This window comes from Paenibacillus alvei DSM 29 (assembly GCF_000293805.1).
Taxonomy (GTDB): Bacteria; Bacillota; Bacilli; order Paenibacillales; family Paenibacillaceae; genus Paenibacillus_B; species Paenibacillus_B alvei.
The window spans coordinates 1-53,203 of the sequence record NZ_AMBZ01000015.1 but is presented as its reverse complement, the minus strand read 5'-3'; the positions used below and the strand labels follow the sequence as shown (position 1 = coordinate 53,203).

The 53,203-nt window shown below is 44.1% G+C and carries 86 protein-coding genes and 2 pseudogenes (1 of these 88 cut by a window edge); 82 read left to right on the top strand and 6 right to left on the bottom strand.

The features are described 5' to 3' along the window. Nucleotides 1–362 carry the 3' portion of an ArpU family phage packaging/lysis transcriptional regulator gene (locus tag PAV_RS29800; protein WP_005552166.1) on the top strand. Its footprint begins 145 nt before the window's first position, so the window shows 362 of its 507 coding nt (coding positions 146–507); the start codon falls outside the window, past its left edge; it ends in the stop codon at nucleotides 360–362. 286 nt (nucleotides 363–648) lie between these two features. Here the strand turns inward: PAV_RS29800 and PAV_RS32905 are convergent, their stop codons facing one another. Both PAV_RS32905 and PAV_RS29790 read right to left on the bottom strand, forming a co-directional pair. Next, a complete protein-coding gene (locus PAV_RS32905; RefSeq protein ID WP_005552165.1) occupies nucleotides 649–1,059 on the bottom strand; it encodes a hypothetical protein in 411 nt (136 codons plus the stop codon). A gap of 1 nt (nucleotide 1,060) precedes the next feature. Further along, entirely contained in the window at nucleotides 1,061–1,432 is a 372-nt protein-coding gene (locus PAV_RS29790; protein WP_005552164.1) for a DUF6864 domain-containing function, read from the bottom strand. Nucleotides 1,433–1,925: 493 nt separating this feature from the next. Between PAV_RS29790 and PAV_RS29780 the strand changes: the two genes are divergently transcribed. The 27 genes from PAV_RS29780 (at nucleotide 1,926) to PAV_RS29660 (ending at nucleotide 19,949) form a co-directional block, all read left to right on the top strand. After that, nucleotides 1,926–2,183, top strand: coding sequence for a hypothetical protein (locus tag PAV_RS29780; protein ID WP_005552162.1), 258 nt, complete (start codon nucleotides 1,926–1,928; stop codon nucleotides 2,181–2,183). Between the two features lie 123 nt (nucleotides 2,184–2,306). Continuing rightward, a complete protein-coding gene (locus PAV_RS36665) occupies nucleotides 2,307–2,576 on the top strand; it encodes a terminase small subunit (protein ID WP_338010922.1) in 270 nt (89 codons plus the stop codon). Further along, nucleotides 2,573–3,838 (top strand): PBSX family phage terminase large subunit, encoded by a 1,266-nt coding sequence (locus tag PAV_RS29770; protein ID WP_005552158.1) that lies wholly within the window; start codon nucleotides 2,573–2,575, stop codon nucleotides 3,836–3,838. The genes PAV_RS36665 and PAV_RS29770 overlap by 4 nt, the downstream gene beginning before the upstream one ends. Nucleotides 3,839–3,842: 4 nt before the next feature. Further along, entirely contained in the window at nucleotides 3,843–5,231 is a 1,389-nt protein-coding gene (locus PAV_RS29765; RefSeq protein WP_005552157.1) for a phage portal protein, read from the top strand. Further along, nucleotides 5,215–6,252, top strand: coding sequence for a minor capsid protein (locus PAV_RS29760; protein ID WP_005552155.1), 1,038 nt, complete (start codon nucleotides 5,215–5,217; stop codon nucleotides 6,250–6,252). Before PAV_RS29765 ends, PAV_RS29760 begins: the two co-directional genes overlap by 17 nt. A gap of 90 nt (nucleotides 6,253–6,342) precedes the next feature. Next, the gene (locus PAV_RS29755; RefSeq protein WP_005552153.1) at nucleotides 6,343–6,954 is read left to right on the top strand and encodes a DUF4355 domain-containing protein; all 612 of its coding nucleotides are present in this window, start codon (nucleotides 6,343–6,345) and stop codon (nucleotides 6,952–6,954) included. 14 nt (nucleotides 6,955–6,968) lie between these two features. Beyond that, nucleotides 6,969–7,886 (top strand): hypothetical protein, encoded by a 918-nt coding sequence (locus tag PAV_RS29750; protein ID WP_005552152.1) that lies wholly within the window; start codon nucleotides 6,969–6,971, stop codon nucleotides 7,884–7,886. Continuing rightward, on the top strand, nucleotides 7,886–8,026 hold the full coding sequence (locus PAV_RS35465) for a hypothetical protein (RefSeq protein WP_005552150.1): 141 nt from the start codon (nucleotides 7,886–7,888) through the stop codon (nucleotides 8,024–8,026). The genes PAV_RS29750 and PAV_RS35465 overlap by 1 nt, the downstream gene beginning before the upstream one ends. Before the next feature lie 26 nt (nucleotides 8,027–8,052). Next, nucleotides 8,053–8,367 (top strand): phage head-tail connector protein, encoded by a 315-nt coding sequence (locus PAV_RS29745; protein WP_005552149.1) that lies wholly within the window; start codon nucleotides 8,053–8,055, stop codon nucleotides 8,365–8,367. A gap of 40 nt (nucleotides 8,368–8,407) precedes the next feature. Then, nucleotides 8,408–8,719 (top strand): hypothetical protein, encoded by a 312-nt coding sequence (locus PAV_RS29740; RefSeq protein WP_051135246.1) that lies wholly within the window; start codon nucleotides 8,408–8,410, stop codon nucleotides 8,717–8,719. Further along, nucleotides 8,716–9,141, top strand: coding sequence for an HK97-gp10 family putative phage morphogenesis protein (locus PAV_RS29735; RefSeq protein ID WP_005552146.1), 426 nt, complete (start codon nucleotides 8,716–8,718; stop codon nucleotides 9,139–9,141). The genes PAV_RS29740 and PAV_RS29735 overlap by 4 nt, the downstream gene beginning before the upstream one ends. 16 nt (nucleotides 9,142–9,157) lie before the next feature. Continuing rightward, complete coding sequence (locus PAV_RS29730; protein WP_005552145.1) at nucleotides 9,158–9,511, top strand: hypothetical protein; 354 nt, start codon at nucleotides 9,158–9,160, stop codon at nucleotides 9,509–9,511. A 15-nt stretch (nucleotides 9,512–9,526) separates the two neighbouring features. Then, the gene (locus PAV_RS29725; protein ID WP_005552144.1) at nucleotides 9,527–9,955 is read left to right on the top strand and encodes a phage tail tube protein; all 429 of its coding nucleotides are present in this window, start codon (nucleotides 9,527–9,529) and stop codon (nucleotides 9,953–9,955) included. 55 nt (nucleotides 9,956–10,010) lie between these two features. Continuing rightward, a complete protein-coding gene (locus PAV_RS29720) occupies nucleotides 10,011–10,619 on the top strand; it encodes a hypothetical protein (protein ID WP_005552143.1) in 609 nt (202 codons plus the stop codon). A 67-nt stretch (nucleotides 10,620–10,686) separates the two neighbouring features. After that, complete coding sequence (locus tag PAV_RS29715; protein WP_005552142.1) at nucleotides 10,687–11,025, top strand: DUF6096 family protein; 339 nt, start codon at nucleotides 10,687–10,689, stop codon at nucleotides 11,023–11,025. 89 nt (nucleotides 11,026–11,114) lie between these two features. After that, a complete protein-coding gene (locus PAV_RS35460; protein WP_005552140.1) occupies nucleotides 11,115–11,390 on the top strand; it encodes a hypothetical protein in 276 nt (91 codons plus the stop codon). Next, nucleotides 11,371–13,962 (top strand): phage tail protein, encoded by a 2,592-nt coding sequence (locus PAV_RS34005; protein ID WP_081505867.1) that lies wholly within the window; start codon nucleotides 11,371–11,373, stop codon nucleotides 13,960–13,962. Before PAV_RS35460 ends, PAV_RS34005 begins: the two co-directional genes overlap by 20 nt. Nucleotides 13,963–14,110: 148 nt before the next feature. Continuing rightward, a complete protein-coding gene (locus PAV_RS35060; RefSeq protein WP_157267395.1) occupies nucleotides 14,111–14,269 on the top strand; it encodes a hypothetical protein in 159 nt (52 codons plus the stop codon). Between the two features lie 15 nt (nucleotides 14,270–14,284). Continuing rightward, nucleotides 14,285–14,629: a DUF6711 family protein gene (locus PAV_RS29695; RefSeq protein ID WP_005552137.1), complete on the top strand. Its 345-nt coding sequence runs from the start codon at nucleotides 14,285–14,287 to the stop codon at nucleotides 14,627–14,629. Nucleotides 14,630–14,639: 10 nt separating this feature from the next. Next, complete coding sequence (locus PAV_RS29690; RefSeq protein WP_005552136.1) at nucleotides 14,640–16,271, top strand: hypothetical protein; 1,632 nt, start codon at nucleotides 14,640–14,642, stop codon at nucleotides 16,269–16,271. A 2-nt stretch (nucleotides 16,272–16,273) separates the two neighbouring features. Continuing rightward, nucleotides 16,274–16,669 (top strand): hypothetical protein, encoded by a 396-nt coding sequence (locus PAV_RS29685; protein WP_005552135.1) that lies wholly within the window; start codon nucleotides 16,274–16,276, stop codon nucleotides 16,667–16,669. Continuing rightward, a complete protein-coding gene (locus PAV_RS29680) occupies nucleotides 16,670–17,509 on the top strand; it encodes a tail fiber protein (protein ID WP_005552134.1) in 840 nt (279 codons plus the stop codon). An 11-nt stretch (nucleotides 17,510–17,520) separates the two neighbouring features. Next, entirely contained in the window at nucleotides 17,521–17,889 is a 369-nt protein-coding gene (locus tag PAV_RS29675; RefSeq protein ID WP_005542662.1) for a hypothetical protein, read from the top strand. 15 nt (nucleotides 17,890–17,904) lie between these two features. Further along, a complete protein-coding gene (locus PAV_RS35455) occupies nucleotides 17,905–18,045 on the top strand; it encodes a hypothetical protein (RefSeq protein ID WP_005542660.1) in 141 nt (46 codons plus the stop codon). Between the two features lie 83 nt (nucleotides 18,046–18,128). Beyond that, the gene (locus tag PAV_RS29670) at nucleotides 18,129–18,605 is read left to right on the top strand and encodes a phage holin family protein (RefSeq protein ID WP_005542658.1); all 477 of its coding nucleotides are present in this window, start codon (nucleotides 18,129–18,131) and stop codon (nucleotides 18,603–18,605) included. Next, entirely contained in the window at nucleotides 18,589–19,281 is a 693-nt protein-coding gene (locus tag PAV_RS29665; protein ID WP_005552133.1) for an N-acetylmuramoyl-L-alanine amidase, read from the top strand. The genes PAV_RS29670 and PAV_RS29665 overlap by 17 nt, the downstream gene beginning before the upstream one ends. After that, nucleotides 19,278–19,949, top strand: a complete 672-nt coding sequence (locus PAV_RS29660) for a phosphodiester glycosidase family protein (RefSeq protein ID WP_005552131.1) — start codon at nucleotides 19,278–19,280, stop codon at nucleotides 19,947–19,949. The genes PAV_RS29665 and PAV_RS29660 overlap by 4 nt, the downstream gene beginning before the upstream one ends. Nucleotides 19,950–20,026: 77 nt before the next feature. Here PAV_RS29660 and PAV_RS29655 read toward each other — a convergent pair whose 3' ends face one another. Further along, nucleotides 20,027–20,320 (bottom strand): hypothetical protein, encoded by a 294-nt coding sequence (locus tag PAV_RS29655; protein WP_005552130.1) that lies wholly within the window; start codon nucleotides 20,318–20,320, stop codon nucleotides 20,027–20,029. Nucleotides 20,321–20,951: 631 nt separating this feature from the next. Between PAV_RS29655 and PAV_RS29650 the strand changes: the two genes are divergently transcribed. The 3 genes and pseudogenes from PAV_RS29650 to PAV_RS33995 form a co-directional block, all read left to right on the top strand. Beyond that, nucleotides 20,952–21,161, top strand: coding sequence for a helix-turn-helix domain-containing protein (locus PAV_RS29650; RefSeq protein WP_005552129.1), 210 nt, complete (start codon nucleotides 20,952–20,954; stop codon nucleotides 21,159–21,161). Between the two features lie 511 nt (nucleotides 21,162–21,672). Beyond that, a complete protein-coding gene (locus tag PAV_RS29645) occupies nucleotides 21,673–21,936 on the top strand; it encodes a hypothetical protein (protein WP_005552128.1) in 264 nt (87 codons plus the stop codon). A 79-nt stretch (nucleotides 21,937–22,015) separates the two neighbouring features. Then, nucleotides 22,016–22,222 (top strand): annotated as a pseudogene (locus tag PAV_RS33995) (manganese catalase family protein); the annotation flags it as partial. On the opposite strand, the gene PAV_RS29640 reads toward PAV_RS33995, so the two are convergent. Both PAV_RS29640 and PAV_RS29635 read right to left on the bottom strand, forming a co-directional pair. Continuing rightward, the gene (locus tag PAV_RS29640; RefSeq protein ID WP_268598495.1) at nucleotides 22,220–23,674 is read right to left on the bottom strand and encodes a recombinase family protein; all 1,455 of its coding nucleotides are present in this window, start codon (nucleotides 23,672–23,674) and stop codon (nucleotides 22,220–22,222) included. The pseudogene PAV_RS33995 and the gene PAV_RS29640 sit on opposite strands and share 3 nt — an antisense overlap. A gap of 3 nt (nucleotides 23,675–23,677) precedes the next feature. Beyond that, nucleotides 23,678–24,244 (bottom strand): LexA family protein, encoded by a 567-nt coding sequence (locus PAV_RS29635; RefSeq protein ID WP_005552125.1) that lies wholly within the window; start codon nucleotides 24,242–24,244, stop codon nucleotides 23,678–23,680. Between the two features lie 182 nt (nucleotides 24,245–24,426). Here PAV_RS29635 and PAV_RS29630 point away from each other — a divergent pair, with 182 nt between their 5' ends. From PAV_RS29630 to PAV_RS29620, 4 genes are all read left to right on the top strand, one after another. Then, on the top strand, nucleotides 24,427–24,612 hold the full coding sequence (locus PAV_RS29630) for a helix-turn-helix transcriptional regulator (RefSeq protein WP_005552123.1): 186 nt from the start codon (nucleotides 24,427–24,429) through the stop codon (nucleotides 24,610–24,612). A gap of 187 nt (nucleotides 24,613–24,799) precedes the next feature. Further along, a complete protein-coding gene (locus PAV_RS35450) occupies nucleotides 24,800–24,961 on the top strand; it encodes a hypothetical protein (RefSeq protein ID WP_005552122.1) in 162 nt (53 codons plus the stop codon). Between the two features lie 45 nt (nucleotides 24,962–25,006). Further along, nucleotides 25,007–25,249 (top strand): hypothetical protein, encoded by a 243-nt coding sequence (locus tag PAV_RS29625; protein WP_005552121.1) that lies wholly within the window; start codon nucleotides 25,007–25,009, stop codon nucleotides 25,247–25,249. Next, nucleotides 25,246–25,425 carry a hypothetical protein gene (locus PAV_RS29620; RefSeq protein WP_005552120.1) on the top strand — a complete coding sequence of 60 codons (180 nt, stop codon included), beginning with the start codon at nucleotides 25,246–25,248 and terminating at the stop codon, nucleotides 25,423–25,425. Before PAV_RS29625 ends, PAV_RS29620 begins: the two co-directional genes overlap by 4 nt. Before the next feature lie 229 nt (nucleotides 25,426–25,654). On the opposite strand, the gene PAV_RS29615 is transcribed toward PAV_RS29620, so the two are convergent. Then, nucleotides 25,655–26,311, bottom strand: coding sequence for a hypothetical protein (locus tag PAV_RS29615; protein ID WP_005552118.1), 657 nt, complete (start codon nucleotides 26,309–26,311; stop codon nucleotides 25,655–25,657). Between the two features lie 218 nt (nucleotides 26,312–26,529). Here PAV_RS29615 and PAV_RS29610 point away from each other — a divergent pair, with 218 nt between their 5' ends. From PAV_RS29610 to PAV_RS29395, 47 genes and pseudogenes are all read left to right on the top strand, one after another. Beyond that, the gene (locus PAV_RS29610) at nucleotides 26,530–26,730 is read left to right on the top strand and encodes a hypothetical protein (RefSeq protein ID WP_005552116.1); all 201 of its coding nucleotides are present in this window, start codon (nucleotides 26,530–26,532) and stop codon (nucleotides 26,728–26,730) included. A gap of 254 nt (nucleotides 26,731–26,984) precedes the next feature. Next, nucleotides 26,985–27,776, top strand: a complete 792-nt coding sequence (locus tag PAV_RS29605; RefSeq protein WP_005552114.1) for a rolling circle replication-associated protein — start codon at nucleotides 26,985–26,987, stop codon at nucleotides 27,774–27,776. 46 nt (nucleotides 27,777–27,822) lie between these two features. Continuing rightward, nucleotides 27,823–28,188, top strand: a complete 366-nt coding sequence (locus PAV_RS29600; protein WP_005552112.1) for a RusA family crossover junction endodeoxyribonuclease — start codon at nucleotides 27,823–27,825, stop codon at nucleotides 28,186–28,188. After that, nucleotides 28,185–28,970: a ParA family protein gene (locus PAV_RS29595; RefSeq protein WP_005543850.1), complete on the top strand. Its 786-nt coding sequence runs from the start codon at nucleotides 28,185–28,187 to the stop codon at nucleotides 28,968–28,970. The genes PAV_RS29600 and PAV_RS29595 overlap by 4 nt, the downstream gene beginning before the upstream one ends. A 5-nt stretch (nucleotides 28,971–28,975) precedes the next feature. Continuing rightward, entirely contained in the window at nucleotides 28,976–29,860 is an 885-nt protein-coding gene (locus PAV_RS29590) for a ParB N-terminal domain-containing protein (protein ID WP_005552111.1), read from the top strand. A 12-nt stretch (nucleotides 29,861–29,872) separates the two neighbouring features. Next, nucleotides 29,873–30,475 carry a hypothetical protein gene (locus tag PAV_RS29585; RefSeq protein WP_005543847.1) on the top strand — a complete coding sequence of 201 codons (603 nt, stop codon included), beginning with the start codon at nucleotides 29,873–29,875 and terminating at the stop codon, nucleotides 30,473–30,475. A gap of 9 nt (nucleotides 30,476–30,484) precedes the next feature. Then, on the top strand, nucleotides 30,485–31,438 hold the full coding sequence (locus PAV_RS29580) for a phosphoadenosine phosphosulfate reductase domain-containing protein (protein WP_005543846.1): 954 nt from the start codon (nucleotides 30,485–30,487) through the stop codon (nucleotides 31,436–31,438). 20 nt (nucleotides 31,439–31,458) lie between these two features. Further along, nucleotides 31,459–32,262 (top strand): DNA adenine methylase, encoded by an 804-nt coding sequence (locus tag PAV_RS29575; RefSeq protein ID WP_005552110.1) that lies wholly within the window; start codon nucleotides 31,459–31,461, stop codon nucleotides 32,260–32,262. Between the two features lie 23 nt (nucleotides 32,263–32,285). Beyond that, on the top strand, nucleotides 32,286–32,489 hold the full coding sequence (locus tag PAV_RS29570) for a hypothetical protein (RefSeq protein WP_005552109.1): 204 nt from the start codon (nucleotides 32,286–32,288) through the stop codon (nucleotides 32,487–32,489). Continuing rightward, the gene (locus PAV_RS29565; protein WP_005552108.1) at nucleotides 32,486–32,866 is read left to right on the top strand and encodes a hypothetical protein; all 381 of its coding nucleotides are present in this window, start codon (nucleotides 32,486–32,488) and stop codon (nucleotides 32,864–32,866) included. The genes PAV_RS29570 and PAV_RS29565 overlap by 4 nt, the downstream gene beginning before the upstream one ends. 35 nt (nucleotides 32,867–32,901) lie before the next feature. Continuing rightward, nucleotides 32,902–33,303, top strand: a complete 402-nt coding sequence (locus PAV_RS29560; protein ID WP_005552107.1) for a hypothetical protein — start codon at nucleotides 32,902–32,904, stop codon at nucleotides 33,301–33,303. 5 nt (nucleotides 33,304–33,308) lie between these two features. Continuing rightward, nucleotides 33,309–33,458, top strand: coding sequence for a hypothetical protein (locus PAV_RS35055; protein ID WP_157267393.1), 150 nt, complete (start codon nucleotides 33,309–33,311; stop codon nucleotides 33,456–33,458). A gap of 5 nt (nucleotides 33,459–33,463) precedes the next feature. After that, nucleotides 33,464–33,868 carry a hypothetical protein gene (locus PAV_RS29555; protein WP_005552103.1) on the top strand — a complete coding sequence of 135 codons (405 nt, stop codon included), beginning with the start codon at nucleotides 33,464–33,466 and terminating at the stop codon, nucleotides 33,866–33,868. A 2-nt stretch (nucleotides 33,869–33,870) separates the two neighbouring features. Continuing rightward, the gene (locus PAV_RS29550) at nucleotides 33,871–34,194 is read left to right on the top strand and encodes a hypothetical protein (RefSeq protein WP_005552102.1); all 324 of its coding nucleotides are present in this window, start codon (nucleotides 33,871–33,873) and stop codon (nucleotides 34,192–34,194) included. Then, entirely contained in the window at nucleotides 34,181–34,474 is a 294-nt protein-coding gene (locus tag PAV_RS29545) for a hypothetical protein (protein WP_005552100.1), read from the top strand. The genes PAV_RS29550 and PAV_RS29545 overlap by 14 nt, the downstream gene beginning before the upstream one ends. After that, a complete protein-coding gene (locus PAV_RS29540) occupies nucleotides 34,471–34,704 on the top strand; it encodes a hypothetical protein (protein WP_005552099.1) in 234 nt (77 codons plus the stop codon). The genes PAV_RS29545 and PAV_RS29540 overlap by 4 nt, the downstream gene beginning before the upstream one ends. Then, nucleotides 34,697–35,005, top strand: a complete 309-nt coding sequence (locus tag PAV_RS29535; RefSeq protein ID WP_005552098.1) for a hypothetical protein — start codon at nucleotides 34,697–34,699, stop codon at nucleotides 35,003–35,005. The genes PAV_RS29540 and PAV_RS29535 overlap by 8 nt, the downstream gene beginning before the upstream one ends. Continuing rightward, entirely contained in the window at nucleotides 34,998–35,180 is a 183-nt protein-coding gene (locus PAV_RS29530) for a hypothetical protein (RefSeq protein WP_005552097.1), read from the top strand. The genes PAV_RS29535 and PAV_RS29530 overlap by 8 nt, the downstream gene beginning before the upstream one ends. Further along, a complete protein-coding gene (locus tag PAV_RS29525) occupies nucleotides 35,177–35,440 on the top strand; it encodes a hypothetical protein (RefSeq protein WP_005552096.1) in 264 nt (87 codons plus the stop codon). The genes PAV_RS29530 and PAV_RS29525 overlap by 4 nt, the downstream gene beginning before the upstream one ends. Before the next feature lie 3 nt (nucleotides 35,441–35,443). Then, a complete protein-coding gene (locus PAV_RS32900) occupies nucleotides 35,444–35,860 on the top strand; it encodes a YopX family protein (RefSeq protein ID WP_005552095.1) in 417 nt (138 codons plus the stop codon). Next, a complete protein-coding gene (locus PAV_RS37090) occupies nucleotides 35,853–35,987 on the top strand; it encodes a hypothetical protein (protein ID WP_005552093.1) in 135 nt (44 codons plus the stop codon). Before PAV_RS32900 ends, PAV_RS37090 begins: the two co-directional genes overlap by 8 nt. Then, entirely contained in the window at nucleotides 35,980–36,381 is a 402-nt protein-coding gene (locus PAV_RS29510) for a hypothetical protein (protein WP_005552091.1), read from the top strand. The genes PAV_RS37090 and PAV_RS29510 overlap by 8 nt, the downstream gene beginning before the upstream one ends. Next, on the top strand, nucleotides 36,378–36,608 hold the full coding sequence (locus PAV_RS29505) for a hypothetical protein (RefSeq protein WP_005552089.1): 231 nt from the start codon (nucleotides 36,378–36,380) through the stop codon (nucleotides 36,606–36,608). The genes PAV_RS29510 and PAV_RS29505 overlap by 4 nt, the downstream gene beginning before the upstream one ends. A gap of 2 nt (nucleotides 36,609–36,610) precedes the next feature. Beyond that, complete coding sequence (locus tag PAV_RS29500; protein ID WP_005552088.1) at nucleotides 36,611–37,072, top strand: ArpU family phage packaging/lysis transcriptional regulator; 462 nt, start codon at nucleotides 36,611–36,613, stop codon at nucleotides 37,070–37,072. Between the two features lie 345 nt (nucleotides 37,073–37,417). After that, a complete protein-coding gene (locus PAV_RS29495) occupies nucleotides 37,418–37,729 on the top strand; it encodes a hypothetical protein (RefSeq protein WP_040737285.1) in 312 nt (103 codons plus the stop codon). Beyond that, entirely contained in the window at nucleotides 37,726–38,154 is a 429-nt protein-coding gene (locus tag PAV_RS29490) for a hypothetical protein (RefSeq protein ID WP_005552086.1), read from the top strand. The genes PAV_RS29495 and PAV_RS29490 overlap by 4 nt, the downstream gene beginning before the upstream one ends. 70 nt (nucleotides 38,155–38,224) lie before the next feature. After that, nucleotides 38,225–38,494, top strand: a complete 270-nt coding sequence (locus PAV_RS29485; protein WP_005552085.1) for a hypothetical protein — start codon at nucleotides 38,225–38,227, stop codon at nucleotides 38,492–38,494. A gap of 7 nt (nucleotides 38,495–38,501) precedes the next feature. Then, nucleotides 38,502–38,837 (top strand): HNH endonuclease, encoded by a 336-nt coding sequence (locus PAV_RS29480; RefSeq protein WP_040737297.1) that lies wholly within the window; start codon nucleotides 38,502–38,504, stop codon nucleotides 38,835–38,837. A gap of 282 nt (nucleotides 38,838–39,119) precedes the next feature. Next, nucleotides 39,120–39,449: a P27 family phage terminase small subunit gene (locus PAV_RS35445; protein WP_005552080.1), complete on the top strand. Its 330-nt coding sequence runs from the start codon at nucleotides 39,120–39,122 to the stop codon at nucleotides 39,447–39,449. Continuing rightward, nucleotides 39,446–41,121 (top strand): annotated as a pseudogene (locus PAV_RS29470) (terminase TerL endonuclease subunit). The gene PAV_RS35445 and the pseudogene PAV_RS29470 overlap by 4 nt, the downstream one beginning before the upstream one ends. A gap of 18 nt (nucleotides 41,122–41,139) precedes the next feature. After that, the gene (locus tag PAV_RS29465) at nucleotides 41,140–42,288 is read left to right on the top strand and encodes a phage portal protein (protein ID WP_005552077.1); all 1,149 of its coding nucleotides are present in this window, start codon (nucleotides 41,140–41,142) and stop codon (nucleotides 42,286–42,288) included. Further along, entirely contained in the window at nucleotides 42,281–43,033 is a 753-nt protein-coding gene (locus tag PAV_RS29460; protein WP_005552075.1) for a head maturation protease, ClpP-related, read from the top strand. Before PAV_RS29465 ends, PAV_RS29460 begins: the two co-directional genes overlap by 8 nt. A gap of 24 nt (nucleotides 43,034–43,057) precedes the next feature. Continuing rightward, nucleotides 43,058–44,218 (top strand): phage major capsid family protein, encoded by a 1,161-nt coding sequence (locus PAV_RS29455; RefSeq protein WP_005552074.1) that lies wholly within the window; start codon nucleotides 43,058–43,060, stop codon nucleotides 44,216–44,218. A 34-nt stretch (nucleotides 44,219–44,252) separates the two neighbouring features. Further along, entirely contained in the window at nucleotides 44,253–44,564 is a 312-nt protein-coding gene (locus tag PAV_RS29450) for a hypothetical protein (RefSeq protein WP_005552072.1), read from the top strand. A 45-nt stretch (nucleotides 44,565–44,609) separates the two neighbouring features. Further along, nucleotides 44,610–44,855 carry a hypothetical protein gene (locus PAV_RS29445; RefSeq protein ID WP_051135247.1) on the top strand — a complete coding sequence of 82 codons (246 nt, stop codon included), beginning with the start codon at nucleotides 44,610–44,612 and terminating at the stop codon, nucleotides 44,853–44,855. Next, on the top strand, nucleotides 44,848–45,216 hold the full coding sequence (locus PAV_RS29440; protein WP_157267391.1) for a phage head closure protein: 369 nt from the start codon (nucleotides 44,848–44,850) through the stop codon (nucleotides 45,214–45,216). The genes PAV_RS29445 and PAV_RS29440 overlap by 8 nt, the downstream gene beginning before the upstream one ends. Further along, entirely contained in the window at nucleotides 45,209–45,604 is a 396-nt protein-coding gene (locus PAV_RS29435) for an HK97-gp10 family putative phage morphogenesis protein (RefSeq protein ID WP_005552067.1), read from the top strand. Before PAV_RS29440 ends, PAV_RS29435 begins: the two co-directional genes overlap by 8 nt. Continuing rightward, a complete protein-coding gene (gene gp17, locus PAV_RS29430) occupies nucleotides 45,601–45,978 on the top strand; it encodes a tail completion protein gp17 (RefSeq protein WP_005552066.1) in 378 nt (125 codons plus the stop codon). The genes PAV_RS29435 and gp17 overlap by 4 nt, the downstream gene beginning before the upstream one ends. Then, on the top strand, nucleotides 45,978–46,163 hold the full coding sequence (locus PAV_RS33990) for a major tail protein (protein ID WP_005552064.1): 186 nt from the start codon (nucleotides 45,978–45,980) through the stop codon (nucleotides 46,161–46,163). Before gp17 ends, PAV_RS33990 begins: the two co-directional genes overlap by 1 nt. A 41-nt stretch (nucleotides 46,164–46,204) precedes the next feature. Beyond that, nucleotides 46,205–46,576 carry a major tail protein gene (locus PAV_RS29425; protein WP_005552063.1) on the top strand — a complete coding sequence of 124 codons (372 nt, stop codon included), beginning with the start codon at nucleotides 46,205–46,207 and terminating at the stop codon, nucleotides 46,574–46,576. 57 nt (nucleotides 46,577–46,633) lie between these two features. After that, the gene (locus PAV_RS29420; protein ID WP_005552062.1) at nucleotides 46,634–46,939 is read left to right on the top strand and encodes a hypothetical protein; all 306 of its coding nucleotides are present in this window, start codon (nucleotides 46,634–46,636) and stop codon (nucleotides 46,937–46,939) included. Nucleotides 46,940–47,001: 62 nt separating this feature from the next. Continuing rightward, complete coding sequence (locus tag PAV_RS35440) at nucleotides 47,002–47,163, top strand: hypothetical protein (RefSeq protein ID WP_167549053.1); 162 nt, start codon at nucleotides 47,002–47,004, stop codon at nucleotides 47,161–47,163. A gap of 18 nt (nucleotides 47,164–47,181) precedes the next feature. Continuing rightward, nucleotides 47,182–49,854 (top strand): phage tail tape measure protein, encoded by a 2,673-nt coding sequence (locus PAV_RS32895; protein WP_005552061.1) that lies wholly within the window; start codon nucleotides 47,182–47,184, stop codon nucleotides 49,852–49,854. Further along, nucleotides 49,805–50,281: a hypothetical protein gene (locus PAV_RS29410; RefSeq protein WP_005552060.1), complete on the top strand. Its 477-nt coding sequence runs from the start codon at nucleotides 49,805–49,807 to the stop codon at nucleotides 50,279–50,281. Before PAV_RS32895 ends, PAV_RS29410 begins: the two co-directional genes overlap by 50 nt. Continuing rightward, nucleotides 50,233–51,585 (top strand): hypothetical protein, encoded by a 1,353-nt coding sequence (locus PAV_RS29405; RefSeq protein ID WP_005552059.1) that lies wholly within the window; start codon nucleotides 50,233–50,235, stop codon nucleotides 51,583–51,585. The genes PAV_RS29410 and PAV_RS29405 overlap by 49 nt, the downstream gene beginning before the upstream one ends. Nucleotides 51,586–51,596: 11 nt before the next feature. Then, nucleotides 51,597–52,448, top strand: coding sequence for a distal tail protein Dit (locus PAV_RS29400; protein ID WP_005545855.1), 852 nt, complete (start codon nucleotides 51,597–51,599; stop codon nucleotides 52,446–52,448). Nucleotides 52,449–52,458: 10 nt separating this feature from the next. Beyond that, complete coding sequence (locus PAV_RS29395; protein WP_005545857.1) at nucleotides 52,459–53,121, top strand: hypothetical protein; 663 nt, start codon at nucleotides 52,459–52,461, stop codon at nucleotides 53,119–53,121. Nucleotides 53,122–53,203 lie beyond the last annotated feature (82 nt).

Below are 53,203 nucleotides of genomic sequence, written 5' to 3'. Positions count from 1 at the left end.
ACGAGCCGCGATATCACGGCAATACAAATAGCACTAGTGATCCTACAGCAAAGACTGCATTGCACAATTCACATTTGATCGAAATGTACAAATACTGCCGGAGAATTGAACAAGCCGTTGAGAGGCTGCAACCAGAGGAAAAATTAATCATGCAGGAACGGTACATGAAAGATTATGTCAAGGATTATCAGGTGTACAACTTCATTTTTAAGCCACCGATAAGCCATAACACCTATAGAGAAATACGAAATAATGCTCTCATCAAGTTGGCTCATTCGCTTGGCTTAGTAAAGTTCAGACAAAAAAGTGCAAAAAAAAGGATGAAAAAAGTACGCTGTGAACGATTCAGGCTGATAAGATGATAACATAGACGCAATGAACGAGAGGCGCGGCGAACAAACCCGGCGACAGCAAGAAGGATACCGGTGGAAACCGCGCAGCGTCTACATAGTGCGTTATTCATAACCTTAATATATAGCCGTCCCTTAGGGGGCGGTACTTTTAATTGGAACGTAACTTGTATCACTTTGATATTGTGACCTGTTTTTGACCATAAGATAGATATTGTAAGTGCTATGATATAGTTACAAAAAAAGAAGGCCGTGTATCAACGGCCATAATAAATATCTGTGTTATGTAGTAGTTAGTTTATTTTATCTGATTTAAGGGTTTCGATAAAATCTTCATCTCTACCCTTATTTCTGTATCTGAATAGATGGTAAAACAGTATAAAAGCCAAAAACCAGAGGCAACTCCAACGATGATGAACAGTGATCTCCAAGTATCTGCCGGTATAGAAAAAGCAGACTTGAAATCAGCTGCGGCTAGAGAAGCAATTACAGATAGCAGGATAGAGAAGGGGGCAACCCAGTCGCTTTTAGCTTTATTGTACTTTTGGTGGTTAATTAAAGCTAAATTAATCTTATCTTTGGTTGTGACGATAACCTCTTGGGCTATGTTAGTATGGACAGTTGAACCTTGGGCTAACTCTTCATTGATTTGAATGCCTGATGTTTTTCTGCGTTGTCTTTTGGGCTCTTGAGTGGCTGTAACTCCCAAACTATTCACCCTCCTTAAGGTTTCTGTAAAGGGTGTAATGAAAAGTTTTATCAGAGTTGCTAGTTAAGGAGTACACACGATAATTAAGAAACAGCTTTTTACCACGGTGTTGTCCAATTTCAATTGGTGTGGAGTTACCCATCCCTAAGCTATTGTTGAAATTAATAAAATCGATAATTAGGCAATTGTCGTTGCTTCTAAACCTGAGGTTGCCGTCTTCATTGTCGTTTTCACTTTGTACAAAATTGAATTCCAACTTGAGGTGCCAATTATTAAGATCTATTGACATCTTAATCGGCTCATTATCATAAGTTATTAAGGTACCGGATGAAATAACTTCAGTCGATTCAGTGGTTACAGTTATTTTCTCCATATGACATTCTCCTTAGGATGTGATAAAAATATGGTTCAAGCATTAGTTGGTATTTTGTTATTAATAGTTCTAACACTACATATTGTAATAGTAATTCGACGAAATTGTAAGTATAAGGAACTAGAAAAAAGGTATAAACAGAGAAATCAATGTCGTTGATAATTCAGCGGCTTTTTTCATAGGAGGAAATACCTTCCTTGTGTCGAAGTATGACGTTATAGGGAGGGAATGCTAATGATACACTGCTGTAAATACTGTGACACTCTTATGATGGGACAGGATAACGACAGAATGTGGAATAATCAATACTGTAGAATTTATGTATGTACAAACGATAAGTGTAAGGCTGTATATGAAGAATGGACAAATGGTAGAGGAGTCTCTATACCAGGTAAAGATAGATGGTTTAATCCTCGTACAAAAGAATTTGAAAATTAACGCACAGCGCCCTTAACGGGTGCTTTTTATTTTGAAACGAAAGAAGGTGGGTGACATGAATGTTAGCAAAAACCTAAAACTTATGCTGATGAAGTTAGGGAGACAAGGACATGACGTTTCACTGATTCAAGAACAAAGGTATTCCCGTGACTACGATAGTGTATATACAAGATACAAACTAACATTCTGGATAGAAGGGGAACGTAAAAACAAAAAGACAGGGGAAGTTAAACGATGTATCATGCCGGATACCTGTGAATTTAATAGCGCAATAGAGTTGTTGCAATATATGGTGGTGATTGCAAATGAATGAACTGAATGAAAGGCATAAGGCATTTGCTGACTATTATATAGAGAATCAAAATGGCACTGAAAGCTACAAAAAGCTTACCCGAACTGCAAAAAGGATTCGACAGCAAGAGTTAATGCTAGCAAGCTGCTAACAAACCCTAACATTCAAAAGTATATAAAAGAAAGATTGGCAGAGAAGGAAGCTGAAAGGGTTGCAAGTCAGGACGAAGTGCTTGAGTTCCTCACTCAAGTGATGCGTGGTGAAGTTAAGGATCAATTGGGGCTGGAGACACCGGTAAAAGAGCGAAGTAAGGCCGCCGAGTTGCTAGGCAAGAGATATGCCTTATGGACAGATAAACAACAAATAGACGTTAATGGTGCTGTTCAGATCATTGACGATGTACCAGACGGATGAAGATCACATTAACTGATCTAATAGCTCCTAGTTTTTATGGCGTACACCGCGCACTTAAGGAAGATCGATATACACATTATTGGTTAAAAGGTGGGCGTGGTTCTACAAAGTCGTCTGTTATCTCAGTAGAAATTATTTTAGGGATGATGAAAGACATAAATGCTAACGCTGTAGCAATGCGTAAAGTTAAAGAGACGCTTAGGGAATCAGTTTTTGAACAGTTGGCATGGGCAATAGAAAAGCTTGGTGTAGCACATTTATGGGACATACCGAAATCTAAGTTAGAATTAACATATTTACCAACAGGACAGAAAATCCTATTCCGAGGTGCGGATAATCCAAAGAAGATTAAATCCACTAAGGTTTCTAAGGGCTATTTTAAATATGTGTGGTATGAAGAGATTGACGAATTCGGCGGTATGGAAGAAATTCGTACAATTAACCAGTCATTGTTGCGTGGAGGATCCAGTTTTGTAGTGTTTTATAGTTATAACCCGCCAAAATCTCAGCGAAATTGGGTTAATGCAGAAGTGACTGAACAAAGAGATGATCGTTTAGTGCACCATAGCACTTATTTAACTGTTCCTCGGCAATGGCTGGGTGAACAGTTTTTTGTTGAAGCCGAGCACTTGAAATTAACAAAACCAGACAATTACAAACATGAGTATCTTGGTGAGGTTACTGGTACAGGAGGCGAAGTATTCCGCAATCTGACCTTTAGACGCATTACAGATGAGGAAATTGCTATATTTGATCGCATAAAACGAGGCTTAGACTTCGGCTATGCGAAAGATCCGCTGCATTACGCAGTCATGCATTTTGATAAGACGCGGAGACGGCTATTTATTTTCCATGAGATTCATAAAGTTCGTATGAACAATCGAACTGCAGTGACGGAGATCAAAAAGGAGAATACAGGAAATCGTCCAGTGACTGCAGATAGCGCGGAATCGAGAACGGTAAACGAGTTCCGGGAACTTGGTCTGAATATCGTGCCGGCTAAGAAGGGGCCAGATAGCGTGGAGCACGGCATTAAGTTCCTGGAGGACTTGGAAGAAATCATTATAGATCCAGAACGTTGTCCGAATACGAAACGCGAATTCTACGGGTATGAGTTGGAGCGAGATTCAAACGGAAACTTCAAGGCTGGCTACCCAGATAAGGATAACCATAGTATCGATGCAGTGCGCTATGCACTAGAAGATGAAATGCGGAGTGCACGGCTTAAAGTCGGCAAGAAATCAGCATTGGGGGTGAGATAAGAACATGGCTATTATTAGAGATCGTGACTTGATAACCGATCCAAACGACATACCGGTACCGCTTATAGTGAGTTGCATAAAAGAGCATCGAAAAGGCGTTTCTAGGCTTAATATGCTGGATGAGTATTACATGGGTAAGCATGCAATATTGGAACGGCAGCTTGGAAGCGATACGGGCTTACCGAACAACCGTATAGTAGCTAACCACGCTAAATACATTACCGATATAGCGGTCGGCTATGTCACGGGGAACCCTGTTAAATACGAGGGCAAACAGATTGAAGATATCACGGAAACATATAAGCATGTCGATATCGTTTCCCATGATGCAGAATTGGCAAAAGATCTATCTATTTTTGGCGTTGGGCGTGAATTGTACTTTATGACATCAGATGATAATCCGATCCCTAAAGCAACAGTCATTGATCCACGACAATTGTTCTTGGTAGTGGACGATACGGTGGAGTACAAAAGCATATTTGGCGTTCATTACTATCAGAAACGTGACATAAACAATGAACCGATTGGCTGGAAAATCAACGTCTATACACCTGATTTGATCGTAGAATACCAAGGTAAGGACTTGGAGCGTTTCGACATGGTGGATATCAAGAGACATTACTTTGGAGCCGTGCCCGTCGTCGAGTTTTGGAACAATGAAGAACAACAAGGCGACTTTGAACAGCAAATAAGCCTGATTGATGCATACAACCTCTTGATGAGTGACCGCGTCAACGACAAGGAACAGCTTGTGGATGCGATACTAGCAATCGAAGGTGTTTCGCTTGGAGACAGCGAGGAAGAAGCTAGCCAGACGATTAAATTACTCAAAAAATATAAGGTTCTTGAGATGCCAATAGGAGCAAAGGCGGAGTGGCTCGTAAAGCAACTCAATGAACAACAGGTTGAAGTGCTGCGAGGTGCGATTAAGTCAGACATTCACGAATTCAGTATGGTACCAAACCTGACAGACGAGAATTTCGCTTCAAATGCCAGTGGTGTGGCTATGAAATACAAACTTCTTGGATTGGAGCAGCTTGCCAAGAACAAGGAACGTTATTTTGTACAAGGACTGCGAGAACGTCTTAAGCTATTTGCGAACATCCTCAAGGTGAAAGGGAAAGCGGTTGACGTTACTGACGTAACAATTACGATGACTCGGAACCTGCCTGCTAACGACCTTGAAACCGCTCAAATGATCTCGCAATTAGTAAACATGGTTAGCAATGAAACGCTAATCACCCAACTATCTTTTGTAGAAGATGCTGCAGAAGAGACGAAAAATGTTGATGAGCAGAAAGAGAAAGACGTCAAACGCAATCAAGAAGCATTTGGCATGCCTATGGGTGATGATGAGGACGAGGACGTGAAGGACGATGAAGCAGCGGCCTAATACCTATTGGGATCGGCGGGCGTTACAACGGATGAAGGAATATCATAGAGGCGCCGATTCGACGGTGTATATCATCACGGCGGCATATGACCGGGCTGTTCACGACATCAATATGGAGATAGAAAAGATATTCCGTACATTCGGCGCCGATGGTCAATTGGATCCGAAAAAGGCCCGCAAGATACTGAATCAGTATATCCCTAATCCGCTACTGAAACTGGCCAAGATAATTTATCCTAAGCTGAAAAATGACCGCATTAAGCGTTGGCTGCTGAACAAAATGAATGCTCCGGCTTACAGAGCTAGAATAACTCGACTCCAGGCGCTTAAGGAGAATGTATATCTACAATCAAGGCTAATTGCTGACGTTGAGATCGAAGCCAGTACAAAGGGATATGTACGAACCATGAAAGAGGCGTACTATCGTACCATGTTTGATATACAGCATGGTTTGGGTGTAGGGTTCGAGTTTGCATCAATGCCGACAAATGTTATAGAAACGATACTTAAAAGGCCGTGGTCAGGTCAGCATTTTAGTAAACGGATATGGAACAATACCGATGTTCTGGCAGAACGAATGACGAATGTTATCACGGCAGGATTTATGAGCGGTGCCAGCATAGATAAAATGGTTCGAGAGTTAGAAGGGCTATCAGAGCTGGGGAAACACGCAGCCAGTCGGCTTGTACGAACTGAAACAACCTATATGGCTAATGCTGCCGAAATGGAGTCATACGAAGAAGCAGGCATTGAAAAGTATTTGTTCATGGCGACGCTGGATAAGCGTACATCAACGCAATGCCAACAACATGACAAGAAGGTTTATAAGACGAAGGAAGCTGTTCCTGGTGTAAACATGCCGCCATTGCATCCATATTGTCGATCCACGACTAGAGCATATTTTGGAGAAGACACACTAAAGGGGATTCAACGGCGTGCCCGTGACCCGGAGACAGGAAAAACATATTTGGTTCCTGCCAGCATGAACTATGCTGAGTGGAAAAAACAATACGCAGCCTAAAGGGGCTGTTTTTATTATGTCCAAACGTGCTGAAGACGCTATAAAAGCTGCATGCTACGAAGCCGACGGGCGTTAAACGGGAGGGGTACAATGCCAAAACAATATACTTCAAAGGCATATAGATTTTCGCTCAATCTCCAAATGTTCGCAGATGGAGAAGGTGGAGGTGAAGGAGCTGCACCAGGAGCTGGAGAAGGTGGCGCTGGACAAGGTGCAGACGACAAGGGTGATAAGGTAACATTCACCTCTGAACAGCAAGCGGAAGTGGATCGCATTTTAGGTGAACGTTTAGGGAAAGCCCAGTCCAAATGGGAAAAAGACTTCGAATCGAAGCTTGCTGCTGCAAAAACAGAAGCTGAGAAACTGGCAAAGATGAATGCAGATCAAAAGGCTGAGTATGAACAGCAAAAAAAGCTAGACGAGCTAACAAAGCGCGAAGGGGACATAACTCGACGTGAGCTCCGGGCAACAGCGCTGGAATCATTGGCAGAGAAGGGGTTGCCGAAGCAACTAGCCGATATTTTAGTATACACGGATGCTGACAGCACTAGTAAGTCCATTGAATCGGTAGAAAAGGTATTTCGTGAAGCGGTTGAAGCCGCTGTAAATGATCGATTGAAAGGTGATACACCTAAAGGCGGAGGCGCTGGTAAGGGGAATGCTGCAGTTGATGAAATCAAGAAAATTTTCGAAACACGATAAGGAGATGGATACAAATGGCTATCAATACACTTGAATATGCAAAACTATTTCAAACGGAGTTGGACAAGCAAGTAGCGCAACAAGCCACATCGGGATGGATGGAGTCCAATGCAGGGCAAGTAAAATACAACGGCGGTGACGAAATCAAGATCCCTGAGATCATTGTGCAAGGTTTGGCGGACTATGACCGCGACAATGGCTTTAATCAAGGGGCAGTAACATATAAGTACCAAACGCACAAACTGACACAAGATCGTGGTCGTACATTCCAATTGGATGCTATGGACGTTGATGAAACAAACTTTGGAGCATCTGCAGCAAATGTTATGGCAGAATTTCAGCGGCTGCATGTAATCCCTGAGATTGATGCTTATCGTTACAGTTTTATTGCAGCAAAGGCGACAGCAGTAGGGAATAGCGAGACGTACAAACTTGATGAAGCAACTATCGTTAAGAAAATGTACTCACATATCTTCAAACTGGCTGATTTAGGTGTAGATATGTCGCAGCTTGTTACAACGATCAGTTGGCCAGCATATGAAGTGCTAACAAACAATACGACAATTCAAAAGAAGATCGATGTAATATCCTTCACTCAAGGCGGTATCAATCTACAAGTTAAAGCCCTTGACGGTATCCCGTTGATCCCGGTGTCCAGCAACCGCATGAAAACAGCGTATGAGTTCTTGGACGGTACAACCACAGGTCAAGAAGCAGGTGGATTTAAACCGGCTGCAGGTTCCTTGCCTGTACACTGGGAGATTACAGCGCGCAATGCTCCAATTGGTATCAGTAAAACAGATGTTGTTCGTATTTTTGATCCTCAGACGAACCAAAAGGCTAACGCATGGAAATTGGATTACCGTAAGTACCATGACATGATCATTGCAGATAATAAAGCTAAAACAATCTTCGTGGCGGTGGGCGAATAATGATTACACTACAAAGGCTGAATGTAGTTAAGGTCGTGGCGTCAGAGTACGAGGCGGAAAAGCTTATTCGCAAGGGTTTTGTATTGATTGAAGAGATTGAAAATAAAAGGTCAAGTAAGAAAACAGGGGACGGCGAATAACCGTCCTCTTTTCATGGAGGTGCGTTATGTCGCAACTCGAAAAATTAAAGATTCAACTGGGCATTCAAGGTGAAAGTCAAGATAAGTCTTTGACGTTGCTGCTTGAGGATGTGGCCTCCGATCTACTAGTCTGGACAAATCGTTCTACGCTGCCAGCAGTTTTGGAAACTACCCAGCGACAAATAGCGGTAATTCGTTATAACATGCAGGGTGTGGAAGGACAGACATCGCATTCGGAGGGTGGCGTTAGCCGTTCATTTGATGAACTACCGCCTTCTATAAAGGAATCAATAAACCAACGGCGGTTGTTGAAAGTGGTGAGCTACAATGCGGCTCCGTGAGCGCGATAAGCGGCCAGTGATATTTCGGGAGCGTGCCACCATGAAAGATCCGGATGGAACCTCATACGAGGGGTGGAGCATAACGGGAGTTACTATCCGGGGGAGTGTGCAACCAGCAGGTGGCCGTTCGATGGCTGAGATGTACGGGGAACGCCTTGGATACATGTTGACGGTGTATGTTGAGCATACGCCAGAATCTCTTCGTTTTTTGAATGAATTTAACGTTAATAAAAATGGTTATGGCGCTTGGGTTTACATCCCTGATGACAGTATAGAGCCAGACTATAAGGTTGTTGCTATAAGGCCATGGGGCGCTCATATCGTCATAGATTTGGAGGCGATCAGAGCGTGACAGAGATAAAAGGACTTAGTAGCCTGCTGCGAAAGCTTGATGCATTAGGAGGAAACAGCAGGAGAGCTCTTAAAACTGGCGTGCTTCAAGCAGCCAAGAAAGTGCAAGGGGATGCAAAGGATCTTTGTCCTGTAGATCAAGGGCATTTGCGAAATAGTATTCAGGCACAAGTGAAGGAGAAAAACGGGAAATTAGAAGGCGTTATCTCAACAAATGTTGAGTATGCGGCCTATGTAGAATTCGGCACTGGGCAACGCGGTGATTCGTCTCCATCCCCGCCTAAATATGATGGGCAGATCAATTATCGGCAGGACTGGGCAGGTATGCCAGCCCAGCCTTTCTTATACCCTGCTGCACACATGAATAAAGATGCAGTGCCTAAGATTGTGGAAACACATCTGAGAGAAGAAATAAAAAAATAGCTGCGAGGTGATGCCTTTGTATGACGTTAAACCAGGGGTAAACACGCTGTTGTCAGCGATTAACGGCGTCACGGTTTCAGACGCATACCCGAAGGACTTTACAAAGCTGCCTCACATTTCATTTTACGAGCTTGCGAATAGCGATCCGATCCGAATTGTAAATGGCCCTCTAACAGATATAGCGATTCAAATTGATATTTGGCACAACCGATCAACTGGGGCGCTGGCACAACAGGTTGATGAGAAGCTGAACAGCATCGGATTTCGACGCCAATTTGCTCAAGACGTGCCGGATCCATCAGGGATCAAACATAAGACAATGAGGTACAGGGGTGTCGTGGATGCGCGTACAAACCATGTCCATCAATAAAGGAGAGTGTTAATTATGGCAGGTATTCTGTCTAAAGATACGACGTTATCGTATAAGGCAAGTGGGGGATCAACATTTACAGAAATTCCATTCTTGATGGAAGTTCCAGAAATGGGCGGCGATCCAGAAAAGGTGGAAGTTACAACATTGAAGGACGGGGTTAAAAAGTATATTCCAGGTATTCGCGACCTGGGCGACCTCGCTTTTAAATTTCTGTATGACAACGCTACGGCCGCAAGTAATTACCGTATTCTTCGCGGTCTACAAGATAGTAATACAGTAGCCACATTTAAGGTTGAGTATCCAGACGGTACAGGACATCAATTCGATGCTTACGTGAACGTTAAGATGGATGCAGCATCGGTTAACGCTGCTATGACGTTCACCTGTAGCATGAGTTTGCAAAGTGACATTTCCGTAACGCATCCAACTGCAACTCCATAAGCATGAAATCTATGGTAGTATAGAACGTATATTACCATAGATTGGAGGCACTACGATGAAGAAGACGGTTATAATGGCACTCGTATTAATTCTTTGCTTTTCAACAAGCGCGTTTGCAGCAGGTAAACAAGTCGCTCCAATGAAGTTGACCAAAGATGGTATAACGGTTGAGGTGACTAGCGCTACACTTGAAGAGATCAAAGGAGACCGTACAAAAGATAATTACCGCGACGACAACGGCGAGTATTTTGCAAACGGAAGTAACATTGTGAAGGCTGCAGACTATCGTAACTTAGTGTTGAAGGTAAAGTACACAAATGGAAGAAAAACCGATATCAACTTCCCTAAACTGCCGATTGCATGGACAATCACACTTCCTGGTGGTGAAAAGGAAAAAGATACGAGATTGTATACAATCGGAAAGAATCTTACCGGAAAGGTGAAAAAGAATAGCACCGTCGAGGATACTATTACACTATTAGTTAAAAAGCCAGCTAAAAAAGATGGTTTTGTGCTCACATATAGCCTTCTCGATTACAACGATGAGTTCAATAACGCTATCAACGGTGTAATGTCTGGTAAGATCAGTAAAAAGGAATGGGATAAGAAATACAAAAAGAAATTCACCCCAGTTGATATGATTATTAAATTACAAGTTAAATAATTTTTCTAGGCACTCTCATTCGGGAGTGCTTTTTTATTTGAACATACCCATTAAAGGAGACGATCACATGTTATATAGCACGCTTCGAGTTGGAGAAAAAGAATACAAATTGCGCGTTACTGCAAAAATTGCTGTGGATATCGAACGAAAAATTGGCAAGCCACTACTTTCGATTTTTGGTGAGGGGAATCTGAATGAACTTCCAGGGATAGAGACACTTCTTATAGTTCTACACGGCGCACTCCAAACTTATGAGCACGGAATTTCACTTGAAGATGTCTACTGTATTTATGATAAATATGTTGAAGGCGACGGGTCGTATGCTGGACTCCTTCAAGAACTGGTAGAGGTATTGAAGATCAGTGGTTTTTTCAAGGGGGCGCCGAAAGAGAGCAAGACGGAGTAGGAGAAGCCCCAAAAAACTTAACAGAACTGTTTGAGAAACTGTATCTACCTGCCATTGAAAACGGGGTGGATGCAGTTTCTTTTTGGGATATGACATACAAAGAAATACTTGCTGCCATTCAAGGAAATCATCGTCGCGTTAAGTCAGAGCTTCAAATACAAGCATCGCTGATATATAAACTAGGGAATTTACTCGGGGTTGCTGTTAATAATCCGGCCAAGTACCCAACATTAAATGAGGCTTTTCCGGGGATGTTTGAGGAACAGAAGCGACAGCAGAACTGGGAACTTATGAAATCCCGAATTGAAGCATATGCAGCGGAACGCCGAAAGCGGGGTGAACCAAATGTCTGCAACGACGATTGAGGAATTACAAATTCTTATAACAACAGAAACCAGTGGATTGAAAAAAGAACTGGCGGATCTAAAGAGGGAATTAACAAACTCAGCTAAAGATGTGAAGCACGCCACTGATAGCATAAAAAGCGCATTCCGTGTTATGGCAGCCACGATTGCAACGCTGGGTATTGGGACTATGTTTAAGGCTGCAGCCAAGGATGCTATGACCTTTGAAGCGTCGTTGCAGCAGATAAACCGTATGATGGGTGCAAGCGCCAGAGAGTTCCAACGATGGGCTAACGAAAACGCTGACGCCTTCGGAATGTCAAGGCTTGAGGCGGTTAAATATGGCGCTATTTATTCCAACTTACTTAGTACCTTTTCTAAAGGAACGGCGGAAACAGCACAACGTACTCAGGATCTATTAAAGGCATCGGCAGTAATAGCTACAAGTACAGGTAGGACAATGGAAGACACAATGGAGCGGATTCGATCCGGTTTGCTGGGGAACACGGAAGCGATCGAGGATTTAGGCGTTAATGTAAATATTGCCATGATTGAATCCACTAACGCTTTCAAAAAATTTGCCAACGGTAAGTCTTGGAATCAACTTGATTTCCATACACAACAAACTATCCGCTACTTTGCAATTATGGAGCAAGCTGCACAAAAATACGGACTTGAGATTGCAGATAACACCGCTTCACGTCAAGCAGCCTTTGTTGCTCAGTTAAAAAATGCACAACTAGCTTTGGGCCAAGCGTTCTTGCCAATTTATAATGCTGTACTCCCTGCCTTGACCGCATTTGCAACTGCCTTGGCACAGGTAATGAACATATTTGCACAATTCATGCAGGCACTTTTCGGAGTGAGTCAGAAGCAAGCCAAGAACACAGCAGGGCAAACAACTGCCGTGAATAATCTGGGAGCTGCTTATGATGGCGCTGGGAAATCAGCGGAGAAAGCAGGAAAGAAAGCCGAAAAAGCCTCTAGATCGGTTGCTGGATTCGACGAGGTCAATCAGTTGGTTGAAAATAAAGGTGGAGCAGGGGAAAAAGATAATGGGGATAAGGCTGGCGGAGCAAATGCAGCAATTCCGGAATTAGGCGTTCCAGATGTAGACACTGACACGATACCAAATCAGATAAAAATGATGGCGGAAAAGGTCAAGAAAATTCTTTCTACAATATTTGAACCTTTCAAAAAAGCATGGGACAAACATGGTCAAGGTGTTACACAGGAGTTTGCGAGGGCTGTAGAAGGAACTAAGTCTGTGCTGAAAAGTTTCGGAGTGTTGCTTGTTAGTGTGTGGGACAATGGCGGATCAGTATTCCTTGAAAACATTGTTAGTTTGGGATTGGAAATTTCTCGGTTAGGGTTGCGAATTTATAATGACTTTATTTTGCCTGTTGTCGGATGGTTCGTTGACTTTCTAAATCCAGAAACAAACGCAGCAACACGCGGTATTTTGGACGGGATCAACTGGCTCTTAGAAAAAATGATAGAGTTTGTCAGTTATCTTGCCGGTGATGGATTTGGATATGTACAAATAGCGCTCGGCGGACTGGCAGGAGCTTTGCTTGGACTGGCAGTATACAAGACTATCATTGGTATCATTGAGTTTATAAAGGGATTTGCTGCAGCGGTCAGAGGTCTCATGGCCGCCATGGTTGCGAATCCAATAACACTCGTTGTCGTTGCAATTGGAGCTCTTATTGGAGCATTCATTACCGCGTACACAACTAATGAGAATTTCCGAAACGCGGTCGACAGACTATGGGGGCAGTTAAAAAACTTCCTAATCCCAGTATTCGAAACCGTCAAAGCAGTTTGTATTGAGGTGTGGAATAACGTACTAGCCCCATTAGGTGTTTTCCTAGCTGGCGTATTTGTGGCCGCGTGGGACGCAGTTATTAAGGTGGCAAAATTCCTTTGGAATGAAATTCTTACACCATTTGGTGAGTTTCTACGATGGTTTTGGAAGTCTATTTTGACTCCTGTAGCAACGATCCTCAATGAAGCACTCGTAATCGCGTTTGAGGCTGTAGCAGAGGTTGCTAAGATACTATGGGAAGATGTACTTGTACCATTAGGTGAATTCTTAGCTGATGCATTCTATAAAGTTATCGAAGGTGTCATAGAGATTTTCAGCCATTGGTGGAATAAAGTACTCAAGCCTTTAGGCGAGTATTTGAAAGACGTGTTCCAGCCAATTATGGAAGGAATAATTAAAGTATATGAATTCCTTTGGAAAAACGTCTTGAAGCCATTAATAGAGTTTTACGCTGGGACATTCAAAACTGTATTCGAAAACGTTGGTAACAGTGTGAAAGCAATTGTTAATGGACTTAAAACTGTTTTTAGTGGGCTCATAGATTTTATTGTTGGTGTGTTCACCGGCAATTGGCAAAAGGCTTGGGAGGGTGTACGAACTATTTTTAAAGGGATATTTGATTCTCTTTGGGGGATTGTAAAAATTCCTTTAAACCTGATAATTGACGGCATAAACTGGGTTATTAGTGGACTCAACAATATTAGTTTCAGTTTGCCTGATTGGGACGTATTGGGAGAATATGCGGGAAAGGGTTTTTGGTATTAATATCTCTCCAATCCTTAAACTGGCACGTGGCGGGATTGTTGATTCACCTACACTAGCAATGATTGGGGAGGCCGGTAAGGAGGCAGTAGTACCTCTGGAAAATACCAGTTTCGTAAACAACCTGGCAAGCGCTCTTGGATCTGCAGTAATGGCAGCCATGCAGATTTCTGGCGGCGGCCAACAAACTCAGTCAGGTGGTGGAGATATTGTCCTACAACTGGATGGTACAACAATCGCTAGAGTGTTGAACCCGTACTTATCTCAAGAACAAGGCCGAATCGGAAGCACAATTATTCAACCGTTATAGAAAGGAGTGGGTAGCATGATCAAAGTGAATGGGGTGGATCTTCCCACTCCATCTGATTACAACGTAGGAATACAAGATATATCAAAAGCAGAACGTAATGCCCGCGGCACAATGATAATTGAACGTATCGCAACAAAGAGGAAGCTTGAACTAGCGTGGAAATATCTTACCAAGGAACAATTACAGCAAGTTCTTAATGCCGTCTCACCTGTATTTTTTAATGTAGAGTACCTAGATCCACAAACTGGGTCGCGCCGCAGTGGAAGCTTTTATGCTGGCGATAGAACGGTTGGGGCTATGGATTATATAAACGGTAATATACGCTGGAAAGACATCAAATTCAATGTCATAGAAAGGTAGGCGCTGCAGCATGATTGAAGTATCACAACAGTATAAGCAGGCTGTATATGCACCTACCAGAATGACAGCAGCTAAGGTTAGCTTTGAAATCTTGGATAACGAGGCATACGAAGACAATTCTGTTTCAGTCACGACTGAGGCTGAAATAAGTCGAAAGAGTCAGTTGACAAACAAGATTCGGGAGATGTCTCATAAATATGCTACATTTGAACGTGATTACTTCCGATTGGATGGTTCTTTTTATATACCGCCACGCCCCGAGCAAGACGACAGCGAATTAGGTTGGTGGAGTAACGTCATAGCTGACGAAAACAGTGTATTCAACCCTCCACAGGCCGCCACATGGACATTTGGTGAAGAACACAATTCTATGGGGCTAACTATATATTTCGATGTTCTAGCAGGGGAATACGCTGCCGACTTTGATATAGATGTGTATCGTCTTGACGGTACGCAAATAGCTCGCGAATCGGTTACAGGCAATACAAACACGACATTTGTATGGGTACATGGTTTAGACAACTATGGAAAGATCATGATTACCATTCACAAATGGGGAAGTCCATACCGGCGGGCACGTATTACAGAAATGGACTTTGGTGTAATTAAGGAATATGACGGGGATAAGTTAATTAAAGTTAGCCTCGTGGAGCAAATGAATATTGTGGGCGACACACTGCCGGCCAACGAACTCAAGTTTACGATCGATAATTCAGATAAGGAGTTTAATATACTGAACCCACAGGGATTTTACCGCTTCCTGAAAGAGCGGCAGGAAGTTAGCTTGTCACTTGGGGTAGAAGTCACCGAAAACGAATTCGAATATATTAACTTCAAGAAATACTATCTCACGGACTGGCAAAGTGACGAAGGAGCCCTCACAACGACGCTGACTGCCAGAAACATCTTTGAGTTGTTAGAACAACGGGAATATACTCAGTCGGCGGGTGGGACGTTGTACAGTTTGGCTGAGGACATTATGCATCGAACAGGTATCGAAAGCTACTTTATTGATGATGGGTTGAAGGGCATCCCGACGAATGGCTTTCCCGAAAAGGTAAAGGCTCGCAAAGCGCTGCAATGTATCGGGATAGCTGGAAAATGCGCTGTATACCAGGACAGACAGGGAGTATTAAATATACGCCAGTTCAAGGCGCTTGACGCACAAACGACGTACATGGTCTATGCAGGGTCTGATATTTTCGTGGGTGAAATGACATATCCAGCCGTAGATAATGGCTACGATATGAAGAATATAACGTTTGACAATGTATACAAGGAACCACAAATAAAGCTAGATAAGCTGGTGCAGTCTCTAATCATGACGGTCTATATTGGCGGACAGAAACAGGAAGAGACTTTTTACAATGAGGGAGTAAAAGAAGGGGCGACTTTGAAGTGTGATAACCCCCTCATACAATCTCGTGAACTTGCCGCGGGTGTAGCGGAATGGATCGTATCAGAATCAAATCTCAGAGCGCTTTATCAGGTTAACTGGCGCCAAAATCCGTGTCTTGAACCTGGAGACATCGTTTTAGTCGAAGATAGTTTCGGTGCCAAGAAGCAATCAAGGATAACGAAAAATGAATTTCAGTTCCAAGGCTACCTTTCGGGGAAGACGGAAACGAAGGGCGGTGTATAGTCGTGTGGATCGAACCTAAAACTGAGTGGGCTCCCAATGACTTTTACAATTTTGAAGATTTGAACCGGGTCGAGAGTAACACAAAGGAAATAGCATTACTCATTGGATATTTTGGAGGAACTCCACAACTCGATGTTGTTACTAACCGAGATATGAAACGTATTGAGTTTGCTGACAGTCTTAACCGGATCGAGAGTAACGTATTTAAGTTGCAACAACGGTATAAGCCTGCTGGCTGGATATCAAATAAACTGGATTGGAAATCAAACGATCCATTTGACTACAAGGATGCAGCACGGTTAGAGAACAATCTGGCCTTGTTGCATTTTTATTACCAAGGCAACATTGATAACTTTAGGTATTGTGGGGCCTACATTTGTGGAGAGGAAGTGATTTAAATGCCATATGCACCAACGGAATGGAAAAACCGTGAAGTTGAGCGACCACGTACTTTTCGGATGCAAAATAATCCAGATGGTACAGTGACATTGTTACCGGCTGAAGGAAACATAATCGAACCAGGAACACCGATCATTGCAGCAAACATGAATAAAATTGAGCAAGGAATAGTCGATGCACAAGCAGCACTTGAAAATGTAGCACCTAAACAGCACACCCACGATGCTAAAGATATAGTATCTGGGATAATGGATGCTACTCGTTTACCATTACTTGATTCCGTTCAGAGCACTTCCGCGCAACATTGCGCCACTGCAAACGCAGTCAAAAGTGCATATGACAGAGCAAACGAGGCTTTTCAATCAGCCAGTGACGGGAAAAATCAAGTCGCTGCCGCTATCACTGGCAAAGGAATACCAGCATCGGGCAGTGACACTTATCCGGTATTGGCGCAGAAAATTAGCCAGATTACTACGGGCGTGCCAATGGCAAGGATTACGACGTCCGTATCTGAGTGGCCTAAGAATTTCCTTATCTCAGAAGGTGACACAACTACGTGGGGACTTTATTACATTGTAGTCACCGGACTGAGTTTCCAAGCAAAAGGCATTGTCGTTTTCTCCAAATACTATAGTCAACTAGCAGCTTTTGATCTGTATACCAACCCAGCTATATCAGTGAACGGAGCATCGTATAATCATCAAGTAGTTTTCCGGGATACACTACCTGAACTAAATGGATCTGTATTGGCTACAATAACACCTACCAGTTTTGTAGTACCCGTATCGCGTTATGAAGATGACAGCAATAAACCAGCAAGCGTAATAGTCTATGGTTAGGAGGGATACGGTTGAAAATCGGTCGTAGAATCTTTTATGACATAGTAACAGGCGAAAAACTGGTTGATACTGGTGAGCGTTCGGGGGATGTGTTCGTGACAACCATCGAACACGACATTAAAGTGTATACAGCCCTGTCTGAACGCAATCGAGAGTTTTTTGATTACATTGAACTGGAATATAAACAGTACGCCAAAGACTTTGCGGTGAGTAATGGCTACCGAGTCAATCCAATCACAAAAGAAATTGAATTTTCGTATCCTGATCCGAATCAGCCAGAGCCAGAGAAACCAACCTATCAAAAGCCTTTGAGCGAAGAAGTGGACGAGCTTAAACAGTCGGTTGCAGAGTTGACTATCATGATTGCACCACCGCAATAAGAAGGGGTGATTTGAATGAATTTTACGAAAGATAGTGGGCTTGTGAAGGTATGGGTTGGACTGGTCATGGTTGGAGTTTACAAAATGGAGCAAGTTCCGAAACTATACAATCTCAGAGACGCCGTTAACGAAGTAATCAACGGCACAGCACAATAAGGCGCTACCGCATAGGTGGCGCTTTTATTATGCCCTCGGCTAATGTCGGGGGCTATTTATATTTCACCTAAAGGGGGATAAGTATGGATCGCTTTAAAGAGTTAGGACTTACAGTATGGACTGCCGCTGCAGGAGCTAATGCAAAAGAGGCTTCCTTGGGGGCAGGCGCTGCATTTATCGGAACACTCGGATCTTTGTTAGGTGGTTGGGATAAGCCTCTGATTTTTTTACTTGCACTTATGGCCGCTGATTACGTTACCGGTGTTCTTGGCGCTATTAAAACAAAAACATTGAACAGCGAGGTTATGTTCTGGGGTGGTATTCGAAAAATTACGATTCTGTTCGTGATTGGTCTGGCCGCTCTCATCGATTCTTGGATCCAACCTGGTTCACTCCTATTCCGAACCATCGCGATATTCTTTTATGCCGGACGTGAGGGGCTATCTGTCGTTGAAAACTTGGGAGTTTACGGCGTGGACTTACCACCGAAGTTAGTTGCATTTCTTGAACAATTGAACGAGAAGGGAAAGGAAGTAGATAATCATGACAATCGAAATTAAACAACGGCTTCTTCCGGACGGACGTCCGAACAAGCCAGACAAACCTATGGAAAATCCGCAATATATCACGATACACAACACCGATAACACGAAGCCGGATGCAACCGCTGAATCACATTCTCGTTATGTATTGAACGGAAGCGGCGGAAGACAAGCTTCATGGCACTACACAGTGGATGATAATGAGGTTTACCAGCATTTGCGCGACAACGAGCAGGGTTGGCATTGCACAGATGGCAATGGGCCTGGTAACTCGACGAGCATCGGCATTGAAATATGTATGTACGATGAAATGAACGAAGAGGTTGCTTGGAAGAACGCCGCTTGGCTTGTGGCGAAGCTATTGAAACGACATGGCCTGACGCTTCAACGGGTAGTGCCTCACGGCCACTGGACGAAAAAGAACTGTCCGAGCCGAATCCTTCCTCACTGGTCGAAGTTTTTGAACATGATTGATAATGAAATGATTAGCCAGGGCAAGCCGCAGCAGCCGAAGCCCGAGCCAGTTAAGGAGCATGTCACAATCGAAGTTGATGGGAAGCAGGTAAAAGACGGCATCCTAGTAAATAACGTCACCTACGCGCCTGTTCGTGCTATAGCTGAAGCCTGCGGCCTAAATGTAAAGTGGGATCAGTCAGCTAAGAAAGCAACCCTCACGAAGGGGGCGACACAGTGAGCAAAGCGGTGTACAGCAAATGCACGGCGTCAAATGGCGTCGTGCTCCACTCGTTGAAGTGTAGTCCCAACGATGTGCAGTTACGGCCATGCCGGACAAGTATATGCAACCAGAAAATGACCGCCGTAAATGGCGGTTTTTTCGATTTTGCAAGCGGAGCATTGTTGTCGATAGCAGTCCAAAACGACAAGCCAGTAAAAGGGAATCGTGGGGCATACGGCTCCGGTTGGTTCAATGCAAAGTATGCCCGAGGCACATTGGTGTGGGACGCTGCTGCACGCCGTTATAGCATCCAGGTTGTTCGTTCTGCTGGCGAACTGCAGGTGTCCGATCGCAATCGGTATTGGGCACAGGGCGGGATCTCGATGTCGCTACAGGACGATAGGGGCTGGAAGCAGAGATCTAGCGAACAGAACATGCCGAATATGAGCGGGAAAGCGTTCCGGACTGCACTCGTATATGGATCCAGCTTGAGCCTTTGGATGGTCGTCACGAATTCACCCTGTACGGTAGAATCTTTTAGGACGGCCATCAAGCAGAAGATCGGCAGTGGCGCGCTCACAGATGGCATCTTCCTGGATGGAAGTGGGTCATCACAACTCCGCTACGACTCAGTTAGTCTCCGAGGTGATGGTCGAACGGTTCATTCCATTATCTCAATTATGTGATATACTGGAAATGTGTTGGGCTTGCCCACACAAAAACACGAGCTGTATGGGAGGGCATCCCTGCAGCTCGTGTTTGGTTACTCTCCTATCGCCAACCAATTACCATCATCGTCACAATAAGTGCAGGATACAGGAGTAACAATCCCGCCTTGTTCCAGCTCATACGATTTAGTACCGTCACACACCTTACACTTATCAGCCGCCCAATGAAATGTAACTGTCAGATGTGATAAATTCATAGCCTCAATTCTATTCAGCAGATCATCATTGCCTATTTCTGATCTTACCAATTCACGTTTTGATCCATCGTCTGCCACCAACATAGCAACCAACTTGCTTCCAAAACGTTCCTCATAAACATCAATTTTCATTTCCTACACTCCTTCGAACTGATCTGTTTACAGTATATATTACTACTAGGTTTCGTGTATGGGGCCGAAGCCCCTCGACGTCATTTGCAGAGAAGTACCAAAAGAATTACGACACTAAGCATTGTATTCACGAACTGGAATGTTATTGTGATATCACTTACTTCCTTCTTGTCCACGGTAAAACCTCCTTAGGATATTTACCTACGGTTACGTTGGGCCCTAATCAGCCCGGCGATACTAAGAATCAATGTCCCAACGATGAGTACCCAGACGATGAAATTCATAGCTTGTCCATCCTCCTTCATACCTTGAAAATGTGGTGAAGGTCGTGATAAGATTTTGGTGAAGGAGGCCGCAGGCAGGCGACCTCCCAGGTACTTACTATGCGCAGCCCGCAAAGTTAAGTACCTTTTACTTTTTACGGCTATTACGAAACAAGATGAATGCGGTGACACACTGGATGATGGCCGTAATAAGTTGCACCGTATCTTTCACGCCCTTCACCTCCAATCTGCTTCCGACACTAAATTCGTGTCATCCACATCTATAATATATCATGACACTATTTTCGAGTCAACAATAATTTGACACTTTTTTAGTGCCGTAATATATTGATTAAGAGGTGGTATTGATGAAGCATGTTCGATCCAATTTAAAACAAATGGCCGATTCCAGAGGAATTAAAATACGGCAATTAGCTCGTGACATAGATTATCGCTATGAGACGGTACGCCAAATGTACAATGATGATTTGAAACAGTTCCCTCGGGATCTTTTGGACAAGCTATGTGATTATTTCGATTGTGACATTAACGAGTTATTAATATTGGTTGAAGAGTAACCTGTCATATTGGCAGGTTATTTTTTGGCCTTGAAGCAAAACAAATGTTCGCATTATAATAAGAACAAATGTTCCGTTTTATTAAGGAGGATATATGAAAGACTGAAGAGAGATGCTGCCGAATCAACAACCAGCAAGAAAGCAGACCAACCGCCATACTTATGTGGCTGCATGGCTGCAATGCGTGGGCGCTGGATAATGGGGTGTACCAAATGTGTCAAATGCAACAAGCCAGTGTATGACAATATGATACCGGAATCTAAACGTTAATGCCCCGAATTACGAACCGCAATCCATTTGTCAGATATGAACTAACATTGGAGGTGTAGTTCATTATTTTTGGGGCTTTTCCTATTTAAATAATGTCTCAAATGGGGAAGTAATATTGTATATGAATATATGAGCTTATACACATATATATGAATATATGAGCATACATTAATTGTCATTAATTACAGGTATTATTAACCATGAGAATATACTAATATATTCCTATAAGGAGATGACATATATGAAGCAAAATTCGGAAACATTCATGAAACTAAGAATTCAAGAATTACAAGACAAACTCTATAAAGATAATAAAGAATTCTACACAAAATTGACGATTTATTATCAGGAGTTCGACTATGTAAACAAAGATGTGGGTTCGTGTATGTTGGAGATCGAAGAAAAACTCAACGAACTCTTAGACTTTGTGGGGTATGTGTATAAAATCGCTTTTAAAGACGCTATTGAATGGGAATGCCTAGAACATAATCAATTATGTAAATGATAAGAAAACCCGCCCCTGTTAGGTGAATCCAGTATAGCGACAGGGACGGGTTTTAATATATTTTAATCACTGATAACATATTGGTTCTAAAGAATTCGCCCATCTCGAAATGATTGCCACAATGGTGCATAAGCTGACGAAGGATGCGACGCCGCAGCAGTTGGAGGAGGCAGGGCTAGGACCTCATTTTGTAGCGCATGAGAAAGCGTTGTTCTATAGCAATGCTGCGGGGGACCCATGGACGGCCACCTACATACAGGCCAAGGGAGAACCTATTGTATACTTAGACACAACTATTCCATGTAATGCTGATCGACTCACCATTCTCGATTTCAATTTGTGCAATAAGTGAGCGAATTGCATTTTTTGCCTTGATACGATCTATCCCAGTGATATCGTTCATGAGGTTATTGGCATGTTTAACAATGTTTTGTGAATTGGGTTTTTCCTCTTTAAGTTTGGACAAGCGAGTGCTTATATCCTCTCTCTCGGATTCGACGCGTTGCCTTGCAAGCTTCAAATCTTCGGCTGAAATTAGTTCATTTTCATACGCTTCGATTTGCTTTTGCATTTTCTTGCTTATTTTAGCGAGTTGATTTTCGAGATCGCGAACTTTATCATGTTGGTTTTTTGGGGAAGCAACCTTAATCTCGGCATTTGATTTTTGACCCAACATTTGTATTTCTTTAATTATCAAATTCTCAATATCGTCACGGTGTACAGCATGGTAGAAGCAGCCGTATCCTGAAACATAAGATGCACAAATGTATCTATAGTAAGTGTACTTGCCATATTTTGTTTTGTGTCTGCTTGTAGAACCCTTCATATTTCGACCGCAATGCCTACATTTTAAAACGCCAGTTAATAAATATGTTTCACTATCGGCATGCTTATGTGCTTTTGAACGGTATTTCATTATTTCGTTTACTCTAAGGAATCGTTCAAGTTGAATTACAGCAGGGTGATTATTTTCTCTTATTACCCACTCACTCATCGGACGAATTACAGTTTTTCCATCTCTATTCATTCGCTTATTATAAATTTTCATTCCTGCCAGTGCAGGGTTTTGCATTAAACGCTTAACACTGGTCTGATCCCAAAGATAACCTTTCTTTGTTCTGGAGCCGCGCTCATTTAATATCTGTGCAATTTTTCGATGGCCGTATCCATCCTCTCCTAAGTCAAACATAAGGTTAGCGAATTCAGCCTCAGACTTATTAATTTCATAGTAACCATTTACGACATCAAGGCCATAACACGGCCTAGTTAAAGCTTTGCTTGTTTTTTTTGCAAGAGGAAGCATGTTATCCTTCACGCGCTCACTTATACGAGCTCGCTCGAATTCAGCGAAAGAGCCAAGTTGCTGCATGACCATTTTGCCAACAGGACCGGAAGTTGTGTCGAGGCGCTCACTAGCTGACACAAAACTACAATCATGTTGCTCCAATAATTTTATTGATTGGAGTAAGTCCAAGAGATTACGGCAAAATCTATCGAGTTTTGAAGTTACAACAACATCATATTTATTCTGCCGAACATCGTTCAACAGTCTTTGAATTGCAGGTCGTTTCAAGTCTTTGGCGCTATATCCATCGTCTATATACATTACAGGCTCATTCCACAACATGCCTTTGCAATACAAAATAAGCCGCTCTTGTTGTTCCGAGAGAGAGTTACCTTTGTCAGCTTGTTCATCTGTAGACACTCGAATATATGCGGCTACTCTCAAAACGATCACTCCTTAGTATTTAATAACATTCATTTTAAGCTTGCCAATAACAATTGCGTCAGATGGCGGGGCAAAAATCGGTGGGTAGTTGGGGTTCTCTGATTGCAATACTAATTGATCGCCATTTTTATAAACACGTTTCAATACAGCTTGGTCACCAATCAAAACAGCTGCAACTTCTCCATTTTCAACTTCTGGTTGTCTTCTAATCAGGAGCAAGTCACCGTCGAATATACGGGCGCCAATCATAGAATCACCTTTGGCTCTCAAGTAAAAATATTCACCGCCATTAAGCCAATCTTTTGGAGTGGGTTCGTATCCTTCAATGTCCTGGTACGCAAGCGCCCCTTCTCCGCAGCAAATCTTGCCCACCACAGGGAGCATAATCAAATCACTAATTTTCTCTTCCGCAAATATATCATCAATATTTACTTGGTATACAGAAGCTAGTTCTCTGATGGTATTTAAGCTCGGACGCCTTTTTTCGTTTTCATAGTGAGAATACGTCTGTTTACTTATACCGAGTTTCTTCGCCACTTCTTCTTGTGTCCAACCCTCAATCTTTCTTAGTTCTTGCAATTTTTTCCGTACACGATTTATCTCCTCCTGAATGATATTATACACACTTATTTTAAAAAGTAAACATATAGTTGACAAAATGGCGAAAAAGAATGAAATATGACGGTTGACATCGCCTATATGTTGATATATGATTGAGTCAACATTTAGGCGACTTTAATATATGGAGGGAGGTGGCTTAGGTGGAGGCGCTTAAATCGCAAAGAAAAAAGATGAATCTATGCCAGCAGCAAATCGCTGATGGTGTTGGAATTAGTCGACAATATTATAGTAATATCGAAAATGGAAAGCGTCCGCCTTCTGTTGCTTTGGCAAAAAGGATAGCTGCTTTTTTAAACGTCGAATGGACGATTTTTTTTGCAGAGTGAGTCAACAATTAGGCGACTTAAAGGAGCGATGACCTTGACAGAACAGGAGAAAAAAGCAAAGAAAACTCAACTCATAAAAGAAATTTTCCTTGAAATTAAAGCTGTTGGTTCGGTCGAACAATTGCAGAGTTCCAAATAGGGTAGTCCATCATCTTATCAAGCATATGATTCACTGGGAGGCGGTGAAATGCGCAAACGAGTTGTCTTAAAAGTAGTAGCACATTACGTCATGTCAGAAGGTAAGCGAATTGAAATTGATCCAATTGCAACTGATTTACCAGATCGTTGCAAGGTGGCTATTGCTGAAATGGTGACAGGTTCACGCCACAAGATTGAAGTCGGCTCCTAGGAGCCGATGCGGTGGACAAGCCATATAGAAAGGAGATAAACCACCATGAGCAAGTCAGAGATTATCACTGGTCAATTAGTAGTTGAAGATGGAAAAGTATCTATCCAGCGTGAAGATGGCAGCATGATTGAACTTAACCGAACAGACCGTATCGAAGTCATGAACGCAGGGAAGTTTGAGCATGCGCCGTTTAAACGAATTTTGGAAAGTCACGACGAATATGGCTGGTCAATTCATGCGGGGCTGTATGCATCGGTAGAGATTATGAAGAGAGGGGGAAGTAAATGAGAAGGTTTCCGATTGCAAAAGAACCGAATTGGGCTTCGGAAGAGCTAAATCAGGAGCTAGTTGAAAAGATTATTTCAGTTTTGAAGGAAGCTAAGGTTTCATACGCCGAGGCATACGAAACCTTAGAAGCTGTGTACCGAACTATGGAGTATCGTTCAAAGTTTTTGCATCTTTAAGCTCAAAGGCAATTTTCCAACCTGGAATTAAGCGTTGAATCATTACAGGATCTATAGCCAATTAAGAAAGGGGGTATAAACATGAAGTCAGGAAAAACATGGCAAAAATATGTAACTAATTTTGCGATTGTGGGATCAGGTATTCTGACGTTATTTCTTGGATTGGCGGTTGGGAGGCAAGTGTTGCTCAACCAGCAGTATGCACAGCTGATTGAGCAAAGGGAAGAACTTAATCGTCAATACGACCAGTTGAACAAGGATTTTTTGAAGGATATGAATGCTCTTCGGGAATCTTTGTCTCGGAAGATTGATCGGGTTTTGGATTAGAAGCAACGGACTTAATTAACTCAAACAGCTCTTGAAATTTTTTATCGAATTGATTTGTGATTTCCTGATGCTGTTGCCTACTCTGTTCGCTGCTGGCTACGGCATCGTGGTGTGACATGATAGCGAATAACAAGGGTAGAACTACAGCTAAAATGCGATAAAATTTTTGGAAATCAATCTCATTGGCTTGAATCGATACACCGTTGATATCGGCCTTTCTAAAAATTTCTTCTTTGGCCCCAGGGACTTCTGTTTCAACTGATTCAATTAAATCCATTAGTTTTGAAGATAACGAGTCACTTATAAAAAGATGACTATAATCTTGTTCACGAATGAAGTCGGCAACAGCTTCCCATTCCTTTGCTACAGGAAGAAGAGCGTCTGAGAATCTGGATGCTGCCAAATAATTGGCTTCCATAGCAGTAGCCAAAGCTGAAGTAGCAGGTCTAAAACTCTCTCTTAATCTGTTTTGTTGTTCTAATAATCTTGTCAAAGTAGGCGTTAAGTTGTGGTTTAGTCTATCAATCGTATTAATCATTTCAAAAATATCATGTTTCAAATAAGTTACCCTCCCTTCAATGGTGTCTGGACAACTCTATTGTAATAGGGATAGGTGATATATCACAACTAAATATTGGAAAGGAGGGAGTGGCATGACAAGAGCACAATGGCTTCGCACCTGTGGCAATTTGCTACAAATGCGGGATACAACTCAATCAGCCAGCGCGCGGCAGTTTTATCAACGGCAATACCAACAACTTAAGGAGAAGTTAGACCGTGACAAGCGAAGAATTAAAAGAAGTTATGACGCATGGCGTGCCAGTTGAGCACAGAGGAATTACATACAGTCACATCTCAGCGATCATTTACCGGAAGAGCGAAACAGGCATGTTTATGCAAGTGGAGCTGCTGGATAAAACCAGAAACAGCGTAGTGATAGCAAGTCCAGTCGAGGTAAGGAGATTGGAAAAGAAATGAATATAGAAATGAAATCGCCCCGATGGACGCTTTAGCAGAAGCGTACACGGGGCGAAGTCAAAGCGGAATGCTATAAATCAATCCTTTAATAAGTATAGCAAACTTCGCGGCGACAAGGCAACGCGTTATGCGTTATCGAGCTTGTAAAGGGTATTATCTTTCCTACGATGGGGAGTACAGAGGGAAATAGGACAACCCAATATACAGCAGCAGGATAGATATACTCGGCAATATACAGCTGGGGGAATATAGCCGTGAAGAATGTCATGCGAGAGAAGAAGATATATTGTGGCGAGGAGTATATGGAGGTGGACATTTACAATCACACCATCCTAACTCCTTTAAAAAGAGGAAGGGCGAAGAAGAAGAAAGAGAGTCTTCCCAAGCAGAAGAACCTTAATGATAAAAACGCAAAGAGATATTGCAAACTGATAGTGAAAACGAACTTTGGGGAAGAGGATCTGCACGTAATCCTTACCTATGCCATAGAACCAGAGACGTTAGAAGAGGCTATGAAGGAAGTGGCGAACTACTTACGGAGAGTGGCGCACAGAAGGAAGAAAGAAGGATTGCCCCCGTTAAAGTATGTTCTCATCACAGAGGGTGGAGATGAGACGAGGGGAAAGAAGAAGAGGTTCCATCATCACATCATCATGAATGGCGGGTTGGAACGGGATGTGGTGGAGAATCTGTGGAGAAGACCAAAGAAGAAAGGGCAGCAAAAGGGTGACTGGATTGGATATGCCAACACGAAAAGGTTGCAGCCAAATGACAACGGATTAGAAGACTTGTCAGGATACCTCATGAAAGATCCAAAAGGCAAGAAGCGTTGGAGCTGCTCGCAGAATTTAGAGAAGCCAGAATATAGAACCAATGATCACAAATATTCAAGACGGCAAGTAGAACGGATTGTCAGAGATGAAATAGACAACCAACGCTACTGGAAAAAGATATACCCCAAATGGGATGTTACAGAGGCTAAAGCGGCTTACAACGACATCACAGGGTGGGCAATATACCTGAAATTCCGAAGGGCGAGGGAATGATCATATTTCAATGCCAACTATACACATTCGAAAAGAGGGTAAAGGCATGAAGATCGAAATTGAGGGCGAGTTGCCATCGCTAAACGAGATTATAGATGCTGCAAAATCGCATTGGTCGTCCTATAGGGAAATGAAAGAGACGAATACGAGTATTGTGGCGTGGACTGCGAAGCGACTGCCATGTATTGAGAGAACCAAAAAAATCGATGTGACAATCATTTGGTACTGCAAAGACAAGCGTAGGGACAAGGACAACATCATGGCGGGGCAAAAGTTCATATTCGATGGGTTGAAGGAAGCGGGGATTATTGAAAACGATGGATGGAAACAGATCGGGGATGTTACCCACCGTTTTCGGGTGGATCGGAAAAATCCGAGAATCGAAATTGAAATAGAAGAGGTGCTGACATGAAAACGATATCCATCATCAACCTTAAAGGCGGGGTGGCGAAGACGATCTCCTCCGTAAATATTGCCCACATCCTTGCAACAGTACATGGGAAGCGGGTACTGCTCGTGGACAATGACAAGCAAGGAAATGCATCAAAGATGTTCGGCCTTCACAATTATGCCGAGCCCAGCATTGCCGAAGTCATGACAGAGCGGAATTTGAACATCAATGAAATTATCATGTCCACTCCTTATGCGGGATTGGACGTTATCCCAGCAAACATGAATCTGCTTCGCGCCAATCTGCAAGTATTACTAGACACTACAAGACCGCAGCAGACAAGGCTTAGAAACGCCCTCAACCAAGTAGCGGATCGTTATGACTATTGCATCATAGATAACGCGCCTGACATCAACATATCTGTTATCAATGCACTAGTGGCATCTGATGACGTTCTGATTCCCGTTAAGATCGACAAATTCGCTTTCGACGGCTTGGCAGAGTTGAAAGAACAGATAGACAATACACGCGAAGATTTGAACCCAAGCATCAGCCTGAGAGGTTGTTTCGTCACTTGCTACCAAAAGAATGACGTAAACGAGCAGGGCGAAGAATGGCTGCATAACCAAAAGGATTTCCCTCTGTTCCAGACTCATATCCGCAAAACGGAAAAGGTGGACGAGAGCACGTTCGCCGCTATGCCGATAATCGAATATTCACGCCGCTGCGGGGCGGCAATGGATTATCTGAAACTCGTATCCGAATATCTGAACGTGTCCGATTCGGACACGAATGGGAGTTGAGCATAGTGGCAAAGTTCAACCTCAACCAATTGTTGAATGGTAGCGGGAAATCAGAGGAACAGCAGCCAGTAAGCAATTACAAAATATCGCACATATCCGTGTACGATCTAGAACCATCCGAAGATAACTTTTACTCGACGGAGCAGATCGAGGAACTGAAACTATCGATTGCCACATTTGGAATCAAGCAAAACCTGATCGTGAAGCCCGTCGGTGACAAATACAGAGTAATTGCAGGCCACCGTCGACGTCTCGCAGCCTTATCGCTGGCAGAAGAGGGGAAGCGGGAGTTTGAGAAAGTGCCCTGCATCATAGAAACCGAAGAGGATGAGCTACGCGAAAAGCTGCTGCTCATCACAACCAATTCAACAGCGAGACAACTATCCGACTGGGAAAAAATCAAGCAGGCAGAAGAGATGCGAACAATTCTGGAACAGATCAAGAAGCGGGACAAGATACCAGGAAGATTGAGGGATCTCATTGCAAGCACATTGGACGTATCACCAACACAGGTTGCGAGGATGGAAGCAATATCAAAGAACCTCGCTCCTGAGTTTAAGGCAGAGCTGCAAGAAGGCAATGTAAATATGTCTACCGCCTATGAACTATCCGGTCTACCAGCGGAGCAGCAACAGGAGGCATACAGTGTATATCGTTCCACGGGAAGTGTATCCATCAAGGATGCCAAGCAACGGAAGCGGGAAAAGCCATTGAATAACGGAACAAGCGAAGCGGGTACAAAGGATTGCCCTTTTTGCGGAGACTCTCCAAAGGTGATAGAGGAATATGGCGGGTATAGAATCAGCTGCAAAACCTGTTTTGCTGCTACTGGACTAGCTATTGACATAAACGAAGCGTTCGAACGTTGGAACAGAAGACACCACGATTAGGAGGGTCGGAAATTGGCATTCGTCAAGAAGAAAAAGAAAGAGATTCAACCGTGGAGGAAACAGATCCTAGCTCATCATCAACACACGCCAACCCGCGCAGATCGGGCGGAGTTTCCGCATGATGTAGTTAAAGAGCTAATCGAGGAAGCGGACGGAATTTGTCAATGTGGCTGCGGAAGACCGGATGATGATACCCACCACGTCATGCCACGCGGGAGAGGCGGCAGAGGTGTGAAAACAAACGGGATGCGTGTCAATCGATTTTGCCACACGAGAATCCAAGATAACGAGGAAGAGCTACAGAAATGGATTCTGATATACAGAACTCGGCACGGGAACCATTTCTGGTTTGATGAACAAGATTGGGAAGAACACAACCGAAGACAAGCCGAATTGAAAAAGGCAGAGATAGAAGAACGACTGAAAATGAAGCGGGTGGAGCCGATTATGGAACTGCTATCAACGGCAGCAGGCCGAAGATTGAAAGCGCAGGAAAAGCGGTTCATAGAATCACTCTCGGAAAAGAACGCGATAACCTTCGGTGAGCTTATGAAGGATATAGTGAGCGCTTCGACACAAGAAAAACCGTTCGGTTACGGGTGGTTTGATGACTAGGGGGAGAGCATGAACCACATCATATTCTTTTCTGGCGGAAAGGCCAGTTTTGCAGCGGCCGATTGGGTTCAAACTCAGTACCCGGAAGACAATATCCTGTTGTACTTTACAGACACACTTTGGGAGCACGAAGACCTGTACCGCTTTATTGATGAGGCATCGGACAAGCTGCGTTTGCCAATGCTCACGCACAGCGCCGGATTGAATCCGTTGCAGCTCATGTTCGAGAAGAAGCTTGTATTCAATTCCCGGATCGGTGATTGCTCGAAACTCCTGAAAATGAAGGTAGCCCGTGATTTTCTCATGAAAGGAAGGCCGCCAGCCATCGAGAAATGGCGGAACCGCGAGTATCTGAGGCAAGAGGACTTTATCACTGGCGCCACGCTTTACTTCGGAATTGGTTTCGACGAGATGCACCGGCAGCCAGCAATAGTAAAGAACTGGGCACCGTTCCGGGTGGAAATGCCATTGATAGACCACAACATATGGACAGATAAAATTCTACTGAAGCACGGCATCCGGCAGCCGAAAATGTATGATTACGGCTTTTCGCATAACAACTGTAATGGGCGCTGCGTAAAGGCTGGACAAGGGCATTATAAGTTGCTTAAAAAGCGAATGCCAGCAGTCTTTAGGAGGATTATGGAGCAAGAACACTACCTTTGGAATTGCGTATCAGCTTACCGTTACATCAAGGCTGCGGAACTGCCGCCAGAATTAGAAGAGATGGAGTTGCAGCGTCTGGATGATGCATATCGTGATTACTTTTACGACCGAGCAGTTCGGCCGAAACTATACATTCATCCGACTGCTAGCAGTGTGTACATGGAAGTCCAAAGATATAGCTTTATGAAACGTGATGGTAAGCCTTTTACCATCAGGGATCTACATTATGAGATCGAAAATGATATGCAAATAGATTTATTTGACATCGGCGGCTGCGGTTGCTTCCTAGAATACTAACGCAAGGAAGGAGAGAGGGCATGAGCATACCAAGAATATTGCACTATCCGGGATCGAAGTGGAGCATGGCGGACTGGATCATATCAAACATGCCGGAGCATGAGACGTATTTAGAGCCGTTCTTTGGATCGGGTGCGGTTCTGTTCTCGAAGGAACGCAGCCGGCTGGAAACGGTAAATGACATAGATGGGGAAATAGTGAACTTGTTTCGAGTAATCCGCGAAAGACCGGACGAGCTGGCATATGTGGTTCAATGGACTCCACATAGCCGCGAGGAATACTATCACAGCTATGAAGCAATAGAGGATGAACTTGAAAGAGCGCGCAGGCTGCTAGTGAGGCTCTGGCAGGGTCGCGGCGGAAAAACATCACACCGCACAGGATGGCGCAGCATGATAGAAGCGAATGGACCTTTACCAGGCAAAGAGTGGATTCAATTCCCAGAAAAGATCGCAGTGGTGGCGGAACGTCTAATAGGTGTACAGATAGAAAATCAACCAACGATGAAGTTACTTCCACGCTATCGGCGACCAAATGTCCTTATATATGCCGATCCACCTTACATCATGGCAACGAGAACAACTTCGAGCTATCGCTTCGAGATGACGGAAAGCGACCATATAGAACTGCTGGATGAATTAGATAAGCATCCTGGACCCGTATTGTTGTCCGGATATGCCCATGAAATATACGACGATAGATTGAAACATTGGAAGCGGGAAACAAAGAAGGCAAAGGCGGAAAACGGCGCCAGTAGGGAAGAGATTCTATGGATTAATCCCGTTGCTGCAGCACAAGTTGGCCAACTCGTATTGAATCTATAGGGCAAAGCCCAAGGGGAGAGAACATGAACCAAATAGCGGCGTTGGAACGGAAATTGGTAGCAGCCGAGAAACGAACGGAGAAGGCAGCAGAGGCACGTCGGTCACTTGGGTTAGGCGCATCTAGGGCACGGATCACGACGGCTAACGCTAGATGGTCAGCGGCTGCCGAGGAACGGGATAGAGTTATGGAGCAGTTACAAAAGGCGAGGGAGAGTGTAGAACGATGACAGAGGTACTAAAGCTATCGGAATTAGCGGACGATGTGGAAATTGGTAGGGAGGAACACAGCACAGTATACACGGTAGCCGAATTGAAGCGAGAAATCATTGAGCTGGGGGAACCGCACCATGAATACAAACACTGGTACACCATCGAGAATCAAAGATGGCAACCGAGCGCTGAACGCATGATCGAAGACTATATCGATAACCAATATCCAGACATGTATGAGGGTTGGGAAGATCGCGTATGTGATTGCATCACAGAAGACGTTATGCAGCGTCTACAGGCTGTTTTGGATGAAGCATTCTCGGGCGATCACGCAACCGTATATTGGACATTTGAGCAGCCAGTAGAGATTGATATTTATCCAAATGAAGTCTAGGGCCTTCGGGCCCTCTAAGGGGAGAGATAGAGGATATGAAACGGACAAGAGAACAACGCATTGACATAGTGAATGAAATCATTCGTGAAATCGCCAGCCGTGGCCGCTGCTTTCTTCATTCTAGCTCCAAAGAGAGAACATCATACTTTGTTTGGGACGGGCGGAAGCTTTGGTATATCGATTATTACACTGGCGTACCGCTTCATATGCAGAAAGGTTCATCTCACAAGACTACTAAACATCAATATTACTTTACCAGTGGAGGAACAATGTGGGGGCTTGTGAACGACTTCAAAGATTTCATCTTTGGGGATGATGATGCCAACCACAATAACGGATACGGCGGCTTATACTGCCCACATTGGGGCTATCCAGAAGAAGATATGAAAGCCATTCGAAAGCTTGCTACAGAATTGGGATATCTGAAAGGTGAGTGAACGTATTGGAACTAGAGAATGTAGCTAAAGCACTTAAAGATACGGCTTATATGTTTATGTGCTCTTATAAAACGGCATGGGAGCAGTTCATGCATCCAGCTATTACAGAAAAATTTACGTTCGATGAAGTCATGGAGTATATCAATGGAGAGTGAACAGAATGAATAAGCGGCTAACAGATGAGACCAGAGAAGCATGGGGATTAAATCTCTACTTATTAAAAGCAAGTTGCGGAAATGCAGAAGTAACGGCGGATTCGGATGATTTATGTGCCCTGATTGAATCAGAAAAGGCAGGATGGGAAGAAGTAGAACGGCTGAAAGAAAAGTTCTATACCGAGCAAGAACGCGCGGAAAAGTTCATACATGAAGCTTATAAGCAGATCAAAGAAGTAGAACGGCTGAAAGAAGAGAACGAACGAATCTTCGAGCGATTAGAGCATCTAGCTAATAAACCGATTGCTGTTTTTGGAGAAGGTTTTGGGTATGAAGAACACTATCGTTGGCTGAAGGATGATTTAAAGTCGTTGGTAGCCTCCATACAACGCATACAGAGGGGAGAGTGAACATGAATAAGCGTGACTTAAAGAAAGATCTTGGGATACTCGAATCTATCACGAGAAATACGAGCGAGATAGAAGACATGGTGTATGAAGTAGTTGCGCCACACGCTATACGGCGTGCAATTGCAGCGGAGGAAGAAGTGGAACGGCTAAACCAGCGGCTCCAAGACGCACTAAAAACAATGATAATCGTGAGGGATGAACTGAAAATAAACGAGAAAATGGGACTCTTCAAGTGTACAAGGTGCGACTACACAAATGATATCAATCTACTTTCATATACCATACAACGCATACAGGAAGGGGTAGAACGGAATGGATCCATATGAAAACCACAGGGACGAATGGCGAGAAGAAGAAAATAGATTGAGATATGAACGTGAACAGGCGCAGAAAAGGAGAGTTTATCACCCAAACGATCCGGACTTTATTGCTCCAGAGGAGGATGAAGAAGATGCCGAATACGTGACTCAAGAGTGTCCAACATGCGGCGGTAGTGGCTTCTCTGGTCATGGCACAAGTTATGGCGATGTATGCGATGAGTGCGCTGGAACAAGTGAGATCGTTGTAGACATACAACGCATACAGGAGGAGGGGAAGCAGTCATGAAAGTATGGTATAGCTCATCGAGTGAATCTAAACCGTGCATGTTATGTGGAAAGAAAACCACTCGCTACAAGGTGTATGAGCAATCGAATCTGGAATTGAGATTGCCTTTGTGTGATGACGGTACAGAGACATGTTGCTATTGGGAAGTGGATGTAAAGAGCCTTGTAACGCGGCAAATGATCTATTTGAAAAAGGAAATCATCCAGTCAGGAGGTACAGGGGATGAGTAACGTTGTAAAAATGCCGAAACACCCATGTCCTTTTTGTAAAAAGAATGATTCAACACAATTATGTGACTTCGTGATAGGAACAGCTTGGACAACTGTCAAAGATGAAAAAGGGCATATGATCGGAAGCTATTACGAGACTTGCGATAACGAGATGTGCAAAGAATGTGCATCACTTCAAACAGGCGGATATGAGTACTGTCCATCATGTCAGAAGCTACACGAATATGTCCAGAAAAACCACGTCAGACGGCCTCGACCTATGGCGGTCGCACAAATAATGGGGAGGTATGGTGATGAGTAATAATCTCTATAAAAACAGTGAAGTAATCGGCAATTACTCAGATTATTGGCTGCTGGCTATAAAGCAGATGAAGGAACATGGAGCAATAGACGCACAACAACAAAGGGCACTAAACAGGAAAGTAAAGAGTTGGTGGTATGACAAGATGAGCGAATTGGAAGGTGGTAGGGGATGAGTAAACAGATTAAACCATCATTTGATGAGATCACAATCAAACTTGAACCGGAACAACGATTCTTCTATCAACGTGAATCTGACGGAGCTATCGTCCTTGTGGATGAAATAGAAATATTCGCTTATGCCAAGCAACTCAATCTGAGCGGAACGCATTTTGAAGTAGATTACGAAGATAAAACGATTAGAAAGGCTGCAGAACGAAGCTTCATGAACTTTGAAACCAATCTACTAGGAGAATATTCGGAAGGTGAGGGTTAGGGGATGAGTAGACAAATCAAGTTCAGAGCGTGGGACGTTTTCAAAGAGCAGATGGATTATGAGGTGTTTCTTGATCCGAACGGAAAGGTAGCAGCCTTCAGTCCGCTATGGGGATTTTACGTCCGGGGCAATTCGGATGATGAAATGAAGTTGATGCAATTCACAGGGCTGCATGACCGCAATGGGCAGGAGATATATGAGGGTGATATCTTCCCCAGCGGAGCAAGAACAAGAGGGGAAGTCACCATTATCTGCTACGATTCGCGACAAGCAAAATTCAAGGCTGTGCCATTTGGATTATACAAATGTAATGCAGGAAACGGTGGTTGGACTGGATTCGATGTAAATCCATTAAGTGAAGTTATAGGCAACATATACGAACACCCTCACCTGCTGAAAGGAGAAGGGGCACATGTATGACTGGCTAGAATGGCCGTTGGTATTCGTAGGATTGGCATTCCTGGCACATGGATTCAATTTCGTAACAATCAATAAGCATGAACATAAACACTATCACGGACGGGAAGGAGATAGTAAGGATGCCTGAAACAACACAGCAACCAGCAAGAGACTGGCAAGATGATTGGATGCTTGTTAAGAATTTGGAGCTTGAAACACTACGTAGCCGGGAACCAGGTGTCATATATCTATCGGCGGAAAGGGAGGAGGAACGCCTTGGTTACTGGCTACAGCAGTATCGTATCAAGGCGGAATGTTACGACGAACTGAAAGAACAACTGGCACGGATCAACTGCGATTACCACGCGCTAAAGGCCAACTTTTTGAAGCTCCGGGAAGAGTGTGGAGCCGAGAAGAAACGAGCGGACGAAGTGAAAGACATCATCCTTGATGCCATAGGCACGTTAGCTATGCGTGGAAATAAAGAAGATGCCGACCGAATAGCGGACAAACTCAGAAACGTTGGAGCTGACAAGCTATGAACAAAATAACTGCTAAGACACATTGGGTATGGACGGATAGAGCAGCCGAAACATGGGACAACCGGTATAAAGGGCAGCAGCGCGTAGCTGGGCAGCCGATTAAATGCGTGGCGGAAGATTCAAGAGAAGTAGAACCTGCTTGGCTGCTACGCGGTTATGTCATAGATGCATCGGATTATATATCAGAGGATGGCCAGATGGACTTATACGAGCTATTGGAGGGATGAGAATGGGACAACTCTCAATGTTCAAACTGGATGAGAAGGAGACATGGCGGCGCGTTGAGGAACGGTTGGAATCAGCGAGACTATACAAACGATTCGGTTTCATACGGCGCGAGGCAAAGGTAACGGCAGTATACAGCGACATGCCGCGAAGCAATACCAATGTTACCTCAGACCAGACCGCAGATATAGCCATGCATAACGTAGACCGCGAAGAAGAGATACAAAGAGAGTATGAACAGACTATGCGTGCAGTCGGGCGACTGGCTAGGCGGCAGCGTCTCATCATAGAAAAAAGATACCTGGATGACGAGTATGTAACGGATGTTAGCGTATATACGGATCTTTACATGTCGGAACGAACCTATTATTATGCCAAGTCCAAAGCAATGTACAGGTTAGCTTTTGCGCTAAGGCTAGAGGCATTCGAAGAGGACAAGCCGACAAAATCTAAAGATTGCGGATAAAAACGTTGCAGACTTTTTGCAGGATTCTTGCAGGTCATTAGGAAAAACCAATGTAAGATAGTAATATAGACGCAAAGGGAAACACGATGACGCGCGGGTAACAACTCCGGGTACGGACGCAGAATGTAGCGATATACCGTACACTTCCGGTGGAAACCGCGCAGCGTCTAATTAACTTGTTATTTATAACCTTCCTCCATAGCCGCTCCTTAGGGGGCGGTACTTTTATTTGCACTAATATCCTGATGGATGGAATAAAACCACGGGATAACATCCAATAAATTTGCACTTTATTACAAGTCGCTCTAACGAGCGGCTTTTTATTATGTCTGAAAGGGTGAGGATATGAACGGTATAACAGCAACGTGTGACGCTGGGTGTGGTGAACAATTCATTGCAACAGATTTCAAGCAGGCCGATATGGGAAACGGGATAGAGAAGATATATCTCACATGTACGCACTGCGGTAAGGAGTATGTTGCATTCTATTCGGACGACGAAGTAAAGAAATTGCAGCAAAAGGTCAGGAACATACAGCGGCAGTTCGCGAATCCGAGTGCAGATCACCGTGCTGTGGAACGGATGGAGGCAAAGGAACAGGCAAAAATCAAAGCACGTATGGACGAGCTACGGGAAAGGATTGAGGGCGAAGCATGAAACACTGTCCAGTATGCGGTCATAATTACGAAGGTATTAAGAGGAATAACGGAAAAGAGTATTGCTGCAGTCCGAATCATCATCACGGAACATATCACGGGTTATTGAAAGATAAGGAAGTAGATTGGGGGGCGACAATTCCAATCATCGAAAGGGCGCTAGGTTTTGAACTTCACCAGTGGCAACGAGAGTATTTGATAACGGGGGCATATAACAAGTTCGGAAGAGTGAGCGGCAGAACCACTGCTTACTGCATCAAGCTTGCGCTTACTTATCAAGGTGGGCCAATAAGAATCAAGGATATTGATAAACTTCATGATGGAGAATACGGAACCCAATACCATAGATGGTTTAATCGCTTCTTCCTTAGTATTTGGGAATGTCTCAAAGATGCAGGACTTCCAGTTATGGAGGTTCGTAACTAGGCGCTTTAAATTAAACAAACAAACTTCCATCTGATAAGGAAGTCAAGAATCAATACGAGGAGGATAACAAATGCAAGTAACAGGATTGAATATGACATTGTTTGTATCGCGAAAGGAATTGACTAATGCCAAGCAAGGCGGTTCAACGATGATTGCTTCTAACATTAAGACAAAGGATGCTGTTTACCAGGTAAACATACCGGTAGATGCATGCGACATTCTCGACGATGAAGTGAGAGTAAATCTGTCTATGGTTAGAAAGAACCTTGAAGAAGCTGGACGAGTCATGGGAGAGGCTATGGCAGCGGAACTACATAAGGTATTCGCAGCTCTTGGCTAAACAGATGATGAAAGAATACAAAACAATCGAACAGAAACGGAAGTTCTATGACAGCCAAGATTGGAAACAGATGAGAGAAGAGGTTAAGAAGCGCGACAATTTCGAGTGCCAGGAATGTAAGCGCAATGGCTATGTCAGTATTGATACGAATGAGTATAGCGAGAGCGCCAAGCGAAAGAAGATACAGTTGGTTGTCCATCACATAAAGGAACTAGAACATCATCCAGAGTTAGCTCTTGATATAGACAACCTAGAGACAGTGTGCGTAGCTTGCCATAACAAAGAGCATGGTCGCGTGTTCGAGAAGAACATTAACAAGTGGCAGCATGATGAAAAATGGTGAAGGAGGTCGGAGTAGATGAAGAGTAAACGATTGACATACTATTGCCTCGATGAATCTTGTGAATTCGAAGAGACAACGAACAAGGTTCGTGATGGATTGAAGTGTCCTAAATGCGGTGGGCCGACAAGCGTTAGACCAGCAACACCCCCCCGGTCAAAAGTTTTGCAAAATCTCTAGCCTAGGGCACCGGAGATGGGAGTGTTTTGTCGAGTTTTTTCGATTTTTTCGTGCGTATAAAGAATTGGGGATAAATGTAAATTTTGATGAAAGGGGGAGATTTGGTTGTCTGCTGTTGACAGGGGGAAATTAAGGAAGAAAATTGAGAACGAACTGAAAAAACAATTGAAAGCAAACGGCATAAATGCCGATTACCTCAAGGACATGGTGAGCGATTATATGTCATTGTGGGATTTAAAAAACGAATTACTGGACGATATCAAAGCGAATGGAATCAAGGTTTCTGGAATGCATGGGCCAAAATCGAACCCAGCGATCAATGATTTACACAAGACCAATGATCGTATGATTAAGATACTGGACGCATTAAATTTGAATGTGCCAAAAGTGGAAATCAGCGCTTCTGGGAATGGATCGAAAAGTGATTTAATATGATCCGTCAAAAATATGTCGATGAATATATAGCTCTTTACCGAGCTGGAAAGATAAAATTTAATGAGGAACGAGAGCTATTAATTGAATATTTGGAGCGGGATGTTTTATCGCGTCCAGACGTATTTTTCGATAACGAAATGATCGAGAACTGCATTCGGTTTGCAGAAAAGTGGTATTTTCCACTTCAACCATTCCAAAAGTTCTTGATAGCTTTCGTTTTTTTATTTTTCAAGGACAGCAGCAGAGTGTTTTACAGAAAGTTTCTGTGGATGATGGGGCGCGGCGGCGGTAAGAATGGGCTGATCACAGTTGTATGTCATTTTCTGATTAGTGAGTTACATGGTATCCGTGAGTACAACATATCTGTTATAGCCAATTCAGAAGAACAGGCTAAAACGTCAGTCGAAGAAGCGGCAAAGACGATCAAACGAGAACCTACGCTGCTAAAACACTTTAAACCTACAGCCATGCAAGTGCTATCCAAAAAGACGGATAGCATTTTTAAGTTCCGCACTTCAAACGGAAACACAAAAGACGGACTCCGTGACGGGGCTGTTGTTTTTGACGAGATTCACTATTTCGAAACAAATGTCGATGTTCGAGTACACATATCTGGATTAGGTAAGAAGAAGAATCCACGTGAATTTTACATTGGCACAGATGGCTATGTACGAGATGGTTTCCTAGACAAGCTCAAGGAAAAAGCGAAGAAGGTACTCAAGGGCGAGGCTAGGGTCAATTCGGTATTCCCGTTTATCTGCAAACTCAACGATGAAAAAGAAGTAGATGATCCGGACTTATGGGAACTTGCCAATCCCATGTTAAGTGAGCCTAGAAATGAGTACGCACAGGGGTTATTCGACACCGTCAAGGAAGAATACGAAGACCTCGCGGACGATCCGTCTAACCGAGAAGAGTTTATGACAAAGCGCATGAACTTACCTCTGACAGACTTGGAACGTTCCGTAGCCAAGTGGAAAGAGATCGAAGCGACTAACCAGGCAATGCCTAATCTCGAAGGCAATGAATGCATTGGCTGCTTAGATTTTGCGCAGATACGAGATTTTGCATCTGTGGGGCTTGTCTTCAAGTACGACGGCAAGGTTCCCTTCATAACTCACTCATTCGCTCGCAAGGAGTTCGTAGATAAGTATTACGGGTATTCCATGCGAGAGGTAGAGACTAAGCAGAAATTTGCCCCTATCAAGGAATGGGAAAGCAAGGGGCTCCTAACTGTCTTAAACGAGGAAATGATCAACTTTGAACACATAGTGAATTGGTTTGTTGATATGCGAATGAAATATAACATTAAAAAGATCATAGGTGATAACTATCGCATGGAAATGCTTAAGCCAATGCTTGAGGCGGTAGGGTTTGAGGTCGAGGTGATCCGAAGACCAGAGGCTATACACGGACTGTTGGCCCCACGTATCGAAATGTATTTTTCGAAGCGAATGTTTATATGGGGCGATAATCCTTTAATGCGCTGGTACACCAATAACGTGCTGGTGACGATCAAAAAAGATGGTAACAAGGTATACGGAAAAAAGAGCCGATCAGAAGGAAGACAGACGGATTCCAAGCACTGGTGTGTGGCTTATACCGATTTGAAGAACTGAATGAAAGCGATGTATCAGATTCACTTGACGTACTTGATTCCTTGGATTTTTAGAAGGGGGGGAGAAACAGAATGGGCTTTCTTGATAGCGTTTTTAAACGGAATAGTGAGCTAGAGTCATTATTCGACCTTGATCTATTTTACGACACTTCAACACGATCATACCTAAAGAAGCTGGCTCTTGAGACCTGTATTAATTTTATTGGTAGAACAATAAGCGTGAGTGAATTTAGAATCATCGAGGATAAGAAAAGAATTCGTGATGATTGGGATTACTTACTTAATGTTCGCCCAAACACAGATCAATCCGCGGCAGATTTTTGGCAGCAGTTCATATATCGCTTAATTTACGATAACGAAGTATTAGTTGTTCTATCCGATACAAACGACCTCTTGATTGCAGATAGTTTTGAACGCGAAGAATACGCGGTCTATCCCGATATCTTTAGGAACGTGACTGTAAAAGACTACACATTCAAACGCATTTTTCACATGAATGAAGTCATTTACATGACCTACAACAACGAAAAGCTGTCCCTATTCATGGACGGTATATTCGAAGATTATTCGGATCTATTTACTAGAATGATTGAAACACAGAAGTTGAGCAATCAAATTCGAGGTACAGTGTCAATTGATTCGATGCAATCACTTGATGATGAACAGAAGACGAAATTACAAAAATTCATCGACAGATTATTCAAATCATTTAAGAAGAATGTAATAGCCCTTGTGCCAAAGTTGAAAGGTTTTGATTATAACGAGGTCAACGATGGATCAAATAACGGGAAGTCAGTCGAAGAGCTCGGGAAGTTAAAGCGCGATTTGACAGATGATGTTGCCAATATTTTAGGCATACCAAATTCTCTTATTCACGGAGATATGTCAGAATATGAAACGGCAATTAAGGCGTATATCAAGTTTTGTATAAGACCACTCATTAAAAAGATTAAGGATGAATTAAACGCAAAAATCATTGAAAAAGCCGACTATGTGAAAGGAAAAAGAATTGAAGTTTATGGGGTCGCAGAAATGGACCCACTAGAAGTGGCTAATGCAGTAGACAAATTACGTGCAAGTGGAACCTATAACGGAAATGAAATTCGTAAAAAGTTAGGGGATGAAGCAGTGGACAACCCGATATTGGAAGAGTATGTACTGACGAAAAATTATGAATCTGCTGCTACAACCGGGAAAGGGGGTGAAACGAACAATGAGTAGAATTACAAAGCAGGACTACTTCAAGACATTTAAAAATCAATCATATTTTGAGCAGTTACAAAAAATTGAACGTAAATTCGAGTCGTTCCGCAACGATGCGACTAATACGACTGAGTTCACGATCTACGGTATCATAGGGGATTCATGGTGGGAGGATTCAGTGTCAGCATCCGACATTGATAATGCCCTGAAAACTGTTAATGGCGATATTACTATCAATTTGAATAGTCCTGGTGGTGATGCTTTCGATGGAATCACGATTTACAATCGTCTAAAGAAGCATGATGGTAAAGTAACCATCAATGTTGACGGTTGGGCTTGCTCTGCTGCATCTGTCATTGCCATGGCTGCAGATGAATTAGTCATGGGATTGGGATCTATGTTGATGATCCACGAAGCCAGTTCATTTGTCTGGGGAACCAAGACTGATATGCGAAAAGAAGCGGGTGTACTGGACGAACTTGAAGAGGGCATCATTGATATCTACATGACTAAGTCAAATATCAGCCGCGAAGAAATTCGTAACATGGTGGACGCTGAAACTTGGTTCAGTGCTCAAAAAGCGATTGATATTGGATTTGCAACATCTATAGCAAATGCAGCAACCGGCAGTAAAGATGATGAAATTACGCAGCTCAAAGCACAACTGAATTCGATGCAGAGTGAGCTGTATAAATTGAAAAATCAATCCAAAAACGAAGATCCGAAACCCGTAGTAACAGCGGGAACGCGGATCTTTTTTTAATTTCAATTATGGAGGTCATTGATTATGACAATGAAACTGAATGGCAAGATGGAGAATTTTGAAGAAAAGAAAGCGGCCTACATGAATCTGGTTAAAGAGGGTGCAGACGCTGAAAAGCAAGCCACAGCGTGGAACGAAATGCAGGATGCACTTGTTGGTGATTTAACCGATAAGATCACATCTCAAGTACGAAATGAGAATATTGACAGTCAGATTCTATCGGCGAGAGGCCAAAACGTTCTAACCTCAGAAGAGAAAAAATTCTTCAATCAAGTCATTGCTTCTGGAGGGTTTGCGGAAGATTCCATCCTTCCAATTACTACACAAGAGCGTGTTTTTGAGGAACTGAAAACAGAGCATCCTCTGTTGGAAGCGGTTGGACTGCTAGACTTAGGCGCGGTTACACGTTTTATCTACGCAGATCCAGCAAAAACATATGCTTGGGGCAATTTGTTTGGTGAAATCAAAGGGCAAGTTGGTTCCGCGTTCCGTGAGGAACAGATTGGACACTTAAAATTGACAGCATTCGCGGTTATTCCTAAAGACATGTTGGAGCTTGGACCAGAGTGGGTTGAGCGTTATGTTCGAACACTTTTGATTGAAAGTTATTCTGTAGGACTTGAATACGGATTAATAAATGGTCGCGGGCCAGCCCAAAGTGAACCGATTGGATTGATTAAAGATGTAGATGCACAGACGGGCGCGGTAACAGATAAAAAATCGTCTGGCACGCTTACTTTTGCACCTTCCCAACACGGAACAGTGGTTGCGGGTGAATTGCATGATGTGATTCAAGCATTGACTACCGACGCAAAAGGGAAAGCTCGCAAAGTGTTAAACAAGGTAGTTATGGTTGTGAATCCAGTAGATGCAATCAGCGTTCAATTTCGAAACACGATTCAAACTGATAATGGACAGTGGGTTACAGCGCTGCCCTACAACGTTAAAATTGTCGAATCGGAAGAAATTCCTAATAAGAAAGCATTATTCTTTGTTCAGGGCCAATATATTGCTGCACTTGCTGGCGGGTATAAAGCAAACAAATTCGATCAGACACTCGCAATCGAAGACGCAATGCTCTATACAATCAAACAGTTTGCAAATGGTAAACCGAAAGACAACAAGGCAGCGTTGCTTTATGACTTAGATATCAAATTCGGGAGCGGGACAGTACCAAACCCGTAAGTTAGGTATTAAATAAAGCAAAGGAGTTGTAGCTATGGTTTTACAGGCGAAGGTAGTCAATCGGTTTAAAGCTGAAGAACATGACGGCCATGTTTACCAGCCGGGAGATATTTACCCGGCAGAAGGATTCGAAGCAAACGCTGAACGTGTTGCTTTCCTGTCTAAAGTGCATCCCAAATACGGTGTAATGTTCCTGACCGTTAGCCAAGAAATTGAGGAGGATGCAAGCGGCGGAGGTGAGGAGTTCCCTAAACACGTTGGTGGCGGAATGTACGAGCTTTCTAATGGCGAAAAAGTAAAGGGGAAGAAAGAAGCAATTGAAGCGGAGAAAGCCTTAAAGGAGTGATGTGAGTTGATCACACCTGATATCCTGCAAGAATTCAAGGATCGTATGCACTTGGACGATGATGAAGACGGGAACCTAACGAGGATTCTAAGAGCTTCGCACGAGGATTTGGCGAGGATTTGCGGGAAGTACGATATCCACACTCATGAAGTGTTCAAAGAACTAATATTCGAGCGCTCCCGTTATGCGTATAACGATGCGCTCGAATTTTTTTACAACAATTTTCAGACGCAGATCACAAACTTGAACCTTGGCAAAGCGCTTGAGTCAATCCAGATAGAAGGTGAGTAGATTGCAAACATTTAAGTACAACCAGAAATTGAATTCTGGAAGGCTGAATAGGCGAATCGTTATTCAAGAAAAAGTTTTTTCTGAGAACGAGTCAGGATACCCGTCACCAAATCCGTCATGGGAAGAAGTTACAACTGTATGGGCTTCGCGTGAACCGCTTAGAGGACGAGAATTCTTTGCGGCCGCTGCTGTACAGTATGAGAAAACGATAAGATTCAAAATTCGGTACCGAGAAGATATTAAAGCAGGCATGCGAGTGTTAGAGAAAGGCCGCATATATGACATATACGCGGTTCTTGACGATCTCAAAGGTGATCGTTCCGAAACGCATCTCATGACTACGGAGAGGGACGATGTCTAAGGGGCGGGTCGAGTTGCAAGGTATCAATGAAATGCTGCAGGCGATACGATCCAGATTGGGCGCGGGCGCGGCGCGGTTGGAGAACAAGGCTCTTCAAGAAGGCGGCGAGATCATAGCCGAGGCTCAACGGGAAAAGGTAGCCGTGTCCGATAGGGCAAGTCTTCACATGCGAGACGATATCAAAGTGTCACGAGTTCGGAGGCAAGACGGAGTAAAGTTTGTCCTGATTGGCCCCGGCAAGGAAACTGGATGGCGTGCCCACTTCCTAGAATTCGGAACAAAGAAGACACCGGCACAACCTTTCATATATCCTGCCTTCCATGAACAAAAGGCCGCAGTGGAACAGCATATGATTCGGGAATTTCAAAGAGGGGTGAGGGATGGGTGATCAACCTTAAACCCAAGGTATTGCAAGCGCTGAGGAATAATGCGGCGCTTGTTTCTATTTTAGGCGGCGCTAAAGTGTGGCCGGAGGTGGTTCCCGAAAATCCCAAGAAGCCAATTACAGTCCCTTATTTGACTTTCTTCGAATTGACAAACTTCGATGGGAACTATGCCGAAGATCAAGCTACGACCAGCGAAATACACTATCAAGTTGACGTATGGAGCGGGTCAGATACAGGCCCTGCAACTATAGAAGTTAACCGCACGATGGAGCAACTGGGATTCGTTCGTACCGGGGCAATTGATAGGTACGAGAAAGAAACGAAGACATACCACAAGGTATTGAGATACAAGACTATTACAAGGAGTGATTTTTAATGGCCGTACAAAATAACAACATTACGGTTCCGGTGGGGTTGCAAGATATCTACTATGCTGTATTAACCAAGGATGATGCCACTGGAGCCACGTATGGTGTACCGAAAAAAATTAGTGCTGCAATCCAGGCAAATGTGACACCTTCCGTTAACTCCGCAACATTATTCGGTGATGATGGCCGGTAGTTACTGCGAATGCACTTGGGGAAATCGCTGTTGAAATCGGCGTGGCGGATCTTCCATTTACCATTCAGGCTGAATTGCTAGGTTCCAAACTTAATGATAAAGGGTTGTTAATCGATAATGCAGATGATCAGGCCCCAGAGGTAGCTCTAGGATTCCGTAGAAGCATGAGCGACGGATCTTTCCGGTATACTTGGCTGCTGAAAGGGAAATTCAAGCTTCCAACGGAAGAGGCTAAGACAAAAGAAGGGACACCTGCTTTCCAAACGCCTACTATTACAGGTACCTTTTTAAAGCGCCAATTCGACGGAAACTGGAGATTTAGAGCAGATAGTAATGATCCAGTAAGTGCCGCGCTGGTCGCCTCTTGGTTTAAAGAGGTGCCAAGCGCTGAAGCAGCACCAACAAAACCATAATATCTAATTGACGAGGGGGCAAACTGCCCTCTCTTTTTAATTTAGGAGGGATATTTGATGTCAAACCCAATGCGAATTAACAAAGTACCAATCACGCTCGATAGAGAGCGCTCAATCGTGTTTGACCTGAACGCCTTTTGTGCGCTCGAAGAAAAGTTTGGGTCTGAGAAAAAAGCCGTTGAGGAGTTAGCAACTGGATCATTAAAAGCAGTGCGCACGTTCCTTTGGGCTGGTTTGATCCACGAGGACGAGTTACTTTCAGAAAAACAAGTCGGAAGCATGATATCCGCTCAGAACATACAGGAGATTGCGGAGCAACTCCTACTTGCAGCGTCCGGTAGTCTACCCGAAGCAAAAAACTAGATTCCCAGTCCACAGCCGCCACTAATGAGCAAGAAGGCTGGGACTGGGCTTGGTTGCATTACATGGGCACAGTCTTGCTCAACAAAGGTGAAGATGAATTTTGGCATACAACACCGCGAAGTTTATTCGCATCATGGGAAATTCATAAGAAGGTGAACGGGCTGGATAACGCAACACCTGACCGGGTAGCAGCGCCTGCGGGCTATATAGACCAATTCATTTGACGGGAGGTGAGACGAAAAATGTCAGAAATCGAAGTTGCCAATCTAGTCACGAAACTATCAATGGAAGATACGGGCGTAGAAACTTCGATGGCTGCACTTGGGCGGCAGATGAAGGCCGTTCAAAGCGAGTTCCAAGCCGCATCAAGCAAGCTTGGAGAACATGCCAACTCTCAGGAAGGTTTGAAACTCAAAGCCGATGCCCTTTCACGGCAGATGGACATCCAAGCACAGAAAATATTACAGCTCAAGCGTAAGCATGATGAGGCTGTCGCAGCCAAAGGACGGGATGCTCGCGAGACTCAGAACTTAGAAAGGCAATTAAACCGAGCGACAACGCAATATAACCGAATGCATCATGAGTTGCAGTCCACGACAGCAGATATTGCAAAGCAAGCAGATGCATGGAACAAGTTATCCGGCACACTTGATGCGGCTGCGCGGAAACTTGAAGCGGTCGGTGCAGCATTGACAAAAGCAGGGGCAAGCCTTTCTATGCTGATTACGGCACCGCTGGCGGCTGCTGGCGGGGCAGCACTAAAGGCATCCGTTGACTATGAGACGGCATTTACAGGGGTCAGGAAGACAGTAGACGCGACGGAAGAGGAACTTGCTAAGTTTAGCCATGGTATCAGAGACATGTCCAAGGAAATACCTGCTGCAGCGACAGAAATTGCAAAGGTCGCTGAATCAGCGGGGCAGCTCGGAATTAAAAATGAAGCCCTGATGGGCTTCACACGTACCATAACAGATATGGGCGTGGCCACAAACATGGCAAGCGATGAGGCTGCAACTGCACTCGCGCGGCTCGCAAACATCACGCAGATGCCGCAGAAAAACTTCGACAGATTGGGTTCGACAGTGGTTGCTCTTGGAAACAACCTCGCTACGACTGAAAGTGAGATTGTCGAAATGGGGCTGCGTCTTGCTGGTGCAGGGCATCAGATCGGATTGACCGAGGCGCAGATTCTTTCATTCGCAGGTTCTCTCTCAAGCGTAGGTATAGAAGCAGAAGCGGGTGGTTCAGCCTTTTCCCGTGTGATGATCGACATGGCAATGGCTGCACAAACCGGCGGCAAATCATTGGACAACTTTGCCTTAGTCGCTGGCATGACTTCAGCACAGTTCAAAGAGACCTTCCAACGCGACGCGTCACAGGCGTTGATTGCGTTTGTTGAAGGCTTGGGGCGCATGTCAAAGGCGGGGGAAAATACATTCCTTATGCTAGACAAGCTCGGTCTGAGTGAAATCCGTGTCCGGGATACATTGCTTCGTGCATCTGGAGCGGGAGACCTCTTTAGAAACAGTATGGAAGTCGGAACGAAGGCGTGGGCCGAGAATATCGCCCTGACAAAAGAGGCTGAGACACGCTACGAGACGACCGCCAGTAAGATACAGATTCTTCGAAACAAAATAAATGACTCTGCCATTACTATGGGGGATGCTCTCGTGCCGGCGCTTCTGGCCGTCTTTGAGAGTTTGCAACCGGTAATTGATAAGATTGCAGAAACAGCTCAGTGGTTCGCGCAACTCGACACTGGCACACAAAAACAAATACTTGGATGGGCGGCGTTCGCAGCGGCATTAGGGCCTGCCCTGCTAGTATTGGGTCAGTTAGCATTTGCTATATCCAATCTCATACCGGTGATAAAGGCGCTTGGTGCGTCCATGATATGGCTAATGACCAACCCTATCGGACTGATCATTACCGGCATAGGCGCAGCAATCGGGGTCTTTTTCGCAATCAAAAATAGCATGAATGAGGCAGAAGAGGCTACGCGTCAATTAGCCCAGGCACAGGAAGAATTGCAGTGGATACAGCAGAACGGCATAAATCGTGAAGAAGTAGCAGCGACCGAAGAGAAAATCACTAAGCTGAATGAGCTTATTGACACGTATAAAAAGCTAATTGAAGTTGCTGCAGAGTCCGATGCTGCGAAAACTGGAAATAATGTTGGAGCGCTGCAAGCTGCTGCTGACAAGTTAGGTGTAAAGCTCCAAGAAGTGGACGAAGATGCCAAGAAATTTGGTGTCACGTTGGAATATGTAGACGACAATGGAAAGCTTACAGCTAAATCAATGGGTCAGTTGAAAGATACCTTGAACATTTATTCAAAAGCCGTCAAGGACGCGAATAGGGAAACAACAGCAGAACTGAACCAAAAGGCCGAGGGAATAGCTCGTAGAAAGCAAGAGCTAACATCAGTTGAAAATCTCTTGAAGACATATAAGAACGCCAAAAAAGGAACGCAGGAGTGGACAGGCGCACAGAATCAACTTGCTAATATGTTCCCTCATTTGAACACCGCCACTGGGCTTAACGCCAAGGCGGTAGAAGGGCTCTTGCTAGTTAAGAAGCAAGAGATTGAGGCTGATTGGCAAAGCATCCAGGTTAAAGCGCGTGAGGCACTTCAAGAAAAGAAAACAGCAATTGCGAAGCAGGAAGCAGCAATCGCAATTGCTGAATCGATCACCAAAATAGCGGGATCTTCTGGGCTTGCCGAAAAAGCAATCAAGGCTATGAATGATCAGCTCACTCGTCTTCGAGGCGAGGCGGCAAGTCTGCAGGAATTGATAAATATTAAACCGGAGGATATCAAACTTCCTCCTATCGTCGTCCCACCGATTCCAAAGGTCCCAACTGGTGACGACGATAAAAAGGAAAAAAGAAAAAGAGAAGAAAGAGGCATATGAAAATAAGCCTCTGCAGGAGGCATACAAGTTTCTTGAACATAAGAAACGACTCGACCAATTGTCACTCGAAAGCGAGTTAAGCATGCTTGAAAAGATAAAAGCCAAGCATGTTAAAACAGCCGAAGAGCGCATGGAAATAGAGGAACGACTACATGAGGTTCGAAAAGCACTCGGAGACAGCGCCCTCGAAAAAGCATTGAAGGACTACGAGCGGTCTAAGGCTCTGAACAAGCTCAATGAAAATGACGAGATCATTAGGCTGCAAGCGATCAAGAAGAAGTATGTAGATTCAGCCGAGGAACGCGAGCGTATCGACGATATGATCTTTGAGGCTCAACAGCGCAAGGTTGAGGCTGAAAAAAGATTCGTACAGATGCGGTGGAATATACGAAGCAGCAGTTACAGGCCGCAGCGGAGGATCGTATAGCTCGTGAGAAATTAACGGCGGAGGAAGAGAAGAATCTTCGTCAAAAGCTTCTCAACGATCAAATTTGGATCAACAAGAACTATCTCGAAAAGGTCAAGGCTGACTCTCGCTATACTGCTGCTGAAAAACGCGAAATTGAACGTCAAGTCACAGAAGAGATCCGCAAGGCAACAAACGAGCGTTTGCAACTGGAAAGCAAGTATCAGGAGGAAGTGCGGAAGCAAGCGCAGGAAAAGCAGAAACAACAAATAGACGACATCAACAAGCTGTCACAGGGCATTCAGTCCGCTCTTCGTGAGAAATACCAAGCTGAGAAGAAAGCGGAAGAGGACCGGATAAGGGATTCTCTAGCCGCTAACGAGAAGTGGAAGAAAGATCAACTCGAAATCGTAAAGTCAATGTATGACAGTCGCATCAAGGAGGCTGAAAAGTCGGCTGCTGCAGAAATTGCAGCAATCGAAAGTGTTCTGAATGCCCAAGTCCAAGCTATTCAAGATGAACTCGCCGCCCTTGAACAAGGTGAAAAGCAGAAAACACGAGCAGAGCTGGACGAAGAGGATCGAAAGAAAATTGAGCGGTTAAAGGCTAAGCAAGAATACGAGCCTTTAGAGTTCAACCGGCTTCAAATCCAGAAAGAAATAAACAAGATTATGGCCGAGCAAGAAAAGCGACATCAGCAAGAGCAACTCTCAGACAAGAAGGACGCTTTGAAGGAAGAGGAAAAGAGCCTGCGCGATAAGTTGAAAGAAGAAACCGACCGTATCAAGCAACAGCTTGCTGAGAAAAAGGAAATGATGCAACAAGACCGTGATTTTGAAATAGAACGCATAAATCAAATCGCGGAAGCGAACAAAGTTGCTATGGATCAACAGCTTGCGGCAACTCAGGAGCATTACAACCAACTGTTATCGGCCAAGAATTTGCAGGCTGAAGCTGAGAAGATGATTGTCCAGAATCAGCAAGAGGACATTATTGAATTGCTAAAGGGTTTCGGCGACTCGTACAACATCACGGGGCAAACGCTCGGGGAAAAAATGTACAAAGGGTTCGCAGATAAAGTAAGTCAGATCCAGACGCTGATCGATAACATCAACCGACAAATCGATTCAGCAAGAAGTGCAGCTGTATCAGCTCTTAGCTCGGTATCTTCGGGGAGATCGTCAGGGAGCGGATCATCTGGCAGCAAGTCAGATCCCGAACCAGTTCGCGGTACTGTTTTTTCGGTCACGAACAACTTCAATACTCCTGTTACAAGTCCTAGCGACATTTCACGGGCTAACCGCAAGCTTGCACAGATGCTTTAGGGGGTGATTCCGTGCAGATACTCAAGTACACAAACGACCGAGGCGAGAGCATCACCTTCGGATCGTCAGGGCCATTCATTCTGACAACCGTTGAGGGATTAGGTGGAGCGGATGCCGAAATCTACAAGACTCGAAGCCCGTATCAAGACGGTTCCAGCGTTTCCCGCGTTGCGATCAATGACCGCATGATCACCCTTCGCGGGGCGATCATCGCTAAAAATCAAGAGGAAATGTACATGCTACGTCGCCAGCTGTCACGGGTGCTAAATCCGCAGGCTGGCGGTAAATTGGTGTACAAGAATGACTTTAAAAGTTATACGATCGGCGCAATAGCCGACGAAGGTCCAATATGGGGAGAAAGGCACGTGAGCCACCAGTTGTTCAACGTGTCTTTTTTATGCCCAGATCCATTCCTATTGGACGAATTCGAGGAAAGCCAAGTCATTGCGACCTGGATCGGTGGCATGACATTTCCGCTCGTACTCCCCACGATCTTTGCGGAGAGTGGGCCAAAAACGATAAACATAGTGAATAACGGGGATGTGGATACTCCTATCCGTTGCGAGTTTAGAGGGCCAGCCGGAAACCCGCGCCTAACGAATCGAACAACAGGTGAGTATATCCAGATTAACCGTCGACTGCTCGCATCCGATAAGTTGATAGTCACAACGGAATTCGGCAATAAGCGGGTAGAAGTGGAGGATGCAGCTGGCAATCGTACCAACGTGCTGTATTGGATCGACTACGGCAGCAGCTTCTGGTGGTTGCGGGTAGGAGACAACATAGTTTCATATACGAGTGATGACGAAGTGGAGCCTGCATCCGTCATAATCAGTTATCGTAATAGATACAACGGGGCATAGGAGGGGGATTATGGAGAAATATAGGTTTTTCAACTCGACGGCAGATGATCGGCGGGAGTATCTGGCGAGCGACTTCGCCGAATACTTCAACCGATTTCTATCAGATGGATTGTATACAGAGAATGGGAATGTAGGGTTGCGAGTCGTGCCGGGATCCGGGCTTGGTATCGTCGTCCACACGGGTTACGCCTTCATCCGGGGGTATATGTATCACAATGATGCAGAACTTCCGAAAGCGTTAGCTCAATCTGACACAATGTTAGATCGAATCGATAGGATTGTTTTACGCTGGGACGAACCAGCGCGGAAAATTAGTGTAGTTGTAAAAAAGGGCGAATTTTCGAGTACGCCAGTCGTTCCAGGTTTGGAAATCACAAAGACTGTTAAGGAGTTAGGGCTTGCGCAGGTTCGCATCCGAAAAGGGGCGACGAGCATCGCGGCAGGAGACATTACGGACGAGCGTCTGACAGCAGCGTGTGGGCTTGTATCGAGCCTTATTGATATTCCCGTCCAAGAAATGTGGCGGGTTTGGAACGGCTCCCTCGATCAAATAAAGGATGCGTGGGACAAATGGTTCGGGAGCATTCAAAACAAAACGGGGCTACGCGTTATGATCGGCCCGACAGAGCCGCCGGACATCGTTGCCGGTGATCTATGGCTAAAGGTGATGTGATATGCAAGCCATACGAATAATCGACACAAGCTTTAATCTCTTGGGGGAGATCGACAACTATGAAAGCCTTCAATTCATAAGG

Bases quoted from the DNA above. Each gene is read 5' to 3' on its own strand.
- PAV_RS29490 (WP_005552086.1), top strand. From the start codon at position 37,726: ATGAAACACTGTCCAGTATGCGGTCATAATTACGAAGGTATTAAGAGG.
- PAV_RS29495 (WP_040737285.1), top strand. From the start codon at position 37,418: ATGAACGGTATAACAGCAACGTGTGACGCTGGGTGTGGTGAACAATTC.
- PAV_RS29560 (WP_005552107.1), top strand. From the start codon at position 32,902: ATGAAACGGACAAGAGAACAACGCATTGACATAGTGAATGAAATCATT.
- PAV_RS29465 (WP_005552077.1), top strand. From the start codon at position 41,140: ATGGGCTTTCTTGATAGCGTTTTTAAACGGAATAGTGAGCTAGAGTCA.
- PAV_RS29545 (WP_005552100.1), top strand. From the start codon at position 34,181: ATGGATCCATATGAAAACCACAGGGACGAATGGCGAGAAGAAGAAAAT.
- PAV_RS29575 (WP_005552110.1), top strand. From the start codon at position 31,459: ATGAGCATACCAAGAATATTGCACTATCCGGGATCGAAGTGGAGCATG.
- PAV_RS29750 (WP_005552152.1), top strand. From the start codon at position 6,969: ATGGCTATCAATACACTTGAATATGCAAAACTATTTCAAACGGAGTTG.
- PAV_RS29460 (WP_005552075.1), top strand. From the start codon at position 42,281: ATGAGTAGAATTACAAAGCAGGACTACTTCAAGACATTTAAAAATCAA.
- PAV_RS29510 (WP_005552091.1), top strand. From the start codon at position 35,980: ATGCCTGAAACAACACAGCAACCAGCAAGAGACTGGCAAGATGATTGG.
- PAV_RS29485 (WP_005552085.1), top strand. From the start codon at position 38,225: ATGCAAGTAACAGGATTGAATATGACATTGTTTGTATCGCGAAAGGAA.
- PAV_RS29725 (WP_005552144.1), top strand. From the start codon at position 9,527: ATGGCAGGTATTCTGTCTAAAGATACGACGTTATCGTATAAGGCAAGT.
- PAV_RS29445 (WP_051135247.1), top strand. From the start codon at position 44,610: ATGCACTTGGACGATGATGAAGACGGGAACCTAACGAGGATTCTAAGA.
- PAV_RS29655 (WP_005552130.1), bottom strand. From the start codon at position 20,320: ATGAAAATTGATGTTTATGAGGAACGTTTTGGAAGCAAGTTGGTTGCT.
- PAV_RS29525 (WP_005552096.1), top strand. From the start codon at position 35,177: ATGAGTAAACAGATTAAACCATCATTTGATGAGATCACAATCAAACTT.
- PAV_RS35465 (WP_005552150.1), top strand. From the start codon at position 7,886: ATGATTACACTACAAAGGCTGAATGTAGTTAAGGTCGTGGCGTCAGAG.
- PAV_RS32895 (WP_005552061.1), top strand. From the start codon at position 47,182: ATGTCAGAAATCGAAGTTGCCAATCTAGTCACGAAACTATCAATGGAA.
- PAV_RS32900 (WP_005552095.1), top strand. From the start codon at position 35,444: ATGAGTAGACAAATCAAGTTCAGAGCGTGGGACGTTTTCAAAGAGCAG.
- PAV_RS29745 (WP_005552149.1), top strand. From the start codon at position 8,053: ATGTCGCAACTCGAAAAATTAAAGATTCAACTGGGCATTCAAGGTGAA.
- PAV_RS35450 (WP_005552122.1), top strand. From the start codon at position 24,800: ATGCGCAAACGAGTTGTCTTAAAAGTAGTAGCACATTACGTCATGTCA.
- PAV_RS35440 (WP_167549053.1), top strand. From the start codon at position 47,002: ATGGGCACAGTCTTGCTCAACAAAGGTGAAGATGAATTTTGGCATACA.
- PAV_RS29645 (WP_005552128.1), top strand. From the start codon at position 21,673: ATGAAGCAAAATTCGGAAACATTCATGAAACTAAGAATTCAAGAATTA.
- PAV_RS29620 (WP_005552120.1), top strand. From the start codon at position 25,246: ATGAGAAGGTTTCCGATTGCAAAAGAACCGAATTGGGCTTCGGAAGAG.
- PAV_RS29435 (WP_005552067.1), top strand. From the start codon at position 45,209: ATGTCTAAGGGGCGGGTCGAGTTGCAAGGTATCAATGAAATGCTGCAG.
- PAV_RS29670 (WP_005542658.1), top strand. From the start codon at position 18,129: ATGGATCGCTTTAAAGAGTTAGGACTTACAGTATGGACTGCCGCTGCA.
- PAV_RS29480 (WP_040737297.1), top strand. From the start codon at position 38,502: ATGAAAGAATACAAAACAATCGAACAGAAACGGAAGTTCTATGACAGC.
- PAV_RS35460 (WP_005552140.1), top strand. From the start codon at position 11,115: ATGACATACAAAGAAATACTTGCTGCCATTCAAGGAAATCATCGTCGC.
- PAV_RS29565 (WP_005552108.1), top strand. From the start codon at position 32,486: ATGACAGAGGTACTAAAGCTATCGGAATTAGCGGACGATGTGGAAATT.
- PAV_RS29690 (WP_005552136.1), top strand. From the start codon at position 14,640: ATGATTGAAGTATCACAACAGTATAAGCAGGCTGTATATGCACCTACC.
- PAV_RS29720 (WP_005552143.1), top strand. From the start codon at position 10,011: ATGAAGAAGACGGTTATAATGGCACTCGTATTAATTCTTTGCTTTTCA.
- PAV_RS29755 (WP_005552153.1), top strand. From the start codon at position 6,343: ATGCCAAAACAATATACTTCAAAGGCATATAGATTTTCGCTCAATCTC.
- PAV_RS29500 (WP_005552088.1), top strand. From the start codon at position 36,611: ATGGGACAACTCTCAATGTTCAAACTGGATGAGAAGGAGACATGGCGG.
- PAV_RS29695 (WP_005552137.1), top strand. From the start codon at position 14,285: ATGATCAAAGTGAATGGGGTGGATCTTCCCACTCCATCTGATTACAAC.
- PAV_RS29395 (WP_005545857.1), top strand. From the start codon at position 52,459: ATGGAGAAATATAGGTTTTTCAACTCGACGGCAGATGATCGGCGGGAG.
- PAV_RS37090 (WP_005552093.1), top strand. From the start codon at position 35,853: ATGTATGACTGGCTAGAATGGCCGTTGGTATTCGTAGGATTGGCATTC.
- PAV_RS29580 (WP_005543846.1), top strand. From the start codon at position 30,485: ATGAACCACATCATATTCTTTTCTGGCGGAAAGGCCAGTTTTGCAGCG.
- PAV_RS29680 (WP_005552134.1), top strand. From the start codon at position 16,670: ATGCCATATGCACCAACGGAATGGAAAAACCGTGAAGTTGAGCGACCA.
- PAV_RS29555 (WP_005552103.1), top strand. From the start codon at position 33,464: ATGAATAAGCGGCTAACAGATGAGACCAGAGAAGCATGGGGATTAAAT.
- PAV_RS34005 (WP_081505867.1), top strand. From the start codon at position 11,371: ATGTCTGCAACGACGATTGAGGAATTACAAATTCTTATAACAACAGAA.
- PAV_RS29535 (WP_005552098.1), top strand. From the start codon at position 34,697: ATGAGTAACGTTGTAAAAATGCCGAAACACCCATGTCCTTTTTGTAAA.
- PAV_RS29650 (WP_005552129.1), top strand. From the start codon at position 20,952: ATGAAGCATGTTCGATCCAATTTAAAACAAATGGCCGATTCCAGAGGA.
- PAV_RS29665 (WP_005552133.1), top strand. From the start codon at position 18,589: ATGACAATCGAAATTAAACAACGGCTTCTTCCGGACGGACGTCCGAAC.
- PAV_RS29455 (WP_005552074.1), top strand. From the start codon at position 43,058: ATGACAATGAAACTGAATGGCAAGATGGAGAATTTTGAAGAAAAGAAA.
- PAV_RS29790 (WP_005552164.1), bottom strand. From the start codon at position 1,432: ATGGAGAAAATAACTGTAACCACTGAATCGACTGAAGTTATTTCATCC.
- PAV_RS29715 (WP_005552142.1), top strand. From the start codon at position 10,687: ATGTTATATAGCACGCTTCGAGTTGGAGAAAAAGAATACAAATTGCGC.
- PAV_RS29625 (WP_005552121.1), top strand. From the start codon at position 25,007: ATGAGCAAGTCAGAGATTATCACTGGTCAATTAGTAGTTGAAGATGGA.
- PAV_RS29600 (WP_005552112.1), top strand. From the start codon at position 27,823: ATGAAGATCGAAATTGAGGGCGAGTTGCCATCGCTAAACGAGATTATA.
- PAV_RS29550 (WP_005552102.1), top strand. From the start codon at position 33,871: ATGAATAAGCGTGACTTAAAGAAAGATCTTGGGATACTCGAATCTATC.
- PAV_RS29595 (WP_005543850.1), top strand. From the start codon at position 28,185: ATGAAAACGATATCCATCATCAACCTTAAAGGCGGGGTGGCGAAGACG.
- PAV_RS29570 (WP_005552109.1), top strand. From the start codon at position 32,286: ATGAACCAAATAGCGGCGTTGGAACGGAAATTGGTAGCAGCCGAGAAA.
- PAV_RS35060 (WP_157267395.1), top strand. From the start codon at position 14,111: ATGGCAGCCATGCAGATTTCTGGCGGCGGCCAACAAACTCAGTCAGGT.
- PAV_RS29450 (WP_005552072.1), top strand. From the start codon at position 44,253: ATGGTTTTACAGGCGAAGGTAGTCAATCGGTTTAAAGCTGAAGAACAT.
- PAV_RS29740 (WP_051135246.1), top strand. From the start codon at position 8,408: ATGAAAGATCCGGATGGAACCTCATACGAGGGGTGGAGCATAACGGGA.
- PAV_RS29420 (WP_005552062.1), top strand. From the start codon at position 46,634: ATGTCAAACCCAATGCGAATTAACAAAGTACCAATCACGCTCGATAGA.
- PAV_RS29765 (WP_005552157.1), top strand. From the start codon at position 3,843: ATGGCTATTATTAGAGATCGTGACTTGATAACCGATCCAAACGACATA.
- PAV_RS29780 (WP_005552162.1), top strand. From the start codon at position 1,926: ATGAATGTTAGCAAAAACCTAAAACTTATGCTGATGAAGTTAGGGAGA.
- PAV_RS29505 (WP_005552089.1), top strand. From the start codon at position 36,378: ATGAACAAAATAACTGCTAAGACACATTGGGTATGGACGGATAGAGCA.
- PAV_RS29530 (WP_005552097.1), top strand. From the start codon at position 34,998: ATGAGTAATAATCTCTATAAAAACAGTGAAGTAATCGGCAATTACTCA.
- PAV_RS35455 (WP_005542660.1), top strand. From the start codon at position 17,905: ATGAATTTTACGAAAGATAGTGGGCTTGTGAAGGTATGGGTTGGACTG.
- PAV_RS29760 (WP_005552155.1), top strand. From the start codon at position 5,215: ATGAAGCAGCGGCCTAATACCTATTGGGATCGGCGGGCGTTACAACGG.
- PAV_RS33990 (WP_005552064.1), top strand. From the start codon at position 45,978: ATGGCCGTACAAAATAACAACATTACGGTTCCGGTGGGGTTGCAAGAT.
- PAV_RS29540 (WP_005552099.1), top strand. From the start codon at position 34,471: ATGAAAGTATGGTATAGCTCATCGAGTGAATCTAAACCGTGCATGTTA.
- PAV_RS29770 (WP_005552158.1), top strand. From the start codon at position 2,573: ATGAAGATCACATTAACTGATCTAATAGCTCCTAGTTTTTATGGCGTA.